The organism is Sphingomonas sp. BL2 (assembly GCF_056680015.1).
This window is the reverse complement of the sequence record NZ_CM155261.1, coordinates 3,939,944-3,997,167: the sequence shown is the minus strand read 5'-3', so window position 1 is coordinate 3,997,167 and position 57,224 is coordinate 3,939,944. Positions and strand designations below refer to the sequence as shown.

51 protein-coding genes and 2 tRNA genes (2 of these 53 running past the window's edge) are annotated in these 57,224 nt (G+C 65.5%); 24 read left to right on the top strand and 29 right to left on the bottom strand.

Annotated features, from left to right (window positions below; genetic code table 11):
* The 5 genes from AC1ME3_RS18335 to moaA form a co-directional block, all read right to left on the bottom strand.
* Positions 1-164: the 5' portion of a UxaA family hydrolase gene (locus AC1ME3_RS18335; protein WP_480954304.1), read on the bottom strand. The gene continues 1,315 nt to the left of window position 1, outside the view; the window shows 164 of its 1,479 coding nt (coding positions 1-164); the start codon lies at positions 162-164; the stop codon falls past the left edge of the window.
* A 237-nt stretch (positions 165-401) separates the two neighbouring features.
* On the bottom strand, positions 402-653 hold the full coding sequence (locus AC1ME3_RS18330; protein WP_480954303.1) for a hypothetical protein: 252 nt from the start codon (positions 651-653) through the stop codon (positions 402-404).
* A gap of 308 nt (positions 654-961) precedes the next feature.
* Positions 962-1,036: transfer RNA gene (locus AC1ME3_RS18325), tRNA-Asn, on the bottom strand.
* Positions 1,037-1,124: 88 nt separating this feature from the next.
* Positions 1,125-1,904, bottom strand: a complete 780-nt coding sequence (locus AC1ME3_RS18320; RefSeq protein ID WP_480954302.1) for an NAD kinase — start codon at positions 1,902-1,904, stop codon at positions 1,125-1,127.
* Entirely contained in the window at positions 1,901-2,914 is a 1,014-nt protein-coding gene (gene moaA, locus AC1ME3_RS18315) for a GTP 3',8-cyclase MoaA (protein ID WP_480954301.1), read from the bottom strand. The genes AC1ME3_RS18320 and moaA overlap by 4 nt, the downstream gene beginning before the upstream one ends.
* A 124-nt stretch (positions 2,915-3,038) precedes the next feature.
* Between moaA and AC1ME3_RS18310 the strand changes: the two genes are divergently transcribed.
* From AC1ME3_RS18310 to AC1ME3_RS18285, 6 genes are all read left to right on the top strand, one after another.
* The gene (locus tag AC1ME3_RS18310) at positions 3,039-4,712 is read left to right on the top strand and encodes an EAL domain-containing protein (RefSeq protein WP_426280529.1); all 1,674 of its coding nucleotides are present in this window, start codon (positions 3,039-3,041) and stop codon (positions 4,710-4,712) included.
* Positions 4,713-4,723: 11 nt separating this feature from the next.
* Positions 4,724-5,134: a YybH family protein gene (locus AC1ME3_RS18305; RefSeq protein ID WP_480954300.1), complete on the top strand. Its 411-nt coding sequence runs from the start codon at positions 4,724-4,726 to the stop codon at positions 5,132-5,134.
* Positions 5,135-5,163: 29 nt separating this feature from the next.
* Positions 5,164-6,150 carry a DUF2891 domain-containing protein gene (locus AC1ME3_RS18300; protein WP_480954299.1) on the top strand — a complete coding sequence of 329 codons (987 nt, stop codon included), beginning with the start codon at positions 5,164-5,166 and terminating at the stop codon, positions 6,148-6,150.
* A 69-nt stretch (positions 6,151-6,219) separates the two neighbouring features.
* On the top strand, positions 6,220-8,328 hold the full coding sequence (locus AC1ME3_RS18295; protein ID WP_480954298.1) for a prolyl oligopeptidase family serine peptidase: 2,109 nt from the start codon (positions 6,220-6,222) through the stop codon (positions 8,326-8,328).
* A gap of 13 nt (positions 8,329-8,341) precedes the next feature.
* Positions 8,342-10,126 (top strand): DUF885 domain-containing protein, encoded by a 1,785-nt coding sequence (locus tag AC1ME3_RS18290; protein ID WP_480954297.1) that lies wholly within the window; start codon positions 8,342-8,344, stop codon positions 10,124-10,126.
* Positions 10,127-10,393: 267 nt separating this feature from the next.
* On the top strand, positions 10,394-11,437 hold the full coding sequence (locus AC1ME3_RS18285; protein ID WP_056490679.1) for a rod shape-determining protein: 1,044 nt from the start codon (positions 10,394-10,396) through the stop codon (positions 11,435-11,437).
* 117 nt (positions 11,438-11,554) lie between these two features.
* Here the strand turns inward: AC1ME3_RS18285 and AC1ME3_RS18280 are convergent.
* From AC1ME3_RS18280 to AC1ME3_RS18270, 3 genes are all read right to left on the bottom strand, one after another.
* Positions 11,555-11,630: transfer RNA gene (locus tag AC1ME3_RS18280), tRNA-Ile, on the bottom strand.
* Positions 11,631-11,766: 136 nt separating this feature from the next.
* Positions 11,767-12,033 carry a hypothetical protein gene (locus tag AC1ME3_RS18275; protein ID WP_031393308.1) on the bottom strand — a complete coding sequence of 89 codons (267 nt, stop codon included), beginning with the start codon at positions 12,031-12,033 and terminating at the stop codon, positions 11,767-11,769.
* 154 nt (positions 12,034-12,187) lie between these two features.
* Positions 12,188-13,591, bottom strand: coding sequence for a M20/M25/M40 family metallo-hydrolase (locus AC1ME3_RS18270; protein WP_480954296.1), 1,404 nt, complete (start codon positions 13,589-13,591; stop codon positions 12,188-12,190).
* A 123-nt stretch (positions 13,592-13,714) separates the two neighbouring features.
* Between AC1ME3_RS18270 and ettA the strand changes: the two genes are divergently transcribed.
* Genes ettA through AC1ME3_RS18255 form a run of 3 tightly spaced genes read left to right on the top strand, consistent with a single transcriptional unit; the run spans position 13,715 to position 17,143 of the window.
* Positions 13,715-15,394, top strand: a complete 1,680-nt coding sequence (ettA, locus tag AC1ME3_RS18265) for an energy-dependent translational throttle protein EttA (protein ID WP_056062887.1) — start codon at positions 13,715-13,717, stop codon at positions 15,392-15,394.
* Between the two features lie 4 nt (positions 15,395-15,398).
* Positions 15,399-15,941: a CYTH domain-containing protein gene (locus AC1ME3_RS18260; RefSeq protein WP_480954295.1), complete on the top strand. Its 543-nt coding sequence runs from the start codon at positions 15,399-15,401 to the stop codon at positions 15,939-15,941.
* A 2-nt stretch (positions 15,942-15,943) separates the two neighbouring features.
* Positions 15,944-17,143, top strand: a complete 1,200-nt coding sequence (locus AC1ME3_RS18255; RefSeq protein ID WP_480954294.1) for a sensor histidine kinase — start codon at positions 15,944-15,946, stop codon at positions 17,141-17,143.
* Positions 17,144-17,323: 180 nt separating this feature from the next.
* On the opposite strand, the gene AC1ME3_RS18250 is transcribed toward AC1ME3_RS18255, so the two are convergent.
* From AC1ME3_RS18250 to AC1ME3_RS18230, 5 genes are read right to left on the bottom strand one after another with little or no spacing between them, the layout of a single operon-like run.
* The gene (locus tag AC1ME3_RS18250; protein WP_480954293.1) at positions 17,324-18,055 is read right to left on the bottom strand and encodes a phosphocholine cytidylyltransferase family protein; all 732 of its coding nucleotides are present in this window, start codon (positions 18,053-18,055) and stop codon (positions 17,324-17,326) included.
* Position 18,056: 1 nt separating this feature from the next.
* The gene (locus tag AC1ME3_RS18245; RefSeq protein WP_056050788.1) at positions 18,057-19,148 is read right to left on the bottom strand and encodes an inositol-3-phosphate synthase; all 1,092 of its coding nucleotides are present in this window, start codon (positions 19,146-19,148) and stop codon (positions 18,057-18,059) included.
* A gap of 15 nt (positions 19,149-19,163) precedes the next feature.
* Entirely contained in the window at positions 19,164-20,024 is an 861-nt protein-coding gene (locus tag AC1ME3_RS18240) for a CDP-alcohol phosphatidyltransferase family protein (RefSeq protein ID WP_480954292.1), read from the bottom strand.
* Positions 20,025-20,078: 54 nt separating this feature from the next.
* Complete coding sequence (locus AC1ME3_RS18235) at positions 20,079-22,124, bottom strand: NAD(+) synthase (RefSeq protein ID WP_480954291.1); 2,046 nt, start codon at positions 22,122-22,124, stop codon at positions 20,079-20,081.
* 49 nt (positions 22,125-22,173) lie between these two features.
* A complete protein-coding gene (locus tag AC1ME3_RS18230; RefSeq protein WP_480954290.1) occupies positions 22,174-22,641 on the bottom strand; it encodes a DUF1203 domain-containing protein in 468 nt (155 codons plus the stop codon).
* Between the two features lie 118 nt (positions 22,642-22,759).
* On the opposite strand from AC1ME3_RS18230, the gene AC1ME3_RS18225 reads away from it, so the two are divergent.
* Together AC1ME3_RS18225 and AC1ME3_RS18220 are read left to right on the top strand one after the other, a co-directional pair.
* The gene (locus tag AC1ME3_RS18225) at positions 22,760-23,116 is read left to right on the top strand and encodes an ArsC family reductase (RefSeq protein WP_480954289.1); all 357 of its coding nucleotides are present in this window, start codon (positions 22,760-22,762) and stop codon (positions 23,114-23,116) included.
* An 11-nt stretch (positions 23,117-23,127) separates the two neighbouring features.
* Complete coding sequence (locus AC1ME3_RS18220; RefSeq protein WP_353466683.1) at positions 23,128-23,409, top strand: DUF427 domain-containing protein; 282 nt, start codon at positions 23,128-23,130, stop codon at positions 23,407-23,409.
* Between the two features lie 158 nt (positions 23,410-23,567).
* Here AC1ME3_RS18220 and ypfJ read toward each other — a convergent pair whose 3' ends face one another.
* Entirely contained in the window at positions 23,568-24,482 is a 915-nt protein-coding gene (ypfJ, locus tag AC1ME3_RS18215) for a KPN_02809 family neutral zinc metallopeptidase (RefSeq protein ID WP_480954288.1), read from the bottom strand.
* 100 nt (positions 24,483-24,582) lie between these two features.
* On the opposite strand from ypfJ, the gene AC1ME3_RS18210 reads away from it, so the two are divergent.
* Both AC1ME3_RS18210 and AC1ME3_RS18205 read left to right on the top strand, forming a co-directional pair.
* Positions 24,583-25,368 (top strand): 3-hydroxybutyrate dehydrogenase, encoded by a 786-nt coding sequence (locus AC1ME3_RS18210; RefSeq protein ID WP_480954287.1) that lies wholly within the window; start codon positions 24,583-24,585, stop codon positions 25,366-25,368.
* Between the two features lie 61 nt (positions 25,369-25,429).
* Positions 25,430-26,095: a DUF4893 domain-containing protein gene (locus tag AC1ME3_RS18205; RefSeq protein WP_480954286.1), complete on the top strand. Its 666-nt coding sequence runs from the start codon at positions 25,430-25,432 to the stop codon at positions 26,093-26,095.
* On the opposite strand, the gene AC1ME3_RS18200 is transcribed toward AC1ME3_RS18205, so the two are convergent.
* The 3 genes from AC1ME3_RS18200 to AC1ME3_RS18190 all read right to left on the bottom strand — a co-directional run bounded on the left by AC1ME3_RS18200 (position 26,092) and on the right by AC1ME3_RS18190 (position 28,227).
* A complete protein-coding gene (locus AC1ME3_RS18200) occupies positions 26,092-26,724 on the bottom strand; it encodes a hypothetical protein (RefSeq protein ID WP_480954285.1) in 633 nt (210 codons plus the stop codon). The two genes, AC1ME3_RS18205 and AC1ME3_RS18200, sit on opposite strands and share 4 nt — an antisense overlap.
* A 56-nt stretch (positions 26,725-26,780) precedes the next feature.
* On the bottom strand, positions 26,781-27,767 hold the full coding sequence (locus tag AC1ME3_RS18195) for a cation diffusion facilitator family transporter (protein ID WP_480954284.1): 987 nt from the start codon (positions 27,765-27,767) through the stop codon (positions 26,781-26,783).
* A gap of 295 nt (positions 27,768-28,062) precedes the next feature.
* Positions 28,063-28,227, bottom strand: coding sequence for a hypothetical protein (locus AC1ME3_RS18190; RefSeq protein ID WP_164913371.1), 165 nt, complete (start codon positions 28,225-28,227; stop codon positions 28,063-28,065).
* Between the two features lie 191 nt (positions 28,228-28,418).
* On the opposite strand from AC1ME3_RS18190, the gene AC1ME3_RS18185 reads away from it, so the two are divergent.
* Positions 28,419-29,801, top strand: a complete 1,383-nt coding sequence (locus AC1ME3_RS18185; protein ID WP_480954283.1) for a helix-turn-helix domain-containing protein — start codon at positions 28,419-28,421, stop codon at positions 29,799-29,801.
* A 150-nt stretch (positions 29,802-29,951) separates the two neighbouring features.
* Here the strand turns inward: AC1ME3_RS18185 and AC1ME3_RS18180 are convergent, their stop codons facing one another.
* The 3 genes from AC1ME3_RS18180 to AC1ME3_RS18170 all read right to left on the bottom strand — a co-directional run bounded on the left by AC1ME3_RS18180 (position 29,952) and on the right by AC1ME3_RS18170 (position 31,582).
* Entirely contained in the window at positions 29,952-30,899 is a 948-nt protein-coding gene (locus AC1ME3_RS18180; protein ID WP_480954282.1) for an aldo/keto reductase, read from the bottom strand.
* Positions 30,896-31,117 (bottom strand): hypothetical protein, encoded by a 222-nt coding sequence (locus tag AC1ME3_RS18175; RefSeq protein WP_480954281.1) that lies wholly within the window; start codon positions 31,115-31,117, stop codon positions 30,896-30,898. The genes AC1ME3_RS18180 and AC1ME3_RS18175 overlap by 4 nt, the downstream gene beginning before the upstream one ends.
* Positions 31,118-31,210: 93 nt before the next feature.
* Entirely contained in the window at positions 31,211-31,582 is a 372-nt protein-coding gene (locus AC1ME3_RS18170; RefSeq protein WP_107955214.1) for a hypothetical protein, read from the bottom strand.
* A 193-nt stretch (positions 31,583-31,775) separates the two neighbouring features.
* Between AC1ME3_RS18170 and AC1ME3_RS18165 the strand changes: the two genes are divergently transcribed.
* The 4 genes from AC1ME3_RS18165 (at position 31,776) to metH (ending at position 37,677) form a co-directional block, all read left to right on the top strand.
* Positions 31,776-32,729, top strand: coding sequence for an ArsR/SmtB family transcription factor (locus AC1ME3_RS18165; RefSeq protein WP_480954280.1), 954 nt, complete (start codon positions 31,776-31,778; stop codon positions 32,727-32,729).
* Positions 32,726-33,670: a methylenetetrahydrofolate reductase gene (gene metF, locus AC1ME3_RS18160; RefSeq protein ID WP_480954279.1), complete on the top strand. Its 945-nt coding sequence runs from the start codon at positions 32,726-32,728 to the stop codon at positions 33,668-33,670. Before AC1ME3_RS18165 ends, metF begins: the two co-directional genes overlap by 4 nt.
* A 115-nt stretch (positions 33,671-33,785) precedes the next feature.
* Positions 33,786-34,844: a homocysteine S-methyltransferase family protein gene (locus tag AC1ME3_RS18155; RefSeq protein ID WP_480954278.1), complete on the top strand. Its 1,059-nt coding sequence runs from the start codon at positions 33,786-33,788 to the stop codon at positions 34,842-34,844.
* 127 nt (positions 34,845-34,971) lie between these two features.
* Positions 34,972-37,677 carry a methionine synthase gene (gene metH, locus AC1ME3_RS18150; RefSeq protein WP_480954277.1) on the top strand — a complete coding sequence of 902 codons (2,706 nt, stop codon included), beginning with the start codon at positions 34,972-34,974 and terminating at the stop codon, positions 37,675-37,677.
* Between the two features lie 33 nt (positions 37,678-37,710).
* Here metH and AC1ME3_RS18145 read toward each other — a convergent pair whose 3' ends face one another.
* On the bottom strand, positions 37,711-39,171 hold the full coding sequence (locus AC1ME3_RS18145; protein WP_480954276.1) for an aldehyde dehydrogenase family protein: 1,461 nt from the start codon (positions 39,169-39,171) through the stop codon (positions 37,711-37,713).
* Positions 39,172-39,277: 106 nt separating this feature from the next.
* Between AC1ME3_RS18145 and AC1ME3_RS18140 the strand changes: the two genes are divergently transcribed.
* From AC1ME3_RS18140 to AC1ME3_RS18130, 3 genes are all read left to right on the top strand, one after another.
* A complete protein-coding gene (locus AC1ME3_RS18140) occupies positions 39,278-40,252 on the top strand; it encodes a quinone oxidoreductase family protein (protein ID WP_480954275.1) in 975 nt (324 codons plus the stop codon).
* Between the two features lie 334 nt (positions 40,253-40,586).
* The gene (locus AC1ME3_RS18135; RefSeq protein ID WP_200924211.1) at positions 40,587-41,267 is read left to right on the top strand and encodes a response regulator transcription factor; all 681 of its coding nucleotides are present in this window, start codon (positions 40,587-40,589) and stop codon (positions 41,265-41,267) included.
* Positions 41,264-42,604 carry a sensor histidine kinase gene (locus AC1ME3_RS18130; RefSeq protein WP_480954274.1) on the top strand — a complete coding sequence of 447 codons (1,341 nt, stop codon included), beginning with the start codon at positions 41,264-41,266 and terminating at the stop codon, positions 42,602-42,604. The genes AC1ME3_RS18135 and AC1ME3_RS18130 overlap by 4 nt, the downstream gene beginning before the upstream one ends.
* A 63-nt stretch (positions 42,605-42,667) precedes the next feature.
* Here AC1ME3_RS18130 and AC1ME3_RS18125 read toward each other — a convergent pair whose 3' ends face one another.
* Complete coding sequence (locus tag AC1ME3_RS18125; protein WP_480954273.1) at positions 42,668-45,187, bottom strand: TonB-dependent receptor; 2,520 nt, start codon at positions 45,185-45,187, stop codon at positions 42,668-42,670.
* 264 nt (positions 45,188-45,451) lie between these two features.
* On the opposite strand from AC1ME3_RS18125, the gene AC1ME3_RS18120 reads away from it, so the two are divergent.
* Both AC1ME3_RS18120 and AC1ME3_RS18115 read left to right on the top strand, forming a co-directional pair.
* A complete protein-coding gene (locus AC1ME3_RS18120) occupies positions 45,452-48,514 on the top strand; it encodes a TonB-dependent receptor (protein WP_480954272.1) in 3,063 nt (1,020 codons plus the stop codon).
* The gene (locus AC1ME3_RS18115) at positions 48,514-49,536 is read left to right on the top strand and encodes a phytase (RefSeq protein ID WP_480954271.1); all 1,023 of its coding nucleotides are present in this window, start codon (positions 48,514-48,516) and stop codon (positions 49,534-49,536) included. The genes AC1ME3_RS18120 and AC1ME3_RS18115 overlap by 1 nt, the downstream gene beginning before the upstream one ends.
* Before the next feature lie 3 nt (positions 49,537-49,539).
* Here AC1ME3_RS18115 and AC1ME3_RS18110 read toward each other — a convergent pair whose 3' ends face one another.
* The 7 genes from AC1ME3_RS18110 to aroQ form a co-directional block, all read right to left on the bottom strand.
* On the bottom strand, positions 49,540-50,877 hold the full coding sequence (locus tag AC1ME3_RS18110; protein ID WP_480954270.1) for an ABC1 kinase family protein: 1,338 nt from the start codon (positions 50,875-50,877) through the stop codon (positions 49,540-49,542).
* A 472-nt stretch (positions 50,878-51,349) separates the two neighbouring features.
* Positions 51,350-52,762, bottom strand: a complete 1,413-nt coding sequence (gene glnA / locus AC1ME3_RS18105) for a type I glutamate--ammonia ligase (RefSeq protein ID WP_056062965.1) — start codon at positions 52,760-52,762, stop codon at positions 51,350-51,352.
* A 143-nt stretch (positions 52,763-52,905) separates the two neighbouring features.
* A complete protein-coding gene (locus tag AC1ME3_RS18100) occupies positions 52,906-53,244 on the bottom strand; it encodes a P-II family nitrogen regulator (RefSeq protein WP_055875939.1) in 339 nt (112 codons plus the stop codon).
* Positions 53,245-53,428: 184 nt separating this feature from the next.
* Positions 53,429-53,764, bottom strand: coding sequence for an arsenate reductase family protein (locus AC1ME3_RS18095; protein WP_480955867.1), 336 nt, complete (start codon positions 53,762-53,764; stop codon positions 53,429-53,431).
* A gap of 240 nt (positions 53,765-54,004) precedes the next feature.
* Entirely contained in the window at positions 54,005-55,357 is a 1,353-nt protein-coding gene (gene accC, locus AC1ME3_RS18090; RefSeq protein WP_056490598.1) for an acetyl-CoA carboxylase biotin carboxylase subunit, read from the bottom strand.
* On the bottom strand, positions 55,357-55,845 hold the full coding sequence (gene accB, locus AC1ME3_RS18085; protein ID WP_480954269.1) for an acetyl-CoA carboxylase biotin carboxyl carrier protein: 489 nt from the start codon (positions 55,843-55,845) through the stop codon (positions 55,357-55,359). Before accB ends, accC begins: the two co-directional genes overlap by 1 nt.
* A 14-nt stretch (positions 55,846-55,859) precedes the next feature.
* Positions 55,860-56,306: a type II 3-dehydroquinate dehydratase gene (aroQ, locus tag AC1ME3_RS18080; protein WP_132896360.1), complete on the bottom strand. Its 447-nt coding sequence runs from the start codon at positions 56,304-56,306 to the stop codon at positions 55,860-55,862.
* A gap of 170 nt (positions 56,307-56,476) precedes the next feature.
* On the opposite strand from aroQ, the gene thiS reads away from it, so the two are divergent.
* Positions 56,477-57,224: the 5' portion of a sulfur carrier protein ThiS gene (thiS, locus tag AC1ME3_RS18075; protein WP_082441445.1), read on the top strand. 245 nt of this gene lie beyond the right edge of the window; 748 of the gene's 993 nt are visible here — the first part of the coding sequence; the start codon lies at positions 56,477-56,479; its stop codon lies beyond the right edge, outside the window.

Sequence of the window (57,224 nt, the reverse complement as noted above, 5' to 3'; positions counted from 1 at the left end):
TCCGCCCCGGGCGCGATAGCGTCGAGTGCGATCTTGTGGCCCCGCCGAACGGCCTGCATCAGGGTGAGCACGGCGTTGCCGGTATCGATCCGGTCGCCGACATCGGCGTCGCGCAACAGGGTCGCGACGCTGTCGCCTGCGCGGACTATCACTGCATCGACCATTCCGAACCCTCCGCCCCGTTTTCCGCGTGCAGGACCGCATAGTATCAAATCGGGGCGCGACGCACGAATAAAGCTATCGGGAAGCGTCATCGGATCGGGCAGGGCGCGCGCGTCTCCGCGACGACTATTGGTAGTGCAGCGCTTTCTAAGAGCCAAAGGCAATGAAGTGCGTGGTGCGACGTGGCTTCAGCCGAGCCCAGGGTCGATTGGACCGGTGCGTGACACCGGTCCAACAGATTAGTTGCTGTCGGAATCGTCGCCATCGTCTATCGCGAGATACAGACCACCACCGACCGCAACTGCGGCAAGAGCGATGATGATGAAACCACCGTCGGCGACCTTGGACTTCTTAATGGTCGGCGTGCCGGCGCGTGCCGACTTGATCGTCGAGAGGCTGGATGCCGGGTTGGCCGAAGCCGCGTTCGCGGCAACCGGTGCGGCTACCAGCATGAGGCCAGCCGATGCCGTGGCAAGTGACTTAAGAAACATGAAATCTCCAATATTTAAGTGAGACTTCATCATAAACCACAAAGTGTCTTAACATGAAATAAGTTTCATAAACTAAAGAATGCTCGTTACAGCTAAGTCCCTGCAACATCTGGGCATTTGCGCAAAACCCGCCCATCGCGAAGGCGTCTCGCGTGGGTTTGGTCTTGGGTTTGGACTCTTTGGCACCTGGGGGGACGGCAGGTCAGACGCCGTCGCAAGAACGACTGCAACTTGCTGGACAGATGTGAAAAAGGGGTTCCGGCCTACCGGCATCTCGCGAATAAGCGAGGACTTGTCCGGTTAAAAAATGGCTCCCTGAGTAGGATTCGAACCTACGGCCACTCGATTAACAGTCGAGAGCTCTACCGCTGAGCTATCAGGGAACGTTGCCGGAGGCGGCTCTATAAACGGCCGGTCGGACGATGCAAGCGGGTTTCGCCGCAAAAATGCAAAGTCGGCGATAAACCGCGTTCAGGCGACGAACTGTTCCATGGTGATGCGGTCGTCGAGCGCGTGCTCGGGATCGAAGAGCAGTGTGAGCTCGCGCGCGCGGTCCATGCAGATGTCGACCTGCGCGACGTCGCGGATCTCGCGCTGGTCGGCGACCGCGGAGACGGGGCGCTTGCCGGGGTCGAGCACGCGGATGCGGATGCGTGCCTTGTCGGGCAGGATCGCGCCACGCCAGCGCCGCGGGCGGAACGGGCTGATCGGGGTCAGCGCGACCATGCCCGAGCCGAGCGGCAGGATCGGACCGTGCGCGGAAAGGTTGTACGCGGTCGAACCGGCCGGCGTCGCGACAAGGATGCCGTCGCAGGCGAGTTCGGCGAGGACGACGCGGTCGTTCACCGTCACTTCGAGATTGGCGGTCTGGCGGGTCTCGCGCAGGAACGAGACTTCGTTGATCGCGGGCAGCGTGTGCGTCCGGCCATCGACGCCAAGCGCGGTCATGCTGAGCGGGATGACCTTGAACGGCTTCGCGCGCTCCAGCCGGTCGGTGAGGCCGTGGTGGCGCCATTCGTTCATCAAAAACCCGACGGTGCCGAGGTTCATGCCGAACACGGGCACGGGCGGCTTGCGGCGCTCCAGCATCGTGTGCAGCGTCTGCAGCATGAACCCGTCGCCGCCGAGCGCGATGATGACGTCCGCGTCCTCGACCGGCACCCACTCGCCCATGTCGGCGAGCTCCGCTTCGGCGGCACGAGCAGGCGGGGTATTGGACGCGACCAGCGCCCGCCGCTCGTATCGGCTCATCCGCCGGTTACGCTCATGTGGCGGGCGACCGCAGGGCCTTCGCCCTGGCCGATGCGGAAGTCATGCGCCTTCGGCTTGGCGAACAGGCCAGCGTCGATCGCTTCGTCGAGACCGGCGGTCCCGCCTTCGCGCAATGCCGCCTTCAGGTCGACCTGATCGTCATGGCCCAGGCACATGTACAGCTTGCCTTCGGTGGTCAGGCGCACCCGATTGCAGCCGTCGCAGAAATTGGCAGTCAGCGGCGAGATCAGGCCAAGACGCGTGCGCGTGCTATCGACGTTCCAGTAGCGCGCGGGGCCGCCGGTCTTGTGCGCGTCGCGGGCAAGCGTGAACTGCTGGCCGAGATCCTCGAACACCTTGGTCAGCGGCAGGAAGCGGTCGGTACGGTCCTCGTCGATAGCGCCGAGCGGCATCGTCTCGATGAGCGACAGGTCGAACCCCTCGTCGCGACACCAGGCGAGCATCGGTGCGATCTCGTCCTCGTTGAAGCCCTTCAGCGCGACCATGTTGATCTTGATCGCCAGCCCCGCGTCGCGTGCGGCGTAGATGCCGCCGATGACCTGTGACACGTCGCCATGACGGGTGATGTAGCGGAAGCGCTCGGGATCGCGGCTGTCCATGCTGACGTTGACACGACGGATGCCGGCATCGACCATCGCCTCGGCATGCTGCGCGAGGCGCGTGCCGTTGGTGGTCATCGTCAGCTCTTCGAGACCCGATCCGATGTTGTGACCAAGGCGCTGTACCAGTTCGGCAACGTCGCGACGCACGAGCGGCTCGCCACCCGAAAGACGAATCTTCGTCACGCCACGTGCGATGAAACGCTCGGCAATGATCGCGATCTCTTCGAGGCTCAGCAGCTTGCTGCGCGGCAAGAATGTCATCTTTTCGGACATGCAGTAGCGGCAGCGCAGGTCGCAGCGATCGGTCACCGAAATCCGCAGATACTTGATCGTGCGACCATGCGTATCGCGCAGCGGCTTTTGCTCGAGGGTGGGCGCGATCGTCATCTTCTCCGAGCTAAGACCTGACTGTCCCACTAACAAGGCCGGATCGGCTGGTATTGGATTGGCGCGCGGCGATACGGCGGCTAGGCTCGCACCGGTCGAGCGAGGTGCGACGGATATGGAAGACATGCAGATCGCAACGACGCTGTTCGCGGTATCGTTCCGTCAACGTGATGAGATCGCGGAGATTTTGGCAAGCGCAGGGGCCGGTGCGGGGTGGCAGGCGGCGGTCGTGGGCGATGCCGAAGGGTTGGAAAGCCGGTTCCTGGGGAGCGGTGCCGCGGTCGCGTTGATCGATGCGCGCGGCGCACTCGACGACGGACTTTCGGCGACGCGCAGGCTGGGCGGGTTGGTCGCCACCAACGGTGCGGCGTTGCTGGTGCTGGTATCGCGCGGCGATGTCGAGGCGATCGGCGAGTTCTTCGATGCGGGCGCGACGCAATTCCTGGCCAGTCCGGCGAGCGAAGGCGAACTCGTCCAGGCGCTGCGGTTCGCGGGGCGCCATGCCGCACGCGCATCCGGCGGCGCGATCGATCGGCGCGGCATACCGGGCGCGTCGCACTATGACAGGGAGACCGGCGAAGCGCGGCGCTGGATCGTCAGCCGTATCGCCGAGGAGCGGCCGGTGGCGGTGGTGCTGGTCGCGCTGTCGCGCCTCGACATCGTCAATGCGGCGCATGGCCGTCCCGCGGTGGATGGCCTGATCGAAGCCGCGGTGTTGCGCGCAGAGACGGTCGCGCGCCAGGCGATCGGCGTGGATGCGATGGTCGCGCGGCTTGGCGGGTCGGAGTTCGTGCTGGTGATCGAGGCGGCCGGGGCCGCGGTGACGGCGGCGATCACCGCGCTGGATGCGGCGCTCGCGCGGCCGTTCGCGGTGGCGGATACGCGCGCGGTGCTCGGATGCCGCTTCGGCGTGGCGCAGCGCCAGCCGGGCGACGACGCGGCGGCGTTGTTGCGCCGGGCGAGCGAGGCGTTGGCGGAGGCGAAGGCGAGCGACGGATCGGTGCTGCACGTGGCGCTGCCCGACGGCGTTGCGCCGATCGACGCGCTGGCGATCGACCTGCACCATGCGATCGAGCGCGACGAGATCGACTTGCGCTGGCAGCCGCAGGTCGAGATCGCGAGCGGCAAGATCACGGGGGTCGAGGCCTTGGCGCGCTGGAACCACCGGGCGCTCGGGCCGCTCGGCGCGGATACGTTGTTCGACGCCGCAGACCGGGCCGATTTGGGCATCGCGTTGTCGGACCATATCCAGCGGCTGGTGCTGGCGCGTGCGGTCGCGTGGCCGGAGGTTCTGGGGACGTTGCGCGTGTCGCTGAACCTGACGGCGGCGGATATCACGCGGCCGGGGTTTGCCGCGCTGTTCCTGGCGCGGATCGACGAGAGCGGGTTCCCGCGCGGGCGGCTGACGGTGGAGATTACTGAGACGGGGTTGATCGAAGACCTCGCGGCGGCATCAGCGTTGCTGGCGGAACTGCGTGGGGCAGGGTGTCGGGTGGCGATCGACGATTTCGGCACGGGGTATTCGAGCCTCGCCTATCTGAAGTCGCTGCCGCTCGATTACGTCAAGATCGACAAGTCGCTGGTGCGGGACATCGACGGCAGCGCACGCGACCGCGTGGTGGTCGCCGGCGCGATCACGATGGCGCGTTCGCTGGGCCTCGCGGTGATCGCCGAGGGGGTTGAGCGACCGTCGCAACTCGAACTGCTCGCCGCGGGTGGATGCAGCCTGTACCAGGGGTTCCTGCTGTCCGAACCGGTGGGCGAGGCGGCGTTGCTCGAACTGATGGCGAGAGAATGATGCGGACCCTGATGCTGCCCCTTGCAATCGTCGCGATCGCAGCACCCGCGATGGCGCAGACTCCTGCCGAAATCGCGATCCGCAAGGGCATGGAAGCGAGCGCGGCGGGCTGGAACGCGGGCGATCTCGCGCGGTTCATGGACATCTATGCCGACGATGCGGTGTTCGTGACGCCGAAGGGACTGCTTCGCGGCAAGCCGGCGATTGCGGACAAATACCGGTCCAGCTTCAGCGGCACGGGCAATGCGCGCGGCAAGCTGTCGTTCGCGTTCCTGGAGATGCGCGGTCTGGATCCGGCGCATGCTATGCTGTTCGCACGGTGGACGCTGACCGGGGCGTCGACCAGCGAATCAGGCATGACGACTTTGGTGTTCGAACGGCGTGGCGGCGCGTGGAAGATCATTGCGGATCACAGCAGCTGAATGTCCGACGAACGATGTGGGATGACGCGATGACACAGCGGCTCGACCGCGCGACTGCTGCGCGATTTGCCGGGCTGACGCTCGGGCATCTGACCCGCGAATGGCCGTACAAGCTCGACCAGGTGCTCGACGGGCCCGGTGACCTGGCGCTGCCGAAGACGCTGCATCCCGTGTTTCACGGCAGTTTTGACTGGCATAGCTGCGTCCATGGCTGGTGGCAGGTGATGCGCCTCGCGCGGCTGTATCCGGACATGGCGGAAGCCGCCGCGGTCGAGGCGCTGGCGGACCGGATGCTGGTGCCCGCGCTGATCACGGGCGAGGTGGCGTATCTCGATCGGCCGGGTACCGGCGGGTTCGAGCGGCCTTATGGCTGGGGATGGTTGCTCGCGCTGCACGACGAGTTGGCGCGGCGGCCAGATCGGCCCTGGGCGGCGGCGGTCGAGCCGTTGGCACGCGCATTCGCGGCGCGGTTTGCGGCGTATCTGCCAAAGCTGATCTACCCAGTGCGGAGCGGGAAGCATGACTGCACCGCGTTCGCGCTCGTCCACGCGCTGCGCTGGGCACGGACGCATGACCCGTCGCTCGCCGCACTGATCGAGGCGCGCGCGCGGGACTGGTACGGGGACGATCGCGACTGTCGGCCGTTCGAGCCTAGCGGGGAGGATTTCCTGTCGGCGACGTTGTGCGAAACGGCGTTGATGAAGGACGTGCTCGGGGCGGAGCTCGCGCCGTGGCTGGCGGCGTTCCTGCCCGACCCCTTCGGTCCAGCGACGGCGTGCCTGCGTTCCCCCGCGATCGTCAGCGACCGGTCGGACGGGCGGCTCGCGCATCTCGATGGCGTGAACCTGTCGCGCGCGTGGTGCTGGCGGACGATCGCCGACGCGCTGCCCGATCCTGCCGCCGCCCGCGCGATCGCCGATGCGCATCTGGCGGAGGCGCTGCCGCATCTCGCGGACGATTACATGGGCGAGCATTGGCTGGCGACGTTCGCACTGCTCGCGCTGGAGGCCGACTGATCTGAAGAGAAGGGGCTGGCGTAGCGGACTGCGCTGCCTACAGTCGCATCATTGAACGATAAGAGAGTGATGATGCAAAGACGCCTGCCGTTCCTGGCCTTGCTGGCCCTTTCGACGACCGCGCTGGCGCAGACGCCGGCCCCCGCTACCGATCCGAATGCGTATCTCGAGGATATCCACGGCACGCGTGCGCTCGATACCGTCAAGCGGTGGAACACGCAGTCGCTCGCCGCGCTCGAAGCCAAGCCCGGCTATGCGCGCTACCGCCAGCGTGCGCTCGACCTGTTGCAGGCGGATCGCCAGATCGCGACGCCCGACCAGATCCTCGGCGATCAGGTGCTGAACCTGTGGCAGGACAAGACGAACGTACGCGGGCTGTGGCGGGTCGCGTCGCTGGCGTCGTTCACCAGCGGCAAGCCGGTCTGGCGGACGCTGATCGACGTCGATGCGCTCGGCAAGGCGGAGGGCAAGAGCTGGGTGTGGAAGGGCGCGACGTGCCGCTCGCCGTCGTACGATCGCTGCATGGTCGCGCTGTCGAACGGCGGCGGCGATGCGGTCGAGGAACGCGAGTTCGACATCCCCACGGGCAAGTTCGTCGCGGACGGCTTCGTCGTGCCGAGCTTCAAGACTGGGCTGAACTGGGCCGGGCCGAACGCGCTGTACGTAGCGACCGATTTCGGCGCCGGGAGCCTTACGAAATCAGGCTATCCGCGCACCGTGAAGTGGTGGCAGCGCGGCGCGCCGCTCGCGGCCGCGGCCACCGTGACGAGCGCGACGCCGGACGATGTCGGGATCGAGACCAACGTCTTCAGCGATGGCGACCGGCGCTATCCGCTGGTGTCGCGCAACGTCGATTTCTTCCATTCGAAGCGCAGTCATATCGGCGAGAATGGCCGGCTGGTGCCGTCGCCGTTGCCCGACGATGCCGAGATCAACGCTGTCCTCGATGGTCGGTTGATCGCGACGCTGGCGTCTGACTGGAAGGGGATCCCGAGCGGGTCGGTCGTGGCGTACAGCGTCCCCGACGTGCTGGCGGGACGCACGCCGACGATCGAACGCGTGCTGGTGCCGACCGCGACGCAGGCGGTGGAGCAGGTCGATTCGAGCAAGTCGGTGCTGTGGGTGAAGATGCTCGACGACGTCTCTGGCCGGCTCGTGTCGCTGACGCGCGGCGCGGACGGGCAATGGGTGCAGTCGGTATCGGCGCTGCCGACCGCGTCGACGATCCATCTCGATGCGACCGCGGGCAAGGACGACGTCGCGTTCGCGGTTGTCGAGAGCTTCCTCAGCCCGCCTGCGCTCTATGCCGTCCGCCCCAATGCCAAGCCGGTCACCGTCGACACGCTGCCAGCGCGGTTCGACGCCTCGACGATGCAGGTCGAACAACGGTTCGCAACCTCGAAGGACGGGACGAAGATCCCGTATTTCCTCGTGCGCAAAAAAGGCACGACGGGGCCGGTGCCCGCGCTGGTCCACGCGTACGGCGGGTTCCGCAACGCGCAGACACCGACCTATCTCGTCGACCAGCCCTATCGCTCGGGCCCGGCCGGGCTGTTCTGGGTCGAGGGGGGCAACGCGTTCGTGCTCGCCAACATCCGTGGCGGTGGCGAATACGGGCCGCGCTGGCACCAGATGCCGCTGCGCGAGAACCGGCAAAAGGCGTATGACGATCTCCACGCGGTCGGTGACGATCTTGTCCGGACCGGCGTGAGTGCCAAGCGGAAGATCGCCGTGTCGGGGCGGTCGAACGGCGGCCTGCTGGTCGGCGTCGCGATGGAGCAGCGTCCTGATCTCTACGGCGCGATCGTGATGGGATCGCCGTTGCTCGATATGCAGCGTTACTCGCATCTGTCGGCAGGCGCATCGTGGATCGGCGAATATGGCGACCCGGACAAGCCCGCGGACTGGGCGTTCATCTCGCAATATTCGCCGTACCAGAATTTGAAGCGCGGCGTGCAATACCCGACGCCGTTCATCTACACCTCGACCGAAGACGACCGCGTCCACCCCGGCCACGCGCGCAAATTCGCCGCGCGGCTGGAGGCGTATGGCGATCCGTTCTTTTATTACGAAAACCCGGAGGGCGGCCATGCGGCGGGCGCCGATAAGATCGAGGACGCCAAGCGCGCCGCGCTCGTCACCGTCTATCTGAACGCGCAACTCGCGCCACAACGCTGATCGTCAGGAATCCATGATGCGTAATTTCCGTCTGTTGCTCAGCGCCGCGATGCTCGCGCTGCCGGTTTCATCTATCCCTGCGCCCGTGCTGGCCGCGCAAGCGAACGAGACGTCGGCGTTCGCGTCGCTCTCGAAGCGCTACGTCGATGGTCTCGCCCGCCTCAATCCGTCGTCGGCGACATCGCTCGGCGATCACCGCTTCGACGCACAGATCACCGACATGTCCGCCACAGGTCGTGCCAAGCGTGAGGCGTTCTCGAAGGCGATGCTCGCCGATCTCCAGCGGATCGACCGCAAAGCCCTGTCGCGCGAGGAGCAGGTCGATGCGGCGCTGCTCGACAATGCGCTGCGCTACGACATCTGGGATACCGAGACGCTCGGCGGGTGGGCGTGGGATCCGCAGGTCTATAACGACATCGCCGGCAGCTCGCTCTATTCGCTCGCCGCACGCGATTTCGCGCCGTGGCCACAGCGCCTGAACGCGGCGACCGCGCGGATGGCGGCGCTCCCCGCATTACTGGCGCAGGCGCGCGCGAACATCGTCCCCGCCCGCGTGCCGTCGATCTACGCGACGACCGTGGCGAAACAGAACAGCGGCATCGTCGACATCGCCGAGACCATGCTCGCGCCGCACAAGAGCGAATTGTCCGCAGCCGACGCCAAGCGGTTCGACGCCGCGCTCGTGATACTGAAGGCCGCGGTTGCCGAGCACCAGGTCTGGCTCGACAAGACGCTCGTGCCCGGTGCGAAGGGCGACTTCCGCCTCGGCGCGGCGCTCTACGACAAGAAGCTGGGCTTCGCGCTGCAATCCGACCTCACCCGGGCCGAGATCAAGCGCCGCGCGCAGGCCGCGATCGTCGACACGCGCGTACAGATGTACGCGATCGCGCGCCAGATATTCGGCGCCAAGAAGGGCGCGCTGCTGCTCCCCGACAAGCCGTCCGAAGCGCAGCAACAGGCCGCGATCCAGCTCGCGCTCGAACTCACCTACGCGAAGCGTCCGGCACGCGACGGCATGATCGACGCCTCGACCAAGGCGCTGGCGCAGGCGACCGCCTTCGTCCGCGAGAAGGGGCTGGTCGGGATGCCCGACAGCCCCGTGAAGATCATCACCATGCCCAAGTTCCAGCAGGGCGTCGCGGTGGCGTATTGCGATTCACCCGGCCCGCTGGAGAAGAATCTCGGTACGTTCTTCGCCGTGTCGCCGATCCCCGACGACTGGACCGAGGCGCAGGCGACCTCGTTCCTCAGCGAATATAACGACTACATGATCCACGACCTCGCGGTGCACGAGGCGATGCCGGGGCATTACCTCCAGCTCGCGCACGCCAACGCGACTCAGTCGACGCTGCGCGCGGTGCTCGGCTCGGGGCCGTTCGTCGAGGGCTGGGCGGTGTATGCCGAGGGCATGATGGCGGACGAGGGCTATCTGAATGGCGATCCGCTGTTCAAGCTGACGGTGCTGAAGATGCGGCTGCGCTCGATCTCGAACTCGCTGCTCGACATCGGCATCCACACCGAGGGCATGACCCGCGAGCAGGCGATGCAGCTGATGACGCACACCGCGTTTCAGCAGGAGCGCGAGGCGGCGGGCAAATGGGTCCGCGCCTCGCTCGGCTCGACGCAGTTGTTGAGCTATTTCACCGGCTATTCGGAGCACATGGCGTTGCGCGACGAGGCCAAGAAGCGGCAGGGCGCGGCGTTCGATCTCAAGCGCTACAACGACGCGTTGCTCGCGCATGGTTCGCCGCCAGTGCGCTACGTCCGCGAACTGCTGTTCGACCTGCCGATCGGATGACGGCAGGCGGGTGCGGGTGACGCATATCCCGTGGTCGATCCGTTCATCGGCACGGGGGGCGAGGGGGTTATCTTCCCCGGCGCAGTACGCCGTTCGGAGCCCACCGCGACTTTATCGATGACACCGTACGGAGAATGCCGTCGTGATCGTCGTTGGGTTCGCCCGTCCGGGCGCAGAGCGATTGACGCGGATCGCACTACGCCGACAGCATATGGTTTCATACAGTGGCCACGGTAACGGGCGCACGCTTTCAGATTGTCACAGCCCATGCGTCTTCCTCGCCTGTTCAGCCGCCCGTCGAACGACATGGCGATCGATCTCGGAACGGTGAACACCGTCGTCTATCTGCGCGGTCAGGGCATTGTCCTGAACGAACCGTCCGTGGTGGCGATCGAAACGCGGAATGGCGTCCAGCAGGTGCGCGCGGTCGGTGCCGAAGCGAAATTGATGATGGGCAAGACGCCCGACGGGATCGAGACCATCCGGCCGATGCGCGACGGCGTGATCGCCGACCTCGACGTCGCCGAGCAGATGATCAAGTTCTTCATCGAAAAGGCGCATGGCGGGCCCAGCCGACTGCCACGCCATCCCGAGATCGCGATCTGCATCCCGTCCGGCGCGACCTTGGTCGAGCGTCGCGCGATACGCCAGGCGGCGTCCAATGCCGGCGCGCGCAAGGTATATCTGATCGAAGAGCCGATGGCGGCGGCGATCGGTGCCGGACTGCCGGTGACCGAACCGGTCGGGGCGATGGTCGTCGACATCGGCGGTGGCACGACCGAAGTGGCGGTGCTGTCGCTGCGAGGGCTTGCCTACAGCACGTCGGCGCGGGTCGGCGGCGACAAGATGGACGAGGCGATCAGTTCGATGATTCGTCGCAAGCACAATCTGATGATCGGCGAAGCCACCGCCGAGCGTGTGAAGCTGGCGGTCGGCATGGCGCGCATGCCGGAGGATGGGATCGGCGAGGTCATGCGCGTCAAGGGACGCGACCTGCGTGCGGGGGTGCCACGCGAGATCGAGGTGACGCAGGCGGATATCGCGGCGTCGTTGGCGGATCTGATCGGCCAGATCGTCGAAACCGTGCTGACGGCGCTGGAGAAGACCGAACCCGAACTGGCCGCCGATATCTGCGATCAGGGCATCGTCATGACGGGCGGCGGATCGCTGCTCGCGCGGATCGACGAAGTGTTGTCGGACGCGACGGGGCTGCCCGTCACGGTCGCCGAGAACGCACTGACCTGCGTCGCGATCGGCGCGGGCCGCGCGATGGAAGAGCCTGTCTATCAGGGCGTGATGACGGAAATCTGACGTGGCGGAGCACCGGCGCTCTGCGGTTTCGGCAACGTCGACATGCACTGCGCGTCGTGAAGCGCTCGAACCCGACATCGGTTTTCAAGCGCTTGGCTCGATGACAGGGCAAGGGGTTGGTGGGCCCGGCAGGAATCGAACCCGCAACCTAGCCGTTATGAGCGGCCAGCTCTAACCGTTGAGCTACAGGCCCAACCCGTGACCGCGTTAGCGCAAGCGTCCATCCCGCAAAAGGGCACACAAGCAAAACGGCAAAGAAAAAGGGCGCCCCCGAAGGAACGCCCTTTCCGACACTAATACTCTATCGGGCGCGAACGCCCGACAGGGTCTTAGTTCATGTTGTCGGTCTTCTCGTCGGCAGCGTCACGGACGTTGTCGGCAGCTGCGTTCATGTTGTCAGCAGCGTTCTCGAGCACGTCGGTAGCGACTGCGTTCGAGGTGTTGTCCGCCATGGCGTCCATGTTGTCAGCCTGCATTTCCATGTTGTCAGCCAGCATGTCCGCGTTGTTCTCAACTGCGGCGGCTTCTGGCGACTTGCTGCAGGCTGCGACGGACATCAGGCCGGCGGCAGCAGCGATCAGAACGATCTTCTTCATTCGAATGCTCCCAAGCATAGTTTCACTCGCGGCCGACCCGATTGCCGTCGCGAAGTCACGTCAAATAGCGGCCCCCGGCGGGCGGTCAATCCGCTAAATTCATCTGTCCGCAAGGTTTGCGGCAGAACGATGACAGATTGGTTCATGCAATTCGTCACTTCTGGGGCACAATTGACCCGATTTCCTCGGGCGCATTGGCCACTGTCGCGATCACCGTGGTCCAGGCCGCGACGTTCTGACGGAGCTGTTCGGGGTCGATCAGATCCAGCGTGTCCTCGGGCGTATGGTGATAGTCGAAGTAGCGCAGACCCGACTGGTTGAGGTCGATTCCAGCGACGCCCGTGGCGATCACCGGGCCGACGTCGGTGCCGCCGTGCGGGGCATCGGCGCCGCGAACGATCCCGAGCGGGGCGAGCGCGACGGCCAGGCGATCCTCGATCGGCTTGGCGGCGGCGGGCAGGCTGCTTTCGAACCGCCAGACGCGATCGGCACCGAAATCCGATTCGGCGGCGGTCGCATGGCGCTCGCCGGCGTGCGCCTTGGCGTAGGCGGCTCCGCCGAAGCCGCCGCTCTCCTCGTCGCCGAACCAGACGACGCGGATCGTGCGACGCGGGCGCTGGCCGCTGTCCATGACCATCTTTGCGGCCGCCGCGGTGATCGCGATGCCTGCGCCGTCATCGATCGCGCCGGTGCCGAGATCCCAGCTGTCGAGATGGCCACCGACCAGGACGATCCCGGCCTTGGGGTCGGTGCCCGGAACCTCGGCGACGACGTTGCCCGATTCGCGCATGCCGACCTGCTTGTCTTCCAGCACCAGCTTCAGCGTTACCGGCTTGCCGAGCTTCACCAGCCGTTCGACATGCTCCGCGTCCGCGACGGACAGCGCTGCCGCGGGGATCGGCGTCACGCCCGCGTCGAAATTGGTGTTGCCCGCGTGCGGCCCGCGGCCGTGATCGGTACCGATCGACCGGATGACGATCGCCGCCGCGCCCTTCTTGGCGGCAACGTTCGGTCCGACGAAGCGCGCGGTGCCCTGCGATCCATAGCTCGACCCGTCCTGGGTCGGCTGCATCGCGTTCGACACGAAGGCGATCTTGCCTTTCAGGCTGCCGTCGGCGGCGGGCGCCAAGTCGTTGTATGTCGCGAAATACACGATCGGCAGGGTCAGTCCGCCCGGCGGCGTCGCGCCCGAATTGCCAAGCCCGACCAGATGCAGCGTCTGCGCATAGGGAGCGACCAGCTCACCACTCTCCATACCGCGCGACCAGACCGGCAGCTGGTAAGGCTCGATCCGCACGTTCTTGAACCCGAGCGCCTTCAGCTTGGCGACCGACCAGGCGCGCGCCCGCGGTGCCGCCTCGGTGCCGGTCATTCGCGGGCCGACCTCGGTCGTGAGCCCCTCGACGATCTTGTACGCCGTATCGTCGGTCAGCGCCTTGTCGCGCAGTGCAGCAACCTTCGCGTCGACCGCGGTTGCTGGGGCAGCGGTGCGCTGCGCCGCAAGAGGAACGGCGGTGATTGCGGCACAGGCCGCCAGAAATGGTGCGATACGCGTCATCAGCAATTCCCCTTGGTGTCGGCCTCCTTCGTTAGGTCCCAGCTCGCGCGTTGCCAACCTTCGCGGCTGCCCTTACATGCGCAGATCAATCCCTCCCTCACGAACACCCGAACGGAGACCCCCGTGGCCGGCCAATACGCCTATGTCATGAAGGACATGACGAAGACCTTCCCCGGCGCGCCCAAGCCGGTGCTGTCGAACATCAATCTGCAATTCTATCATGGCGCCAAGATCGGCATCGTCGGCCCCAACGGCGCGGGCAAGTCGACGCTGATCAAGATTATGGCCGGCATCGACAAGGACTATACCGGCGAGGCCTGGCCGGGCGAGAACGTTACCGTCGGCTATCTGGAGCAGGAGCCGCAGCTCGACGCCACCAAGACCGTGCTGGAGAACGTCAAGGACGGCGCGCGCGGTGTCGCGGACATGGTCGATCGCTTCAACGCGATCTCCGCCGAGATGGGCGATCCCCAGGACGACACCGACTTCGACGCGCTGCTGGAGGAGATGGGGACGCTTCAGGAGCAGATCGACGCGATCGACGGCTGGACGCTCGACAACCAGCTCGAGGTCGCGATGGAAGCGCTACGCTGCCCGCCAGGCGACTGGCCGGTCGACAAGCTGTCGGGTGGTGAGAAGCGCCGCGTCGCGCTGACCCGCCTGCTGATCCAGAAGCCGGGCATCCTTCTGCTGGACGAGCCCACCAACCATCTCGACGCGGAAAGCGTCCAGTGGTTGGAGAATCATCTGAAGGATTATGCGGGCGCGGTGCTGATGATCACCCATGACCGCTATTTCCTCGACAACGTCGTTGGCTGGGTGCTCGAACTCGATCGCGGCAAGTATTTCCCGTATGAGGGCAATTACTCGACGTATCTCGAGAAGAAGGCCAAGCGCCTTGAGCAGGAGGATCGTGAGGAATCCGGTCGTCAGACCGCGATCAAGAACGAGCTCGAATGGATTCGTCAGGGTGCCAAGGCGCGCCAGACCAAGTCCAAGGCGCGTATCGCCAACTTCGAACGCCTCGTCTCCGCACAGGAGAACCGCTCGCCGGGCAAGGCGCAGATCGTCATCCAGGTGCCCGAGCGTCTCGGCGGCAAGGTCATCGAGCTCGAGAACGTCTCCAAGGCTTACGGCGACAAGCTGCTGTTCGAGAACCTCTCGTTCACGTTGCCCGCGGGCGGTATCGTTGGCGTCATCGGTCCCAACGGCGCCGGCAAGTCGACGCTGTTCAAGCTGATCACTGGGCAGGAGACGCCGGACAGCGGCACGATCGACAAGGGTTCGACCGTGCGGCTCGGCTATGTCGACCAGAGCCGCGATCATCTCGATGACAAGAAGAACGTCTGGGAGGAGATTTCCGATGGCCTCGACTCGATGAAGGTCAACGGGTTCGACCAGTCGACGCGCGCCTATGTCGGGGCGTTCAACTTCAAGGGCCAGGACCAGCAGAAGAACGTCGGCAAGCTGTCGGGCGGCGAGCGCAACCGCGTCAACATCGCCAAGATGTTGAAGCGCGGCGGCAACGTGCTGCTGCTCGACGAGCCCACCAACGATCTCGATGTCGAGACCTTGGGCGCGCTTGAGGAAGCGATCGAGAACTTCGCCGGGTGCGCGGTGGTGATCAGCCACGATCGCTTCTTCCTGGATCGTCTCGCCACGCACATCCTGGCGTTCGAGGGCAACAGCCATGTCGAATGGTTCGAGGGCAATTTCGAATCCTACGAAGAGGACAAGCGCCGCCGTCTGGGCGATGCGGCGGATCGTCCTACCGCGCTGTCCTATAAGAAGCTGACGCGCTGACCCGATGTTGCGGGGGCTCGACGAGGAACTGGTCGCTCACAAATACGCGCATGTCGAGCGCGAGCGCCGGTTTCTCGTCGACCCTGCGCGTCGGCCCGATCTGGCCGACGCGCCGTATATCCTGATCGAGGACCGGTACATCGAGGGTACGCGGCTAAGGCTGCGCGCCATGACCGATAGCGGGTCGGGGCGCGTGGTCCTGAAGATCGGCAAGAAGTACGACGTTGCCGATGTACTGAGCAGGCCGACGGTCACGACGTATCTCGATCGGGACGAGTATGACCTGCTGGCGAAACTGCCGGCACGATCGTTGAGGAAACGCCGGTATCCGGTGGATGCAGACTTTGGCATCGACCTGTTCGAAGGGGCGCTCGCCGGGCTCGAACTCGCCGAGATCGAGCAGGACGGCGCGGCCGCTTTGACGTCGATCGTCAGCCCCGAATGGGCAATCGCGGAGGTCACGCATGATCCGCGATTTCAGGGTGGGCGATTGAGCCTGCTGGATGCGGCAGGCGTGACGAGACTTATTGCCAGTAACATCGAGTGAGTATGACGGTTATCGAACAATCTCCCGGCGGCGATCGGCCCCCTGGCGCAGGCGAACTGGAATATCGTCTTCGCCAGCAGTCGATCCTGGCCGATTTCGGGATCGAGGCGCTGCGGGCGCGGGATCTGCAGCCGATGTTGCAGCGCGCGACCGAGTTGTGCGGCGAGGGAATGCGGTCGAAATACTGCAAGTTCCTCGAATACCGTCCCGAACAGAACACCTTGTTGGTCCGCGCCGGGATCGGCTGGGCGCCGGGGGTGGTCGGGTCGACCGAGATGCGTACCGACCTCGGCTCGCCGGCGGGGTTCGCGCTGGAGACCGGGCTGCCGGTGATCTCGAACCATCTGGAAAACGAGCAGCGCTTCCGGACACCGGAGTTCATGGCGCAGCACAATATCCGCCGCGCGATCAACGTGCTGGTGGAGACGTCGGGCAAGCGCTTCGGCGTGCTCGAGGTCGACAGCCCGGACGAGGGCAAGTTCGAGCCGGCCGACTTCGCCTTCATGCAGGGGTTTGCCAACCTCATCGGCGTCGCGATCGAGAGGCAGCAGGCGGAGCAGCGGCTGAGCGAGGCGATGGAGCATCAGGAGTTGCTCACGCGCGAAGCCAGCCACCGGGTCAAGAACAGCCTCGCGCTCGTCTCTGCGATGCTCAACCTTCAGATGCAGGAGGATGACGATCCGCGTATCCGCCGGCTGCTCGGCGATGCGCAGGCGCGGATCACCGCGATCGCACAGACGCACGACCAACTCTGGCGTGGGGATCAGGTCGGCATCGTCGCGCTGAACGATCTGGTCTGTGGGATCGCTAGGGGGCTGGGCGAGCAATCGCTCACCCACCGGATCGACTGCGATATCGAGGCGATCCTGATCAGCGCGGACGTGGCGATCCCGATGGGCTTGCTCGTCACCGAGCTGGTCACCAACGCGATCAAATATGCGTATGGCGACGATGGTGGCGTGATCCTGGTCACGGTGCGGAGCGCGGACGGGCGAATCGTGTTGACCGTTTCCGACGAGGGCGGCGGGTTGCCGGCGGACTTCGACCTGAAGACGGCGTCGCGCAAAAGCCTTGGGATGCGGATGATCGGCAGCCTCGCGCGGCAGTTGCGCGGGACGGTGACTATCGAGAATGCGCAGGTCGGGACGTGCGCGACGTTGGACGTGCCCGATCCGCGGGTGGAGGAAGCCTCGGCAACTTAACGATACTCCGTCATCCTGACGAAAGTCAGGACCCATAGCCCAAAGGGCAACACTTGTAACTCTGGATCCTGACTTTCGTCAGGATGACGGGTTTTATCGTTCTCCTGCGAACTCAGGAGTCCAGGGTCAGGAGCATTTCGGTTGGTATCCTGGGCTCCTGCGTTCGCAGGAGAACGGTGGTTAAGCGGCGACCGCTTCGGCTTTAGTCGCCATCCACGCCTCGGCCTTGGCCAGCGCGGGAGCGTCATCTACATCGATCCAGTCGATGTCGCTGCAATCGACGATCCGGGCCAAGCCTTGCGCGGCAAGCAGGCGGACGCCTTCGGTCAAAGACGGGCTCGTCAGCGTGGCCAGCGCGTCCGACAGCGCAGGGCCGATCGCGAAAACGCCGGTGTCATAGCAGTCGTGCGGTTCGAGGACCTTGCCGATCGCGACGATGCGGTCGCCTTCGGTCGCGACGCAGGTGACGTCCTCTGGGTCGACCCAGTCATGCCCGAGCCGTCGGTCAATGCCGAGGCGCAGACCGCCGCCGGCCCCGGCCTTAGCCATGCGGGCATAGATTTCGGGGCTGACGAGGTGGTCGCACATCGCGAGAATAGCTTCGCTACCGGCCAGCGCATCGCGCGCCGCCAGTACCGAAACGCCGTTAGGTTCGCGGTGGTCGGCGAGAACAGTCTCGACCGCCAACGGCCAACGCCGGCTCGCGAGATACGCTTCGATCGCCTCGCGCCCGTAACTCACCGTCACGATCGCGCGCGCGAAACCGGCCTCCGCCAGCCCCTCAAGCGCGTGGGCGATCAACGGCCGCCCCGCGACCGCGCAGAGCGGCTTGTACGGGGCGGAGGTGCGAAGGCGGCTGCCTTCCCCGGCGGCGAGGATGATCGCCGTTTCAATCCGGGGCGTATCGATCATGTCAGGCGGCCTTGATGAACCGCTCGACTTCGATCTGCGCGAGATCGTCGGTCATCTGCGTGCGCGGGTGCTTGCAGAAATAGGCCGATGCAGGGTCGATCACGCCGGCGATGCCGCGATCCTTGGCGATCTTGGCGCAACGGATCATGTCGATCGCGACGCCTGCCGAGTTGGGGCTGTCCTCGACCGAGAGACGCAGCTCGATGTTCATCGGCACGCCGCCGAACAGCTGGCCTTCCATACGCAGGAAGCAGACCTTGTTGTCGTTCTGCCAGGGCACGTAATCCGACGGACCGATATGGACGTTGTCGTCGTCCATGCGCTCTGCCGCAACCGACTGCACGGCTTCGGTCTTCGAGATCTTCTTCGACTCAAGACGGCGATGGTTCGACATGTTCAGGAAGTCGGTGTTGCCGCCGGTGTTGAGCTGGTAGGTGCGATCCAGCTTCACGCCGCGCTTGGCGAACAGGTCGGTCAGCACGCGGTGGACGATCGTCGCGCCGAGTTGCGCCTTGATGTCGTCGCCGATGATCGCGACGCCGGCGTCTTCGAACTTCTTCGCCCAGACCGGGTTCGAGGCGATGAAGACGGGGATGTTGTTGACGAACGCCACGCCTGCTTCGATCGCGCATTCGGCGTAGAATTCGGTCGCTTCCTGCGAACCGACCGGCAGGTAGTTCATGAGAACGTCGGCGCCCGACGCCTTCAGCTCGGCGATGACCTCTTCACGGGTTGGTTCGGCGGCGTCCGAGACCAGGAACGTACGGTCGTCCTTGAAGTCGGCCATGTGGTCGGCGACGCCGTCCAGCTTCTTGCCCATCTTCACGATCGTGCCGGTGTTGCCGACATTGGGTGCGAACACCGCGGTGCAGTTGGGCTTGGCGAAGATCGCCTCGGCGACGTCCTTGCCGACCTTGCGGCGATCGACGTCCCAGGCCGCAACGACCTTGATGTCGCTCGGCTTGTAGCCACCCATGTCGAAATGCATCAGGCCAACCTGGTCGTTTGCCCCCTCGCGATAATGCTCGAGGCCCTGGACGAGCGAGCTCGCGCAGTTGCCGATGCCGACCACGGCGATCCGAATGCTATTCATTACTGACCCTGTTCCTTACGAAAGATGCATGCGCGACGCGGTCTTTGGTCGCGTTGCGGAAGTATTACGAACGAAAGCCCGCTCGACACGACGGTGCCAGACGAGCCCGACGATGGCCACGAGCGTCAAAGGGACGATCTCGAACCACCAGAAGATGCGTGGGTTGCCCGCGAAGCAGGCGACGAAGATCGCCCATACCCGGACATTCGCGGTAAGCAAGGCCATGAAGCGCAACGGCGCGACGGCGCGGGCACCGTACAGGGCGCCGAGCGCGATCGGATCCGCCGACTGACCGAGCGTGCGCTCGAACGGCATGGCGATCCGGTCGATGCTGCTCGCGACGCCATCATAAAAGCGGACGAGCGCGTTGCCGGTCGGAACGGGGAGCGCTTCGAGAGCCACGCCCTTGATGCGACGATGAAAGCGCGAACGCTCGCCCTCGTACATGTTCGACTGAACGGCATGCGCGCCACCAGCCGCGACGGCGAGGACCCAGGCCTCGGGCGTGTCGATCGTCAGCGCGAGCGAGATGTAGATCAGTGCGAAGACGCCGTGATCGCACAATCCGTCGAGCATCCTGCCGAGCGGGCTCGCGGTCTTGGTCGCACGCGCGACCATGCCGTCGAGTCCGTCGGCGATCAGCCAGCCCATCGACAGCACCAAGCCGACCAGCGCGAGCGCCCAGTTTCCCCACTGCGTATACGCAAGCGCAGCTGCTCCGCCGAGGCAAAGCCCCGCCACCGACACCGAATTCGCCGAAATTCCACGCGCCAACGCGAGCGGCAAAAGCGCACGGCCTGCCGGGTGAATCAGCCAAAGATTAGATGGGATCTCGATCCGGCGATCGCGCGATCCATCCGGTGGAGCCAGTGTCATAGGATTTTCATAATGCGCCGGATGGGCGATTTATGCAAGGCGGCGCGGCTGACCTTACGGAACGCTTGACCGCAATTCATCGAGCCAGATCTTGGCAGTTCCATCCGACGGCGCGCGCCAGTCGCCACGCGGCGACAGCGCACCGCCAGCCGAGACCTTCGGTCCATTGGGCATCGCCGACCGCTTGAACTGGCTGGTTGTGAAGAAGCGGAAGAGGAATTTCTCCAGCCAATGCCGGATCGTCGGCAGGTCGTAGGCGACGCGCGCGTCCGCGGGCAGGTCTTCCGGCCATGCTCCGACGCTCGCATCGCGCCATGCGTGCCAAGCGAGAAACGCGATCTTCGAGGGGGCAAGGCCGTAGCGGATCACGTAATGCGCGAAGAAATCGTTCAGCGCATAGGGCCCGATCATCGACTCGGTGCTCTGCAACGCGCCATCCGCGCCCGCCGGAACGAGCTCGGGCGAAATCTCCTGCGCGAGGATCGTCGACAGGATCGCGTTGGTCGCCGCGTCATACTGGTCGGTGCGGATACACCAGCGGATCAGAAACTGGATCAGCGTCTTGGGCACGCCGCTGTTCACCGCATAGTGGCTCATCTGGTCGCCGACCCCGTAGGTGCACCAGCCGAGCGCCATCTCGCTGAGATCGCCAGTGCCGAGCACGATCCCGTGCCGCTGGTTGGCGAGGCGGAAGAGGTAGTCGGTGCGAAGCCCTGCCTGCACGTTCTCGAAGGTGATGTCGTAGACAGGTTCGCCTTCGCTGAACGGGTGGCCGATGTCCTCCAGCATGCGTGTGGCTGCGGGGCGGATGTCGATCTCTTCCGCGGTGATGCCGAGCGCGCGCATGAGTGCCCAAGCGTTAGCCTTGGTCCCTTCGCCGGTCGCGAAGCCGGGCATGGTGAACCCAAGAATGTTAGTCCGCGGGCGTCCGAGCCGGTCCATCGCCTTCGCCGCGACGATCAGCGCGTGCGTCGAGTCGAGTCCACCGGATACGCCGATCACGATCGTTTCTGCATGCGCGGAGACGAGGCGCTTCGACAGCGCCTCCACCTGGATGTTGAACGCCTCGTAGCAATCGTCGTCGCGCCGCGCCGGATCGTTCGGGACGAACGGGAAGCGGCGGATGGCGCGTTCGAGGCCAGTGTCCTCAAGTGCCGCCGCATGATCGAACCCGATCCGTCGGAAGCGCGTTTCGGGATTGCCGGCGAACATCGCCGCATCGTTGAACGTGCCGGTCCGCAGCCGCTCCTGCGTGATCCGTTCGCAGTCGACGTCGGCGACGACCAGTTCGGGCTCGGTCGAGAACCGCGCCGACTCCGCGATCTGTTCGCCGAGTTCGTGAACCAGTCCCTGGCCGTCCCACGCGACCTCGGTGGTGCTCTCGCCGGGCCCTGCGGCGGAATAGACATAGGCGCAGACCGCGCGCGCCGATTGCGCCGCCGCCAGCATCGCTCGATCGCGCGCCTTGCCGATGACGATGTTCGATGCGGACAGGTTGCAGCAGATCAGCGCCCCCGCGAGCGCGCCCGCGGTCGAGGGCGGGGTAGGGGCCCAATAGTCCTCGCAGATCTCGGCATGGAACACGAAGCCGGGCAGATCGCGCGCGGCGAAGATCAGATCGGTCCCGAACGGCACGTCGCCGCCGTTTAGGTCGATCGTCAGTCCGGTCATCCCTACGCCACTCGCGAACCACCGCTTCTCGTAGAACTCGCGGTAATTCGGCAGGAACGTCTTCGGGACCACGCCGAGCACGCGCCCGCGCGCGATCGCCAGCGCGCAGTTATACAGCCGCCCGTTCCGCACCAGCGCCGCGCCGACCAGCAGCACCGGCCGCAAGGTCGCGCTCGCCTCGACCACCGTCGCGATCGCGGCCAGCGTCGCGCGCTGCTGCGCGGTCTGAAGATGCAGGTCGTCGATCGCGTAGGAGGTGAGGTTCAGTTCCGGGAACACGACGAGGTCGACGCCCTTCGCATCCGCCTCGCGCGCCATGGCGATCGTAGCCTCGGCATTGGCCCCGGTATCCCCCACCGAAGCCCGCGGCGTGGCAGCGGCAACCCGGATCAGCCCGTGACTATGGATCGCGTAGAATGGATGCGTCATGGGGCACCGATAAACGCCCCGAGCCGGTCACGCCACCGGCTTGCGCACGTCAGGCACGAACGATGCGCGCCGCGTAACACCCGCGTCTGGCGTAATGGGCCTGGAGATACGCCACGTCCGGCATCGCGAAGAAGCGCTCGATCAGCGGGATCAGGTCCGCGCCGGCGACCAGGTCTGCGTCGATCATCTCGTCGTCGGATCCGAAGGCGCGCAGGGATATCGGCCGGATGCGGATCGCCTTGGGGAGCGCGTCGAGCATGTCCAGTGGTTCCGTCTTGGTCTCGGACACGAAGATCGCGTGGCGTGAGCGGTAGGGCGTTTCAGCAGGCTGATGTTCGTAGTTGATCAGGATCGCCGTCTCGCCAATCTCCAGATCGCGCACCGCAATGCGATCGGGAAAGCCGGGTTCGGCGTCGACAACGTATCGCCGGGCGCCTGCTCGCGCGAGGCTTGCATCGGAGGCGCCGAACAGATGTCGAAACTGGTCGGGGTCAAGCCCCTGAACGCGGAAGGACATGATCGCTCCTCTTGAGTATGAGCGAGCTTCATGTCTTGGATCGGGTGCACGTGCGTCCCGTAGCTTGCTACCAAACGGCTGCGCTTGGACTGATTCCAGTTTTGCTTCGGAGGCTATTTTGACGATCACGATGTTCGGTATCAAGAATTGCGACACGATGAAGAAGGCGCGGACTTGGCTGGATGCGCACGACGTGGACTATGCGTTCCACGACTATAAGACCGCCGGAATCGACGCCGCGCATCTGGACGACTGGGTCGGCCGGGTTGGTTGGGAGGTGTTGCTCAATCGTGCGGGGACGACGTTCCGCAAACTTCCCGAAGCGGACCGCGCGGATCTGGGTGCGGCGAAGGCCACCGCGCTGATGCTGGCGCAACCGTCGATGATCAAGCGGCCTGTGCTCGATACCGGCGAGACGCTGCTGGTCGGGTTCAAGCCCGAGGCGTATGAGGCGGCGGGGCTGGGGCGCGCCTGAAGGAGATCAGCATGCCGGTTGCAAGTTGGAATGGCCACGAGATCGCACGATCGGACGATACCGTCGTGGTAGAGGGTAATCATTACTTTCCCGCCGACAGCGTCGATCCGGCGTTGCTGGAGGATAGCGCGACGCACTCGAACTGCCCGTGGAAGGGTGTGGCGAGCTACAAGACCCTCGTCGTCGACGGGAAGCGGAACATCGATGCGGTCTGGTATTATCCGGAACCGAAGTCGGCAGCGGCCGAGATCGAGGGGCGCTATGCCTTCTGGAAAGGCGTCGTCGTCGCGTAAGGGCGCGTGCGCCAATTTTGAATCCTCCCCCGCCAGGGGGAGGTGTCGCCGAAGGTGACGGAGGGGGAGGATACGGAACAGGCGTTTCGCTTACCTCCCCCTCCGTTTGGCAATTGCCAGCCACCTCCCCCTTGCGGGGGAGGATCCAGACTTGAGGTTTAGATCGCCCCCGAGAAAGTGTCGCACTGCTGCGGATCGCCGCTCTCCAGCCCGCGCTTCAGCCACGACTGGCGCTGCGCCGACGTCCCATGCGTGAAGCTGTCTGGTACCACGCGACCCTGCGACTGCTTCTGCAACGTGTCGTCGCCGATCGCCTGCGCCGCGGTCATCCCCTCCTGGATATCCCCGGCCTCGAGCCGCGTCTTGTTCGCCGCCGCCCACACGCCGGCGTAGCAATCCGCCTGCAATTCGAGCCGTACCGACAGAGCATTGCCCTCGGTCTCGCTCGCCTGGCGCTGCGCCTGCTGGACCTGCGCGTTGGTACCGAGCAGCTTCTGGATGTGATGGCCGAACTCGTGCGCGATCACGTAATCCTGCGCGAAGTCGCCGTTCGCCTTGAAGCGAGTCGATAGTTCGTTGAAGAAGCTGGTGTCGAGATAGATGCCCTGGTCGGTCGGGCAGTAGAACGGACCCATCGCCGACTGCGCCGCACCGCAACCCGAGCGGCCATTGCCGTCGAAGAACACCAGCTTTGGCGCCTCGAACCGCTGGCCGTTCTTCTGGAAGATCGCTTCCCAGGTATTGTCGGCCGAGCTGAACGCGTTGCAGGCAGCCTTGCTTTCGGCGTTCAGCGAACAGCTCGACTTGGTATCGGAGCCCGAGCGCGGTCCGCTCTGCGTCGTCGGTGCCGACGTCTGTCCGCCACCGAGCAGCCCGCCAAGGCCACCCATGCCGCCGAACACTGCCATCAGGATCAGCACAACGACGATCCCGCCGCACCCGAAGCGGCTGCCGATCATCGGCAACAACCCCATCAGCAGGCCGCCACCGCCGCCGCCAAAACCGCCGCCTCCGCCGCCCGACCCGCGCTGGTCCTCGACGTTGATGTTCGGATCGTAATCGTCGAGCCGCATGGATATGCCCCTTTTCGTTTCTTCTCGGGAACGAAATGCGCAAGGTGGCGCTAGGGTTGCACGGCGGCAGAATACGCTGCGCCAAGATGGGGGAGTATGCATGTTCCTGAAGGGCAAGACCGCGGTCATCACCGGATCCACGTCGGGGATCGGGCTCGCCTACGCCAAGGCGTTTGCAGCCGAAGGCGCAGCAGTGGTGCTCAACGGGTTCGGCGATGCCGATGCGATCGAACGGGAACGGGCGGCGTTGGCGCAGACCAGCGGCGCGATCGCGCTCTACGACGCCGCCGACATGACCAAGCCCGACCAGATCGCCGCAATGGTCGCCCGTGCCGCAGCCGAGACCGGCAGCGTCGACATCGTCGTCAACAACGCCGGCATCCAGCATGTCGCCGGGATCGCCGACTTCCCAATCGACAAGTTCGACGCGATCATCGCGATCAACCTCTCGTCGGCTTGGCACGTGATGCGCGCCGCGGTGCCGCACATGCGCGCTAAGGGCTGGGGCCGGATCATCTCGACCGCGTCGGCGCACTCGCTGGTCGCGAGCCCGAACAAGTCCGCCTACGTCATGGCCAAGCACGCGATCGCCGGGCTCACCAAGACGATCGCGCTCGAAACCGCGACCGACGGCATCACCGTCAACTGCATCTCGCCGGGCTATGTCTGGACGCCGCTGGTCGAGAACCAGATCCCGGACACGATGGCGGCCCGCGGGATGACGCGCGACCAGGTGATGAACGACGTGCTGCTCGCCGCGCAACCGACCAAGGAATTCGTCACCCCCGAACAGGTCGCGGCGTTCGCGCTGTTCCTGTGCCGCGACGAGGCCAAGGCGATCACCGGCGCCAATTTGTCGATGGACGGCGGCTGGACGGCAGCGTGATGGTGCCCCGTGGTGCGAGAATATGATTGTAATACGGCATGTTAGAGGGTTAGCTTCGGATATGCACACGCGGTCGACGACGAAGCGGACATGGTTGGCCACCGGGGCCTGTCTCATCCTAGCTGGATACGGTTCGAGCGCATCGCGCGCGGCGTTGATCGGCTCCGGCGCCGTGTCGCCGCTCGATACCGATCGCGACTCCGACTGGCGGCGTGTCGCCACGGTCGCTGATCGCGCGCGTTTGCGGGGCTGGCGTGGTGCATGGATGGACGCGCTGGCACAGGTCGACGCGAAGGACCTTGCCGCGGAGCCGATATTGTTCGATCCGGATCACGCGCTTGCCGACGCCCTGCCGCCCGCCGGAAGTTATCAGTGCCGCACGTTCAAGCTCGGCGCGCGTGGTGGGATCGGCCCGACATACAGCGCATCCGCCTGGTTCGCGTGCCGGATAGACTCGAACGGCGACACCGATGTCGTCAGCCTGGTCAAGGTCGATGGATCGCAACGCCCTGTCGGCACGGTCTTCGTCGACACAGCGTCGCGCGCGATATTTCTCGGCACGATGGAGCTAGGCGATGAAAAGCGCCCGATGCGCTATGGCCGCGATGCCAATCGCGACATGGCCGGCTTGATCGAACGGATCGGAAAGCGTCGTTGGCGCGTCGTCCTCCCGTATCCGCGGTTCGAATCAGTCCTCGACGTGGTCGAGCTGATACCTGCGCCCTAGTGGGCGGGGACTGGCGCCGCCGTCGCAACAACCGCCGTTGTATTGGAAGCGGTTGCCTGGGTCGGTGAGATCGGCGGCAGATCAGCGAGATAGTCCTTGCCGTGCAGCCCGACCGGAATGACGCGACCGACATTCGCAGCGCCGACAGCCTTCAGGTACGAACGTGGCTTCTTCATCAGCTTGGGCTGGTCGAGCCCCGACAGCCCGACGATCCGCGCCGCCTCCTTGACGAAGTGGACGCAATTGTGGTCGCCAAGCCGGTATACGCTGTCCGGCTTGCCCTCGCTCCACGCGTCGACCAGCTTCAGCACCTGCGTATATTGCGCGTCGGTCATCACCACCGAGAACTGCGCGTCGCTGCCGTTAATGTAGGTCGGCTTCGCAATGTCGAGCATGCCCGACACCGGCCCCATCAACAGCGCCGGCGATACCGATTTCGCGGTGAAGCCGTAATTCACGTCGACCGGCGCGCCGCCGGCGTCGGGTATGCCGCGCAACGTGAAGAACGCGTGCGGGAAGCTGTTGCCGAGTTCGTGGCTCCAGAAGGTGATGGTGACGGCCGCCTGTGCGGGGAGCGCATATCCCAGGCACAGGCAGAACAGGGCGATCAGCCGAAGAAGCGGTCTCATCCCCCAATATTATTTTGGAATGTCGAGCCTTACCAGCGTGATAAGTCTGATTTAGATCAGATTTGCGTGGTATTTTGTGCGGTCGCCGAGGCAGGCGAAGCGGATGCGGTAAGCGTCGCGTTCTCGCGCTTCTCAGGCCGGATATAGATCGAGGAGAGCGTCGGCACGGCGGCGCGCAATTCGGTCTCCATCGCCTCGATCAGAGACTCGCCGTCGCCCATCGTCACCGAATCCTCGAAGTCTGCGCTGATCGCGGCGAAGATGCTCTCGGGTGCGGTGTGGATCGTGCGGACGTGGTTGACCGAGACGATCGCGGGATGCGCGGACACGATCTTGCGGATCGTCGCGATCACCGCCGGGTCGGCGCGCTCCCCGATCAGCAAACCCTTCGATTCGCGCGCGAGCAACACCGCGACCAGCGCGAGGATCACGCCGATCGCGATCGAGGCGGCGCCGTCGATCCGCGGATCGTTGAACGCATGGCTCGCCCAGATGCCGATCCCGGCAATGACGAGACCCGCCAGCGCCGCGGAATCTTCGAACAGCACGATGAAACCGGCGGGGTCCTTCGACCGGTGGATCGCCTGCCACCAGCCCATGTCGCCCTTCGACTTCGAGAACTCCCGCACCGCGATCGTCCAGCTGCTGCCCTCGAGCGCGAACGAGATCGCGAGCACGACGTAGTTGATGGTCGGGCTGGTGAGCGGTTCGGGCTGCCGGATATGCCGCCAGCCCTCGAAGATCGACACGCCCGCGCCGATCGCGAAGATCAGGATCGCGACGACGAACGCCCAGAAATACAGCTCGCGACCATAGCCGAACGGGTGCGCCTCGTCGGCGGGGCGCTTGGCCTTTTTCTGACCGTAGAGCAGCAGCACCTGATTGCCGCTGTCGACCACCGAGTGGAAGCCTTCGGTCAGCATCGACGACGAACCGGTCATCCCGGCGGCGACGAATTTCGCCACGCCGATCCCGAGATTGGCGGCGAGGGCGCCGTAGAGGACGATGTCGTCCTTGATGCGAGCGGTCAGTGTCTTGGCCATGTCGCCGTCCTACACGAGGGGGCGGGGTTGGAAAGGGCGGCCTTCGCAACGGGATGCGTAGTCGGACGTGAGATCGACGGTGTCCTGATAGGCGGACGTATCCGGCATCCCCACTCCGTCATCCTGACGAAAGTCAGGATCCAGAGCCACAAGCTCCAGCGCCCGTTACCCTGGATCCTGACGTTCGTCAGGATGACGGGCTTCGGGAGCGCACCGTCCTTTTAAACAGGAATACCCGCCGATGGACGAGCCACCGGCGGGATCCTTTCCTCCCCAGGAAACTGTGTGTAGCGGTTTAGCCGAGCCGGCCGAGGCGGTGGTACAGCGCACTCATCCGCGTCAGCCGTTCGTCGTCGATCGAGGTCTTGCTGATCATCTCGCCAAGCACTTCCTTCATCAGCGCGAAATCGTTGGTAGAGAAGACGGCGCGGGCGCGGGGTTGTTCGGTGGTCGTCTGCATGGCTTGCCTCCTTCGATGATCGTCTTGTCTCTCTCTTTACACCGAGCGTGTGTCGAGAGAGGCGATGCACAGGTAATAGCGTTCGAGGCCGGCACGTTGGAAGACAGTCCCGCGCCACCGCAACGTCGCGGTGTCCGCTCAGCTTGTGCAGTACGTGTCGTTCTGTAAACATCGTGACAGGAGGGTTTGCGATGGCGGAACGGAAATTGCTGGCGGGGCACGCGATCCGTCGCTTGCGGCGCGGGGCGGGGCTGACGCAGGCGGCGATGGCCGACATGCTCGCGATCAGCCCGAGCTATCTCAACCTCGTCGAGCGCAACCAGAGGCCGATCTCCGCGACGCTGCTGATCAAGCTCGCCGAGAGCTTCGACTTCGATCCGCGCTCGCTCGCGGCGGGCGAACCGGGCGGCGGCGCGGATGCGATCCGGCGACGCTTGGCCGACCCGATGTTCGCCGACCTCGAGATCGACCGCAACGAAGTCGAGGAGTGGCTTGCCAGTGCCCCCGGCGGCGCGGCGGCGTTCGCACGCGTGTTCGATCGGATCGGCGGCGGCGCGGTGATCGAGGCGGGCGACGATCCGGTCACGCTCGTCCGCCGCGAGATCGAGCGTTGGCGCAATCATTTCGCCGATCTCGATGCCGCCGCCGAAGCGCTGGCCGACGAGTTGCGGCTCGGTGCCGGCGACCTCTATGGCGCGATCGCCGAGCGGCTGCGCGCGAAGCACGGCCTGACGATCCGCGTACTGCCCGCCGACGTGCTCCCCGACACGTTGCGCCGCCTCGACCTGCATGCGCGCCAGTTGCAGTTGAGCGAGATGCTCGACCCCGCCTCGCGCACGTTCGCGGTCGCGTTCCAGCTCGGCCAGATCGAGGCGAAGGCGGAGATCGATGCGCTGGCGAAAGGCGCCGGGTTCACCGATCGCGCGGCGGAACGGCTCTATCGCCGCCACCTTCTCGGCTATTTCGCCGCAGCGCTGATGATGCCCTATGCGCGTTTCCTCCGTGGGTGCGAGACGACGGGGTACGATATCGAGCTGTTGCAACGCCGGTTCGGCGCTGGCTTCGAACAGGTCGCGCACCGGCTGACGACGTTGCAGCGCGTCGGCGCGCGCGGCTTGCCCTTCTTCATGATCCGGATCGACCGCGCGGGGCAGGCGTCGAAGCGCTATCCCGGCGCCAGCGGTGCGGCGCTGGTCGAGGCGGACGGTCGCTGTCCGCTGTGGCGGTTGCATCATGCATTCGACCGGCCGGGTAGCCTGATGGTGCAGTTGGTCGAGCTGGAGGACGGCGCGCGCTGGCTGACGATGGCGCGCACTGTGACGCCGCAGGGCAGCCGCTTCGGCGCAGTGCGCGCGGAGTTCGCGATCGGACTCGGCGTCGCGGCGGCGCAGGCGGGCGTGCTGGCGGCGGCGAGTGGCTTCGATCTGGCGGGGAGGGCGATGCCGATCGGGCTCGGTTGCCGCGCCTGTTTCCGCAACGATTGTCCGCAACGGTCGGTCGCGCCGGCCGGGCGGGCGCTGCTGATCAATGAGCGCGAACGAAGAACGTCCGCGCTGACGTTTGCGGGGGACTGAGGGGGGGGCGCCCTCTCGATCCTCCCCCGTCAGGGGGAGGTGTCGCCGAAGGTGACGGAGGGGGAGGACACGGCACAGGGGTTTGCGCATGCCGCCCCCTCCGTCTGGCAAATGCCAGCCACCTCCCCCTGGCGGGGGAGGATCAAGCAGTCAGGCGCCCGCGACCGTCAGCGCGTCCAACTGGTCCTTTGACAGTTCCAGCGTCATCGCAGGCAACAGGTCTTCAACCTGCTTCACGCTCGTGGCGCTCGCGATCGGTGCCGTAACGCCCGGTTGCTCGATCAGCCACGCCAGCGCAACCTGCGCGTGGGTTGCGCCAGTAGCTTCGACGACCGAGTCCATCGCGTCGAGAACCGCCTTGCCGGTACCTTCGAGCAATTCGCCCATCCGACCACCGCGAACGCTCTGGCCCAAATCGTCCTTCGTCCGGTACTTGCCGGTGAGGAAACCCGAGGCGAGCCCGTAATAAGGCAGCACGCCGATGTTCTCGGTGACGCAGTAATCCTGCAATTCGCCCTCGAACTTGGTGCGGCTGACGAGATTATATTCGGGCTGGAGCACATGATAGCGCGGAAAGTCCGAGGTCTTGGCAGCCTCGACCGCCGACTTCAGGCGAGCGGCATGGAAGTTTGATGCACCGATCACGCGGACTTTGCCCGCATCGACCAGCTTGCCGAACGCTTCAAGGACGGCCTCCTGCGGCTGTGACTCGTCGTCCTGATGCGCGTAATAGAGGTCGATGCGATCGGTGCCGAGGCGCTTCAGCGAGGCTTCGGCAGCGGCGGCGATACGCGCGGGGGCCAGCTTTTCGCCGCCTTCGCCGGGGAGCATGCCGACCTTGGTCGCGATCAGCACGTCGTCGCGCTTGCCGCTGGCCTTCAGCCATTCGCCGATCATGCTCTCGGACTCGCCGCCCGTGTGGCCGTCGACCCAGGCCGAATAGACGTCGGCGGTGTCGATCATCGTGCCGCCGCCCGCGACGAACGCGTCGAGCACGGCGAAGCTGGCGGCGCGGTCGGCAGTCCAGCCGAACACGTTGCCGCCGAGGACGAGCGGGGCGATCTTTAGATCGGTCGAGCCGAGGCGGCGGAGGGTCATCGGGTCTGGTCGCTTTGATTCGAGGGGATTTCAGTCTCGTCAGGATCGGCGGCGACTGCGTTCAGGTCGACGCTGTTGGCATCGAGCATCGCGGCGGCTTCGTTCAATTGGTGCGCTTCGTCGGCGGTAACTGCGCCAGGTTCGCTCGCGGGCGAGCACGCCGCGAGCGCCGAAATAGCGAAAAGCGCCCCCACCATCATACCGTCGTGCCAGCGCACGCTGGCATCCTTCCGGAGCGGTCGTCGTGACCCGAACCGGGAGTCCCCAGCGTTCGCTGGGGTGACGGAGAAGTGGGGGCGCCTCGGCAAGGCTTAGTCCTTGATCGCGTTGCCGGCGCGGGTCAGCGCGTTGCCGGTGGCGTCGGCGGCGCGGTCTGCACCGTTGCTGATCGCGGCACCCGCACGGTCTGCACCGGCTTCGATCCGGTCACCGGCGCGGTCGGCCTTGGCGTCGAGGTGATCGGTCGAGTTGTCGATCTTGGCACCGGCATTGTCGAGCGAACGCTCGGCCGAGCCGAGTGCACGATCGCTGGCGGCGCTGACGTCGTCGACGGCGTTTGCGGTCGTCGCGCTGGCATCGGCGGCGATCGCATTGGCGGCCTGTGCGGTCTGGTCCTGCGCATTGTTGCTGCAGGCTGCGAGGCCGGCGGTCAGGGCGAGGGCGGGGATCAGGAACTTCTTCATAGGTATCTACTCCCGTGGATGTCGTCTTGTGGACCGGGTAATGCCCAGCCCATAGCGCAATCGAACGCGGATAAAGCGTTTCCGATCCGTCACGATCTCGCGCGATGCGATAAGTCGCGGGCGGATATGGCCAATGTCGAAGACGCGCACGCCTGCGTTGACCTCATATAAAGAATTCTTTATATGTCTTGGCATGACGATGGCGCTCGAAATCTTCCGTGCTTTGGCGGACGCGACCCGGTTGCGGATCCTCGCGCTGTTGCGGCGGATGGAGCTGTCGGTCGGCGAGTTGGCGCAGGTGCTCGGTCAGAGCCAGCCACGTGTTTCGCGCCATGTGAAGATCCTGTGCGATGCCGGGCTTGCGGAGCGTCGCAAGGAGGGTAGCTGGGTGTTCGTCGCGCTGGGGTCTGCGGACGTGGTCGAGCCGGTCGCGGGCGCACTCGACGTCTGGGCGAAGGCCGAGCCGGATCACTGGGCGGTCGCGGATGCGGCGCGGCTCGCGGCGGTGCGCGCGGACCGGGCAGCGAGTGCTGCGGCGTGGTTCGAGGGGCATGCCGACGAGTGGGACGCGATCCGGTCGCTGCACGTCGCCGACAGCGAGGTCGAGGCGGCAATGGCGGCGGTGCTCGGCGATGCGCCGGTCGGCACGCTGATCGATATCGGTACGGGCACCGGGCGGATGCTGGAACTGTTCGGCGGACACGCGACGGTCGCGCTCGGGATCGATCGCAGTTCGGAAATGCTGCGGCTCGCGCGCGCCAAGCTGCACGACATGACGCATGCCGAATTGCGGCAGGCGGATCTGTATGCCCTCCCGATGGCGGATGCCGCGGCGGACGTCGCAATCCTGCATCACGTGTTGCACTTCGCGCAGCAGCCCGGCGCGGCGGTGGGCGAGGCGGCGCGGGTGCTCGCGCCCGGCGGGCGGTTGCTGATCGCCGACTTCGCCAGCCACGACCGCGAGGAACTGCGGTTGCGCGATGCGCACACGCGTCTTGGGTTCGCGGACGAGCAGATGGCGGCGTGGTTCGAGGCGGCAGGCTTGCAGACGGCGCGCGTCGAGACGCTCGAGGGCGGCGAGTTGACGGTAAAACTATGGCTCGGTCGGAAGATCGGCACGAGCCTGCGTGAGGTGAAGGCGGCATGACGAACATTTCGATCCCCCAACTGGCCGAAGCGCGCCGCGCGCTCGAAGAACCGCTGTTCGCGGATCTCGCGGGCGATGTCGGCATCAGCTTCGAGTTCTTCCCGCCGAAGAGCGAGAAGATGGACGCGCAGCTCTGGGACGCAATCCGCACGCTGGAGCCGCTTGCTCCCGATTTCGTCTCGGTGACGTACGGCGCGGGCGGTTCCACGCGCGAGCGGACGCATGCGACGGTGGCGCGGATCCAGCGCGAGACGTCGATGAACGCGGCGGCGCACCTGACCTGCGTCGAGGCGACCAAGGCCGAGATTGATCAGGTCGCCGAGGAATATTGGGCGGCGGGCGTGCGGCACATCGTCGCGCTGCGCGGCGATATGCCGACGCTCGGCCAGCCGTATCAGGCGCATCCGGGCGGGTATGAGAATGCGGCGGCACTGGTCGCTGGCTTGCGGAAGCTGCATCCGTTCGAGATCTCGGTCGCGGCGTATCCCGAGTGCCATCCGGAATCGGGCGGTCACGACGCCGACATCGACAATCTGAAGCGCAAGATCGATGCGGGTGCGACCCGCGCGATCACGCAGTTCTTCTTCTCGCCCGAGGCGTATTTCCGGTTTCGCGACCGGGTTGCGGCGGCCGGGATCACCGCGCAGATCCTGCCGGGGATCCTGCCGGTGTCGAACGTCGCGCAGACGCGGAAGTTCGCAGGGTTGTGCGGTGCGGAGATCCCTGCGTGGATGGACCGGTTGTTCGAAGGGCTCGACGATCATCCCTCTGCACGGCAGCTCGTTGCGGCGACGATCGCGGCCGAGATGTGCCGGCGGCTCTATGCAGGCGGCGTGAAGGATTTCCACTTCTACACGCTCAACCGCGCGGAACTGGCCTACGCGATCTGCCATATGCTGGGTGTCCGCGCGAAGCCGACTGAAAAGGTCGCCGCGGCTTAGCTCCCCTCCCGCTTGCGGGAGGGGTCGGGGGAGGGGCTGGCCCAACCCGACCGTCTCGTTTGCGGCACTTCCCTCCCCCAACCCCTCCCGCCAGCGGGAGGGGAGGAGATTGACGATGACACCACGTGAACGTTTCAACGCGGAAGCCGCCAAGCGCATCCTGATCACCGACGGCGCGTTCGGCACCGAGATCCAGAACTGGAAGCTCGACGAGGCGGCTTACGCAGGGTCGCTCGGGTTGTCGCACGACCAGAAGGGCAACAACGACATCTTGGCGATCACCAAGCCAGACGTCCCCGAGACGATCACGCGCGAATATCTCGAGGCGGGGTCGGACATCGTCTCGACCAACACGTTCAGCGCGAACGTCATCTCGCAGGCGGACTACGGCGCCGAGCATCTGGTGCGCGAGATCAACGTCGAGTCCGCGCGGATCGCGCGTGCGCTCGCCACCGAGTACGAGGCGAAGGATGGCCGTCCGCGCTTCGTCGCCGGCGCGATCGGGCCGACCAACAAGACGCTGTCGCTGTCGCCCGACGTCAATGATCCCGGCTTCCGCGAGATCGACTTCGATTATCTGAAAGGCGTCTACCGCGAGCAGATCGACGCGTTGCTCGAAGGCGGCGAGGGGGTCGGCGTCGACTTCATCCTGATCGAGACGGTGTTCGATACGCTCAACGCCAAGGCGGGCATCATGGCGGCGATCGAGGCAGGCGACGCGCTCGGCCGCGACGTGCCGATCATGATGTCGATGACGTTGACCGATCTCAGCGGGCGTAACCTGTCGGGGCATACGGTCGAGGCGTTCTGGCACGCGGTGCGGCATGCCAAGCCGATCACGATCGGGCTGAACTGCTCGTTCGGCGCGGAGCAGTTGCGGCCGCATGTGAAGACGCTGTCGGCGATCGCGGACACGTTGATCATGGTCTATCCGAACGCCGGGCTTCCGAACGAACTCGGCGAGTATGACGAGCAGCCCGAGACGACGGCGGGGCTGGTCGGCGAGTGGGCGGTGGCGAAACAGGTCAACGTACTCGGCGGCTGCTGCGGGTCGACGCCGGCGCATATCAAGGCGATGGCTGACGGCGTGCGCGGGCTCGAGCCGCGCTCGGTCGCGCGGCCGGAGGTGCGGACCAAGCTCGCCGGTCTAGAGCCGTTCACGATGGCGGCTTAGGCCACCGCTCCCTCTCCCCTCCGGGGAGAGGGCCGGGGTGAGGGGCGCCACAAACGCTTCCCTCCCCAACTACCCCTCACCCCAACCCTCTCCCCGGAGGGGAGAGGGGGCTAGAAGAAACGAACCGATGACCACTTCCTCCACCTCCTTCGTCAACATCGGCGAGCGCACCAACGTCACCGGGTCGGCGCGCTTCAAGAAGCTGATCATGGCGGGCGATTATCCCGCCGCGGTCGAGGTCGCGCGGCAACAGGTCGAGAGCGGCGCGCAGGTGCTCGACGTCAACATGGACGAGGGGCTGCTCGACGCGCACCACGCGATGACGACGTTCCTCAAACTGATCGCCGCCGAACCCGACATCGCGCGCATCCCGTTCATGGTCGACAGCTCGAAATGGAGCGTGATCGAGGCCGGCCTGAAGTGCGTCAGCGGCAAGCCGATCGTCAATTCGATCAGCATGAAGGAAGGCGAGGAGCAGTTCCTCGCCCAGGCGCGGAAATGCATGGCGTACGGCGCGGCCGTCGTCGTGATGGCGTTCGACGAGGTCGGGCAGGCGGACACCAAGGAGCGGAAAGTCGAAATCTGCGAGCGCGCGTACAAGCTGCTCGTCGGGATCGGCTTCCCGCCCGAGGACATCATCTTCGATCCCAACGTGTTCGCGGTCGCGACCGGGATCGAGGAGCACGACAACTACGGCGTCGACTTCATCGAGGCGTGCAAGGAGATCAAGGCACGCTGCCCGCATGTCCATATCTCGGGCGGGCTGTCGAACTTCAGCTTCTCGTTCCGCGGCAACGAGCCGGTCCGCCGCGCGATGCACAGCGTGTTCCTGTATTACGCGATCCCCGCGGGCATGGACATGGCGATCGTTAACGCCGGCCAGCTCGACATCTACGACGACATCGATCCCGAGCTGCGCCAGGCGGTCGAGGACGTCGTGCTCAACAAGGATCCCGAGGCCGGCGATCGCCTCGTCGCGCTCGCCGAACGCTATCGCGGCACCGACGTGGTGGCCGAGAAGGCGGCAGCGGAATGGCGCTCGCTCTCCGTCAACAAACGGCTCGAATATGCGCTGGTCAAGGGCATCGACCTGCACGTCGTCGAGGATACCGAGGAAGCGCGGCTGATCATCGACGGCAACAACGGCCGACCGATCGAGGTGATCGAAGGTCCGCTGATGGACGGCATGAACGTGGTCGGAGACCTGTTCGGATCGGGCAAGATGTTCCTGCCGCAGGTGGTGAAGTCGGCGCGCGTGATGAAGAAGGCAGTCGCGCATCTGCTGCCGTATATCGAGGCGATGAAGGAGCCTGGCGCACGCGGCAAGGGCAAGATCATCATGGCGACCGTAAAGGGCGACGTGCACGATATCGGCAAGAACATCGTCGGCGTGGTGCTGCAGTGCAACGGCTTCGACGTGGTCGATCTCGGCGTGATGGTGCCGTGGTCGAAGATCCTGGCCGCCGCGAACGAGAACGATGCGGACATGATCGGACTGTCGGGGCTGATCACGCCGTCGCTCGACGAGATGGTGACGGTGGCCGAGGAGATGAAGCGCGCGGGGATGACGATGCCGCTGCTGATCGGCGGCGCAACGACCTCGAAGGTGCATACTGCGCTCAGGATCGCGCCGGCCTATGACGGCCCGGTGGTGCATGTGCTCGATGCGAGCCGTGCGGTAGGTGTGGCGTCGACGCTGGTGTCGGACACGATCCGTGACGAGTTCGTGACCAAGACCGCGGACGAGTATGAGGCGGTCCGGATCGCGCGCGCGAACAAGGGGCAGAGCGAGTTGCTGCCGCTGGCGACGGCGCGGGAGCGCGGTTTCGTGGCGGACTTCGCGATGAAGCCGCCCGCGCCGGTCAAGCCTGGCGTGCATGTGTTTGCGGACTGGGACCTGACCGACCTGCGCGACTATATCGACTGGACGCCGTTCTTCCGCGCGTGGGAGTTGGCGGGGAATTTCCCGGCAATCCTGACCGATGAGGTCGTCGGCGAGAGCGCGAGTTCGCTGTATGCGGATGCGCAGGCGATGCTCGATACGATCGTGGCGGAGAAGTGGCTGACCCCGCGCGGGGTCGCGGGCCTGTGGCCGGCGCGCCGCGAGGGTGATGATGTGGTGGTCACTGCTCCCTCTCCCCTCCGGGGAGAGGGCTGGGGTGAGGGGCAGCCAAGCAGTGCTGAGCCCGGAACAGCCCCTCACCCCGACCCTCTCCCCGGAGGGGAGAGGGAGCAGAAGGAGGTAAGGCTCCCGATGCTTCGCCAGCAGATCGCCAAGCGCGAAGGCCGCGCCAACATGTGTCTCGCCGATTTCGTCGACACCTCGGACGACTGGTTCGGCGGCTTCGCGGTCGGTATCCACGGAATCGACGACCACATCGCGCGCTTCAAGGCGGACAACGACGATTACAACGACATCCTGCTGAAGGCGCTCGCCGACCGCTTCGCCGAAGCCTTCGCCGAACGTCTCCACAAGCACGTCCGCACCGACCTCTGGGGCTACGCGCCCGACGAACAGCTCACCAACGACGCGATGATCAAGGAACAATATCGCGGGATTCGCCCGGCGCCGGGCTATCCTGCGTGCCCCGACCATAGCCTCAAGCCGATCCTGTTCGACCTTCTCGACGCCGAGACCGCGACCGGCCTCGAACTGACCGAGAGCTTCGCGATGTTCCCGACTGCCGCCGTCTCGGGCTTCTATTTCGGTCACCCGCAAGCAGAGTATTTCGGGGTAGCCCGCGTCGGCCGCGACCAGCTCGAGGATTACGCTGCCCGCCGTGGCGCGGACCTGAAAACCGCCGAACGCTGGCTTCGCCCCAACCTCGACTAACTCCCTCTCCCATCGGGAGAAGAAGAGAGAGGCTCAGGCGCCCGCTTCGGCCGGCTTCCCTTCGCGACTTTCACCCGGCAGGCCGGTAATCGTCTTCACCTCCATGAAGTCGGTCAGCCCATAGCGCCCGTTCTCGCGACCATTCCCCGACTGCTTGTACCCGCCGAACGGTGCGCCGATGTCCGGGCTCCACGAATTGATCGTGACCAGTCCCGCGCGCAATCGCGGCGCGACCTTCGCCGCCGCCGCCGGATCGCCTGAGATCGTCGCCGACAGCCCGTATTCGGTCGCGTTGGCGATGCGGATGCCCTCGTCCTGATCGGCGTACGACGTGATTGTCGCGACCGGGCCGAACGTTTCCTCCTGCGCGATCCGCATGTCCGGCCGCACGTCGGTGAACAGCGTCGGCTGGATGTAATATCCCGCATTACGCCCGTCGGGACGCCCGACGCCGCCGGTCACCAGTGTCGCACCTTCGTCGATCGCGGACTGGATCAGCCCCTGGATCTTGTCGAACTGCGCCTTGTTGACGACCGGGCCGATATGCTGGCCCATCTCGGCGGGATCGCCGACCTTGGTCTGCTCCATCATCGACTTCACGATCGCAGTCGCTTCGGCGACCTGTGTCGCATGCACCAGCAGGCGCGTCGGCGCGATGCAGCTCTGGCCGGAATTGGCGAGCACGCCCGCGACAGTCGGCGGCAGGACGGTCGCAAGGTCGGAGCCCTCGAGCACGAGGTTCGCCGCCTTGCCGCCAAGCTCCTGATGCACCCGCTTCACGGTCGGCGCGGCTGCCAAAGCGACCGCGATGCCGGCGCGGGTCGAGCCGGTGAAGCTCACCATGTCGACGTCGCGGTGCGCGCACAATGCTGCGCCGACGCCGGGACCGTCACCGTTGATCAGGTTGAACACACCCGCCGGCACGCCCGCCGCATCCATGATCTCCGCCAGGATCACCGCGCAGGACGGCGCTTCCTCGGAAGGCTTCAGGATCATCGTGTCGCCTGCCGCGAGGGCAGGGGCGACCTTCGCGCAGATCTGGTTCAGCGGCCAGTTCCACGGCGTGATCATCGCGACGACGCCAAGCGGTTCGTGCACGACGGTCGCCTTGCCGATCGTCTCGGAGAATTCGAACGCCGCCAGCGCCTTCGCAGTCGCCGAGAAGTGCGCGAGGCCGGTCGGCGCCTGCGCCATCGAGGCGAGCGCCATCGGCGCGCCCATCTCCTGCGACATCGCCTTCGCCAGATCGGGCATCCGCGCCTTGTATTCGGTCATGATCCGGCCGAGCACGTCGAGCCGCTCCTGCACGCTCGTCTGGCTCCAGCTCCCGAACGCCGAGCGTGCCGCAGCGACCGCCTTGTCGACGTCGGCGGCGGTGCCCAGCGTGATTTCGGTGCACGGCTGCTCGGTTGACGGGTCGATCACCTGATAGACGGCACCGCCCTCGCTATCGACCCACGCGCCGTCAATATATTGCTGCAAATAGCTTTTCATCGTGCCTCTCCGCATCTTGTCTCGCCAAGGAATGGGCTCGGCGGAGATCGGTTGCAACCCGAAACGCATGCCGTAGGTTGACCGGGAAATTCATCAGGAGGCCGGCATGGCGAGAGTGGCATTCATCGAGAAGACCGGCGGCCCCGAGGTCATCCAGTGGCGCGACATCGAGCTACCGCCGCCGGGCAAGGGCGAGGTGTGGATGCGCAACACCGCGGTCGGGCTGAACTATATCGACACCTATCACCGCAGCGGCGTGTACCCGATCGATCTGCCATCGGGTCTCGGCAGCGAGGCGGCGGGCGTGGTGATGGCAGTCGGCGAGGGCGTCACCGACTTCGCGCCCGGCGACAGGGTCGGCACCTTCGGCCCCTCGCGCGGCGCCTATGCGACCGAGCGCAACGTGTCCGCGAACCAGCTGTTCAAGCTGCCCGACACGCTCGACGACCAGACCGCCGCGGCGATCCTGCTCAAGGGCTGCACCGCCGAGTTCCTGGTCGAGCGCTGCGCCAAGGTGCAGGCGGGGCAGACCGTCCTCGTCCACGCGGCGGCGGGCGGGGTCGGCCACATCCTCGTCGGCTGGCTGAAGGCGATCGGCGCGACGGTGATCGCCAGCGTTGGCAGCGAGGACAAGGCGGCACGCACCCGCAAGGCTGGCGCCGATCACGTCATCCTCCACAAGTCCGACGACATTGCCGCGCGCGTTCGCGAGATCACCGATGGCAAGGGCGTGCCGGTTGTCCTCGATGGTGTCGGTCGCGCGACTTGGGAGGCGTCGCTCGACAGCGCGGCGAAGCGTGGCCTGATCGTCAGCTACGGCAATGCAGGCGGCGTGGTCGATGGTGTCAACATTGGCGTCCTCGCGCGGAAAGGCTCACTGTTTGTGACGCGGCCGACGCTGTTCGATTATTACGTCACGTCGGAGGAAAGGCAGGCCGGCATCGCCCGCCTGTTCGCCATGCTCGACAACGGCGCGATCACGCCGGCGATCGGCCGGACCTTTCCGCTCGAAGAGGCTGCCGCCGCCCATCGCGCAATCGAGGCGGGTGAGACTTCGGGGAGCACGATCCTGCTGCCGTGACGGGTGGGCGGATTTAAGAAGGTGTGTTCACGCGAAGGCGCGAAGAAGATTTGTTCGCGCGGAGACGCAGAGACGCGGAGGTGTTGCGGGCGGTACGGGCGTCTCGTTCCTCATCCTGCAGCGATGATGAAGGGGACCGTCGGTCCCGGAGAACTCTCCGCGTCTCCGCGTCTCCGCGTGAACCCATTCTTCTCATCTCTTCGCGCCTTCGCGTGAACCAATGCGACGCTTTCGCTAGGCAACGGACGGCGTTGTAGCCTCCGGCCGAGCCCGCAAGACGCTTGTACGCGCGACGATCCACGATAGGACGGAAGCTTGCCCGAGTGAGACCGTGATGAGCCTGAACATTCTGCTGGTCGAGGACGATGCCGTGTTCGCGCAGGCGATGGCCGAGGAACTGCGCGGGTTCGATCACGGCGTAACGGTGGCGCCGGATGGCCGAGATGCACTCGCAGCGGTGGACAGCCAGGCGTTCGACGCGGTGATCCTCGACCGGATGCTGCCGAAGATCGACGGCATCTCCGTCCTTGAGCGGCTGCGGAGTGCGAACATCACGATGCCGGTCATCATGCTCAGCGCGCTCGGCCGCTCGGTCGAGAAGGTCGAGGGGCTGGAAGCCGGCGCGGACGACTATGTGGTCAAGCCGATCGCCGCGGTCGAACTGAACGCACGCCTGCTCGCCTTGATGCGCGGGCGCGGCTGGACCGGTAGCGCCGGCGATACGATCCACGCCGGCGATATCGTCGTCAGCCCGACCAAGTTCCGCGCGTGGCGCGACGGCATCGCGCTCGATCTCGGCAAGCTCGAGTTCAAATTGCTCGCCGAGTTCGTCGCCAATGCCGACGCGGTGCTGACGCGGGCGATGCTGGTCGAGCGGGTCTGGGGATACGACTTCGCACCGACCACCAACATCGTCGACGTCTATGTCCGCCACCTGCGCGTCAAATTGACCGCGGCGGGCGGCGACGATCCCATCCGCACGGTGCGCGGCGTCGGATACATGCTGCGCGGATGACCCGACTGCGGTCACTGCGCGCGCTGACGCTGGCGTTCCTGATCGCGTTCCTCATCGCGACGCTCGGCACCGGGTTTGCGATCTACACCGCGACGCAACGCACGATCGAGCGACTGGTCGATCGCCGCATCCTGGTCGTGAGCGATGCCGCCGCCGGCATCTCCGGCGACCGCAGCCCCGAAGAACTCGTCCGGCGGATCAACGCCGCGACCCGCGAGCGTGATACCGGCGATATCGGCTTCCTGCTGCTCGATGCGACCGGTCGCAGGCTCGGCGGCAACATCGCCTTGCCGCGCCGCCTGCCGATCGGGTTCTCGACGGTCGCGCTAAAGGACCAGATCGCGGGACTGTCCGCCGGGCGTGCGCTGGTCCGCGACGTCGGGCACGGCATGACGCTGGTGACGATCGCCGAGACCGAACCGTTCGACGACTATAATGCGGCACGTGTCCGGATTTACCTCGTCGGCTTCGGATCGATCCTGCTGGTCGTCATCGGTGGCCTGTTGTTCTTCGTCATCACGATCGGCCGGCGGATCGGCGAGACGCGGCGGACGGTCGACGCGATCATCGATGGTGACATGTCGCGGCGCGTACCGGTCGATCGATCGGGCGGCGAGTTCGCGCACCAGGCGATGGCCTTCAACCGCATGCTCGACCGTGTTTCGGAGCTGATGGCCGGCATCAGCAACGTCTCCAATGATATCGCGCATGATCTTCGCACGCCCTTGGCACGCTTGCGCAGCCAGTTGGCGCTGGCGTTGCGGCGGGCCCAGACGGACGGCCAGCGCGACGATCTCGAAACCGCGATCGCGATGAGCGATGAACTGCTCGAGATGTTTGCGGCGATGCTGCGGATCGCCGAGATCGAAGGCGGCGATCGGCGCGCGGCGTTCGCGGCGCTCGATCTGGCGGCGCTGGCCGAAGAGATCGCGACGATGATGCAACCGGTAGTCGCCGATGGCGGCCGGACGCTGACGTTGGAAACATCGCCTGTGGCCGAGATCGTCGGCGATCGCCAACTGCTCGGCCAGCTGCTCGTGAACCTCATCGAGAACGCGCTCCGCCACACCCCACCCGGCACCCGCATCGAGATCGGCGTCGCGACCACCGGCAAGACTGCCACGCTCACGGTGACCGATACCGGCCCCGGCATTCCGGCGGATCAACGCAAGCTCGCGTTGCGGCGGTTCGGGCGGCTCGACGCCAGCCGCCACGACGAAGGGCACGGCCTTGGCCTACCCTTGATCCAGGCGATCGTCCGGCTTCATCGCGGCACGATTGCACTGGAAGACGCGGCCCCCGGACTGCGCGTCGTCATCGCCCTACCCAAGGGCTGAAACGACGAAACCCGGACAGGCTGAGCGCCTGCCCGGGTTTCCATTTTGACGCGGCAAGCCCGATCAGAACTTGACCGAAGCCTCCATGCCGTAGGTGCGCGGCGCGTTGAAATTGCCGTAGTCGCCCAGCACGTTGTTGACGCTGCCCGACGTGAGGTTGGTCGTCGGAGCGCCCGGCAGGCTGTTCGACGGGTCGCGGCGGAACACGTACTGCTTGTCGAACAGGTTGCGGACCCAGGCCGAGATCGTCACCGCGTTGCTGCCGCCGACGTGGATGTTCGCCAAGGCGAGACGGGCGTTGGCGATGAACGCGGGGTCGTTCTTGGTCGCGAACTGATCGAAGGTCTGCGTCGCCTGCGAGTAGTTGCCGTCGAGGTGGAACTTCAGGTCCATGTCGCCGACCGGCATCGTGTAGTCGACCGATCCGTTGGCAGCATTGCGCGGCGTGAACACGATGTAGAAGTTCTGGTACACGCCGGTCGACGCGATCAGCACGGGCGGGATCTTGGTGTAGGTATAGGCATAGCCTGCGGTCAGCGTCAGGCCGTCGACCGGCTGCACGGTCAGGTCGGCCTCGATCCCGCGGATCTTGGTGATGCCGGGCGCATTGATCGTCACGAGGTTATTGAAGCTGCCCGATGCGGTCGTCTGGATCGAGCTGATGTCGACCTGGCTGTTCTTGCGATCCATGATGTAGCCGGCAAGGTTCAGGCGCGCACGGTGGTTCCAGAAATCGGTCTTCGCGCCGATCTCGTACGACTTCACGTCCTCGGGGTTGAACGTCTGGTAGTTGGACGTCCGCGAGCTGGCACCGCCGGCACGGTAGCCGGTCGCGTATTTTGCATAGACGTGGACCGTGTCACTGGCGTCATAGGCGAGCGTCGCCATCGGATTGAAGCGGTTCCAGGTGGCGTCGAGCGGCGCATAGCCGGCGGCGGTCAACTGGGCCTGGGTCGCCGTGTCGTAGTTCAGATTACGCGAGAAATGCAGCACGCCCTGCTTCTCGTCGCGCGTGTAGCGGCCACCGGCGGTCAGGTGAACGCGGTCGGTCGCGTTCCAGGTGACCTGGCCGTAGCCCGCATAGCTCTTCGAATGCACTTCCGAGGCACGATCGATCGAGCGACAGCCCACGAGCGAGCCGAACCCGCCCGACCCGGTGCAGGGATCGAGCACCGAGATCGTCGTCAGCGACGAATTGAACGCCAGCGAGTTCGGCGTCGCCGCGTCGTCGCTGATGTGCTCGTTGAAGTAATAGAGCCCGGCGACGTAATCGAACTGGCCGACCGTACCGACTGCCTGGAATTCCTGGCTGAACTGGTTCTGGTGGAGGTCGGCAAGGCTGTAGCGGCTGAAGTTGCACGCGGTGCCGGTGCAGCCGGCCGCAATGACGGGCACGCGGTGATAGCCGCCGCTATTGTCGTACTGCGTCGCGTTCACGCCGCGCCATGCGGTGATCGAGCGGAGTTCGATCTCGGGCGCGACGTCCCAGCGAATGTTCGAGGTGAAACCGTGCGTCTTGTCGATGCTCGGCTGCTGCGGCACGCCGATGTCGGCGACTTTCATGCGGCTGTCGCCATTGACGACGACCTGGCTCGGGAGCGGCTTCACGCTGCCGGTCAGCGTCGTGTAGTTGGTGCCGGGCAGCGCGCAAGCAGGGGACGCGGATTGCGCACCGGCCTTGCACCCGTTCGGATTCACGTTGAGCAACTGGCTGTAGAACGGGCTGTTCGAGTCGTAGCCGTTATCGTAGCTGAAATCGGCGGTCATGCCCGAGATCGGGCGGACACGCGCGGTCGCCTTGAAGCCGCGGCGATGATAATAATTGAAGCCGGTCTGGTCCGCGAGCGGATTCTTGGTGGTCGCGTCCTGGTGCTGGATGACGCCGTCGAGCTTCAGCGATACGCCGTACGTTTCGGGCAGGTCGACATGCAGCGTACCGTTATAGCTGCCGTAGTTGGCGATCCCGCCGGTCGCGCTGCCGCCCCATTTGCCGCTCGGGCCCTTGGTGACGATGCTGAGCGCGCCGCCTTCGGTGTTGCGACCGAACAGCGTGCCCTGCGGGCCCTTGAGCACTTCGATCCGGTCGACGTCGAACAGCGCGGCGTTCAGGCCGTGCTGGCGGCCGAGATAGACACCGTCGATATAGACGCCGACGCCCTGCTCGCGCGCGGGCTGGTTGGCGTCGAGCGGAACGATGCCGCGGATACCGATCGTCAGCGCGGACTGGCGCGCCTCGAACGTCGCGACGCGCAACGACGGAACGGCGCCGTCGGCGAGATCGTACAGGCTCTGGACGTGACGGTCGGTCAGCGCCTGGCTGCTCAGGACGTTGATCGCGATCGGCGTCTTCTGCAGGTTCGTCTCGCGCTTGGTTGCGGTGACGACGATCTCGCCAAGACCGGTCTGGTCGGCGGGCTCCGCAGCGGCGGGGGCCGGATCGATCACGGGGTCTGCGGCAGCGGCAGCGGGCGCCGTATCCTTGGCGGCGGTCGGCGCGGGGGCCGCGAGCACTGGCGACGCGATCGCGACCGTCAGGGCGGCGCCGGCCAGCAGCCGCAAGCGCAGGCTTGCTGAATTCAACATCGAGAGTTTCCCTTTTTCGGCAGTCTTTGCCTTGAAGGGCGCGATAGGCGGCGGTCGTGGCACGTCCGTTACGAATATAAGAATCGCGTGTCCGGCGATTTTAACGTTGGTTTAATGTGGGTTTATCCTCGCGCGTACGTGAGACGAGTTCAGATGACGTCGCTGTCATGTGAATGTCATGCGAAAGTAACGTCGGTGCCATGCACGGCCGCTAACGCGCCTCCCAAGCCGGCTGAAGAAGTCGGGACCACCCGGGGGAATACCATGAAATCGAACCTGTCGACCCGCGTTCGCGGTCGCGTCCTCGCGCATGTGCTGCTCACCGGCTGCGCGCTGACTTCGCTGACCGCCACCAGCGCCTATGCGCGTACCGACGCCGCGACCCCGATCGGCGCGCCGCGTGCGCTTGGGAGCATCACCGGTACCGTGTCGCAGGCAGGCAGCGGCGACTATCTCGACGGTGCATCGGTCTCGATCCCGACGCTCGAACTGTCGACCGTGGTCGATCGCACCGGGCGGTTCTCGCTGGTCGGTGTTCCCGCCGGCACGCACGAACTCGTGATCCGCTATGTCGGCTTCCCCGACGCGCACCGGACCGTGACGGTCGCCGATGTTGCGGTAACGCTCGACGTGGCGATGACCACCGAAGTCGGCGCAAACGCAGGCGAGGGCGACGAGATCGTCGTCTCCGGCTCGCGGCCGATCGCGGAATCCGAAGCCGCCGCGCTGCAGATCCAGCGGACCAGCCCCTCGCTCGTCTCGGTCATCGCCTCCGATTCGATCGGTCGCCTCCCCGACCAGAACATCGCGCAGGCGGTCAGCCGCCTTCCCGGCGTCGGCGTCCAGCGCGACCAAGGCCAGGCGCGCTACATCACGCTTCGCGGCGCACCGATCAACTGGACCACGCTGTCGATCGACGGCATCAACGTCGTCAGCCCCGAAGGCCGCGACGCCCGCTTCGATTCGATCCCCTCGGCGATCGCGTCGCAGATCATCGTGCGCAAGGCCGTCACCCCCGACATGATCGGCGAGACGATCGCGGGCAACGTCGACATCATCACGCGCTCCGCGTTCGATTATCCGGGCATGAAGGTACAGGCCAAGGGCGGCGTCGGTCATGTCGAACTCGGCAAGAAGACCGAATATGAAGGCTCGCTCGTCATTTCCGACCGGATCGACACCGGTATCGGCGAGTTCGGCATCGTCTCGTCCGCCAGCCTGTATCGCCGCGGCATGGTCACCGACAATTTCGAGACCGACTTCGAGGCAGTCGACCGCGATCGCCGCCCCGGTTTCGAGACGCGCAACTGGGCGCGCGAGACCGAGAACAAGCTGTATCGCCTGACGCGCAAGAACTACTCGCTGTCGACCCGGCTCGACTGGCGCCCGGCGCCCGGCCACAAGCTGCTCGCGGAGTCGATCTACTCGGCGTTCCAAGACGACGAACAGCGCAACAACTACATCTTCGATCTCGACGACCAGCAGTCGCGCACGCCCAACGGCACCGCCGCCTGCACCGTCAACGCGCGCCCGGCGACCGGCACGACCGGTTACGCGGACGTCTGCACCGGCAACACGCCGCTGCTCGGCACGGTCTACGGCATCGATCTCAACTCGAACTTCACCGTGCGCAAGTACAAGCAGTCGGTGTTCACCAACACGATCGGCGGCGATCACGAACTCGGCGCCTGGAACGTGAAATGGCGCGGTAATTTCACGCGTTCGATCGACGATCGCTCGCAGCCTGCACAGCTGAACTATGACAGCCCGTCGTTCGGCACCAACGGCGCGAACGCCGCCAACCGCCTGACCGTCGGCTACGATCTGACCGACCCACAGCTCGCCAAGGTCCAGCTGTTCCGCACGATCCGCAACGCCGACGGCACCTTCTCGCGTGGCGCTCAAGTCACGTCGATCGAGGACTTCCCGCGCACCCTGGCCCGCTTGCGGTCGCTGAAGGCGCAGGACGTGACCGAAGCCTATACCGCCAAGCTCGACATCAGCCGCGAAGCCTCGGTGTTCGGCGCGCAGACGGTGTTCGCGGCGGGCCTTCGCTACGACGATCGAACCAAGACCGCGAACGAGTATCTACTCGAACTGAGCACGCCGGCACAGTTCGCCGCGGCCGGCATTCCGACCGGGTACGGCGCCATCGCCAAGCCGGGCGGGTTCCAGGGCGAGATCCCGCTCGGCTACACGTTCCAGTATTTCGATCGGGACAAGATCCTGGCGCTTGTCGAGCAAGCCAAGGCGGTCAACCCGTTCGTGTCCACCGACGCCAATTTCTACGACGTCGGCGAAAAGGTCTATTCCGCCTACGCGATGGCGACGACGACCACCAACTGGGGCAGCGTCATTGGCGGCGCGCGCGTCGAGCATATCCGCAACAACGCCCGCGCGTTCTCGTCGCTCGGCTTGATCGACGTGAAATCAAGCCAGACGCTCGTCTATCCAAGCCTGCACGTGAACTGGGACGTCAACGACCGGATGAAGGCGCGGCTGTCATTCAACACCGGCGCCGCACGCCCGGACTACGACCAGTTGCGCCCCAATCTCAGCGTCAACGACGCGAACGCGACCATCTCCGGCGGCAACCCCGACGCGAAGCCCGAGAAGGCCAAGGGCGTCGATCTCTACGTCGAATATTACACGATGCCCCGCGGCTTCCTGTCGATCGGCGCGTACTACAAGGACGTCACCGATGTCCTGTTCGACTCGACCCAGACCTACGGCCAGACCAACCTGAACGCCGCCGGCGTCGATCGGTCGGGCTATGTCTACTCGACCATCATCAATGGCGGCAAAGGCTATATCATGGGGATCGAGGGCGCGATCCAGCAGCAGCTCGACCCCTTCACCGCCGATCTCGGCCTGCCCGACTGGATGGGCGGCTTCGGCGTCCAGTTCAACGCGACGATCAACAAGAGCCGTGCCGATACGCCGGCAACAGGCGCGATCCCTTCGCGGAAAGTTCGCCTGCCCGGCGCATCGGACGCGATCTACAATCTGATCGCCTATTACGAGAAATACGGCTTCTCGGCCCGCGTTTCGTACCAGAACCGGTCTGCGTGGCTCGATGCGATCGGTGCGGTGGACACGATCGGTGGCGTCGTCCGCGGCGTCGATGGCGGCGATTTCTACTGGGCCAAGGACAACGAACTCGACGCGTCGGTCCGCTACGCGATCAACGGCAATGTCGAGATCTACGGCGATTTCGCCAACCTGTTGAACGGTCCGGGCCGCCGCTATGTCGGTTCCTCGGCCTACACGATCGAGCATGAGACGTTCGGCCGGCGCTACACCGGCGGCGTGCGGGTGACGTTCTGATGCGCGCGCTTCCCTTTGCCGCGTTGCTGCTCGCGGGATGTGCAACGACCTCGACCCCGGTGGCGGTCGAGGCGCCGACAGTCGCGGCGACCGCCGAGACCGATCCGGTCGACACTGCCGCCGATGCCGCGGACGATCCCGCGATCTGGCGCAACGCTTCCGATCCGGCGAAGAGCCTCGTCATCGGCACCGACAAGAAAGCGGGCATCCACGTCTACAGCCTGACGGGTAAGCGCCTCAGCTTCACCCCGGCCGCGCGGCTCAACAATGTCGACCTGCGCGATGTCGGGACGCGCGTGATCGCGGCGGCCAGCGACCGGGCCGACATCGCCACCGCACATGTCTCGCTGTTCACGCTCGACACGGCGGCGGCAAAGCTCGTCCCGCTCGGCCGCTTCCCGGTCGGTCCGGGCGAGGCCTACGGCATGTGCCTCTGGACCCGCGCGCGCGATCACGCGCTGTTCGGCTTCGTCGTGCTGAAGGACGGCCGCATCGACCAGGTCGCGATCGACCTCTCCAGCGCATCGCCCAAGGTCACGACGGTCCGCTCGATGAAGCTCGGCACCCAGTCCGAAGGCTGCGTCGTCGACGATCGTACAGGACAGCTCTACGTCGCCGAGGAAGATGTCGGCCTCTGGCGGTTCGACGCAGACCCATCGGCACCGGTCACGGCAACCCCGATCGCCAAGGTCGACGGCAAGACGCTGGTCGCCGACGCGGAGGGCCTAGCGCTCGCCCCGTCGGGGAGGAACGGCGGCTATCTCGTCGTGTCGAGCCAGGGCGACAACGCCTACACGCTCTACCGCCTGCCGGGCGTCACCTATGCCGGGCGCTTCCGGACCGGCGGCGGCGCAATCGATGGTACCAGCGATACCGACGGTATCGAAATGATGGTCGGAAACTTCGGCTCCGCCTACCCTCAGGGCCTGTTCGTCGCGCAGGACGGCGACAACGCGCCCGCCACGCAGAACTTCAAATACGTCAGCTGGGCCGGCGTGAAGCGCGCGCTGAAACTGCGCTGATCCTCACGATGGTACGCTGTCGCAATAGGCGGCGACCATCGTGCGGATGTCGACCCGCGCCTTCAGTCGCGCGGCGAGCAGGGCGGTGCCGCTGATCTTGCGCTGGACGAACAGCGTGTCGATCGGGGGCAGGTGCCAGGTGTCGCGGTCGCGCGCGATCTCGGTACCCTGTTCGCGCAGCACGCCGACGAACGCGCGGTCGCCGAAGTCGAACGGGCCGGGCTTGGCGAGTTCGACGAGGATGACGTCGATCATCCGGTCGACCAATGCGCGATGCTGGAGCACGGCCGCTTCGCCGAGGAACCCCGCGGCGATCGCGGCTTCGCGGACCGCGTCACGATCGCCGGCGAGGGCAGCGGTAAGCAGGCGGCGATAGCCTTCGCCGGTTTCGGCAGGGAGGGGACGGGCGGCACCGAAGTCGAGCAGGACCAGCTTTTCCGTCTCGGGCTGCCAGCGATAGTTGGCGAAGTTCGGATCGGTCTGCATCAGCCGCCAGTCGAACAACTCGCGCAGCACGAGCGAGATCAGGTCGTGCATCACCCGGTCGCGGACGTCCTGCGGTGCGGTTTCCAGCGTCTCGACGGGGACGCCGGTGACGAAGCTCATCGCAAGGACGCGTGGCGTGGTCAGTTCGGAGTAAAGCTTCGGGACCACGAACTGCGACTGATCGGCAAGCAACTCGCCGTAACGCGCGAGCATCTGCGCCTCGCGGAGGTAATCGGCTTCCTCGTGGAGCTGCTTCTTCGCCTCGTCGAGCAACGGCGCGATGTCGAGCGACTTGGGGAGCATGCCCGACACGCGCAGCAGCGTCGCGACGTTGTCGACATCGGCGTCGATGCTCTCCTTCACGCCGGGATACTGGACCTTGATCGCCAGCTCGGTGCCGTCGGGCAGGCGCGCGCGGTGGACCTGGCCGATCGAGGCGGCGGCGACCGGGTGCGCCTGGAAATGCGCGAAACGGCGGCGCCAGTCCTTGCCCCATTCGGCGGCGAGCACGCGGTCGAGCTGCTGCGGCGGCATGTGGTTCGCGTTGTTGCGCAGCCGGGCGAGGATGGTGGCGAGTTCGGGCGGGAGCATGTCGCCCGCGTCCATCGAGATCATCTGCCCCAGCTTCATCGCGGCGCCGCGGAGGTGCGAGAGCTGGTCGGCGACGCGGGTGGCGTTGGCGGGGGTGAGGAGGAGGTCGCCGATCTTGGGGCGTTCGCCGTTTGCGAGGCGGCGGGCGCCCTCGGCGACGACTCCGCCGGCGACACCGCCCGCGAGTTTGCCGAAGACTCCGAGACGGGCGAGGCGGCCGCTGGGGATCGCGCGTCCGGCGCTGTTGCCGCTGTCTTCGGTCACGGGTGTTCCTTGGGTTTTGGGGGGGCGGTGCGTCGCGGTTAGGATATGGGTGGCTCTAGCGGTCGATCAATCAGACCCAACGTGCGAAGTTAACCAAGGCTACCCTTGTTCTTTTGCGAAGCTTGTTCTCCCGCGAAGGCGGAAGCCCAGACTGGGTCCCCGCCTTCGCGGGGAAACATTGTTGGCGCGGATGCACGAAATCTGATCCTCCCCTGCAAGGGGAGATGGCAGCCTCTTGGCTGACGGAGGGGTGTCCGCCCTATCAAGAGTGGCGATACCCCTCCGTCTGGCTGCGCCAGCCACCTCCCCTTGCAGGGGAGGATTTACGAAAAAGGGCGCCCGGATTGCTCCGCGCGCCCTCTTCCAATTCAGCGACGTGGCAAAGCCACGCCGTCGGTCGTCGCGGTTCGCGACGCCGGCCGGACTTCGGCGTCTCGCGGTCAGCTTGCGCTGGCCGCGTGCGCCGTGCGCCTCACCCGCTGTAGTACATGTCATACTCGACCGGGCTGGGCGTCATCTCCCAACGCGCAACCTCGGCGTACTTGATCTCGACATAGCTCTCGATCTGATCCTTCGAGAACACGTCGCCCTTCAGCAGGAAGTCGTGATCCGCGAGCAGGCATTCGAGCGCCTCGCGGAGCGAACCCGCGACGGTCGGGACCTGGGCGAGCTCTGCCGGCGGCAGGTCGTACAGATTCTTGTCCATCGCCTCGCCCGGATGGATCTTGTTGAGGATGCCGTCCATGCCAGCCATCATCAGCGCCGCATAAGCGAGATACGGGTTGGCCAGCGCGTCCGGGAAGCGCACTTCGACGCGCTTCGCCTTGGGGCCGGTGCCGTACGGAATGCGGCACGATGCCGAGCGGTTGCGCGCCGAGTACGCCAGCAGCACCGGAGCTTCGTAGCCGGGGACGAGGCGCTTGTAGCTGTTGGTCGACGGGTTGGTGAACGCGTTGACCGCCTTGGCATGCTTGATGATGCCGCCGATGAAATACAGGCACATGTCGGAAAGGCCCGCGTAGCCGTTGCCGGCGAACAGCGGGGTCTTGCCTTCCCAGATCGAGAAATGCGTGTGCATCCCCGAACCATTGTCCTCCTTGATCGGCTTCGGCATGAACGTCGCCGTCTTGCCGTACGCGTGCGCGACTTGGTGGACGACATACTTGTAGATCTGCATGCGATCCGCGGTCTGCGTCAGCGTGCCGAAGGTCAGGCCCAGCTCATGCTGCGCGGCCGCGACTTCGTGGTGATGCTTGTCGCACGGCAGGCCCATCTCGATCATCGTCGAGACCATCTCGCCGCGGATGTCGACGGCCGAGTCGACCGGCGCGACCGGGAAGTACCCGCCCTTGGCGCGCGGACGGTGACCGAGGTTGCCGCCCTCATATTCGCGGCCCGAATTGCCCGGCAGCTCGATGTCGTCGATCTTATAGTAGCTCGTCGAATAGCTGTTCTCGAAGCGGACGTCGTCGAACATGAAGAATTCGGCTTCGGGGCCGACATACACGGTGTCGCCGACGCCGGTGGTCAGCAGATACGCCTCGGCGCGCTTGGCGGTCGAACGCGGATCGCGCGCGTAGAGCTCGCCGGTCGACGGATCGCTGATGTCGCATATCAGGATCATCATCGGCGTCGCCGAGAACGGATCGACATAGACCGCATCGAGATCGGGCTTGAGCGTCATGTCGCTCTCGTTGATCGCCTTCCAGCCCTCGATCGACGAGCCGTCGAACATCAGGCCGTCGGTCAGCTCGTCTTCGCCGATCAGGCTCGCGACCATCGTCAGATGCTGCCACTTGCCCTTGGGATCGGTGAACCGCAGATCGACCCACTCGATCTCCTGGTCCTTGATCATATTGAGAACGTCGGAGGCCGAATTCGCCATGATGCTTGCCCTTCGTTTTGAGATTTCCGCCGCCTCATGCGGGGAATCTAATTGCGGTATGGAACGAGATTTCCACACAATGTTGCGCCGCGTCAAATGACGATGTCGTCACTCGTCGTCAACGCAATATGCGTGGATAGGAACTAGATAGCGTCGTCGTCGCGCTCGCCGGTGCGGATGCGAAGCGCGCTCTCGACCGGGATGACGAAGATCTTGCCGTCGCCGATGCGGCCGGTCTGCGCGGCTGCCGCGATCGCCTCGACGACGCGCTGCGCGAGTCCGTCCTCGACGACGACCTCGAGCTTCACCTTGGGCAGGAAGTCGACGACATATTCCGCGCCGCGGTACAGCTCGGTATGGCCTTTCTGGCGGCCGAAGCCCTTGGCCTCGGTCACGGTGATGCCGCTCACGCCGATCTCGTGCAGCGCTTCCTTCACCTCATCCAGCTTGAACGGCTTGATGATGGCTTCGATCTTTTTCACAGGTACGCCCCCGATTGTCGTTGAAACCCTCGCCCTTGCGGGCGAGCCGTCCGCCCTGAAGGGCGCCTTGCACCAAGCGTGCCAGCCGCAGCGCCCTCGGGCAACCGCGGAATATCGTTGATTTCACTGCCCGAAATTGCGGCACCTGGGCGGTGCGTGCGCAATGTAAGAGCAGGGACGCTTATCACAGGATCTCGTGCAGCCGGGCGATCGGGCGGCCGAGCCGGACGCCTTTGTCGGTCTCGACCAGCGGGCGCTCAATCAACAGCGGGTCGATCATCATCGCATCGAGGATCGCTTCGGCATCGCCGTGCTTGACCGCCTTGGCGCCGTCCTCGGCCATGCGGAGCCCCTGGCGTGGCGTCATTCCCGCGCGGTCGTAAAGGCTGACGAGTTCCTCGCGGGATGGAGGGTTCTTGAGGTATTCGACGATCGTGACATCCGCCCCTGCCTCTTGCAGCAGCGCGAGAGCCTCGCGGGACTTCGAGCAACGCGGGTTGTGGTAGATCGTCGCCTTCACGAATGCTCCGTTATCATCTGACAATCCGTCATCCCAGCGAAAGCTGGGATATTCCGCTTGGTTTGCGATGCGACCCGAACGGGGAGATCCCAGCTTTCGCTGGGATGACGGGTGGGGGGCTGTTCTAGTCGGAGGCCGTAGGTCACCCGCCAGCGCGCACCCCGCCTCTTGTTCTCCCGCGAAGGCGGGAGCCCAGTCTGGGCCCCCGCCTTCGCGGGAGAACAATCTTAGTACAGAAGGTTACGCCCCCTGCTTGGCCAACCACTCTTCCAGCCACTTGATCGTGTACGCGCCTTCCTGGAACTCGGGATCGTCGAGCAGCGCGCGGTGCAGGGGAATCGTCGTCGTCACCCCCTCGATCACCATCTCCTCGAGCGCACGCCGCAACCGGCGCAGCGCACCCTGCCGAGTCGTCCCGTAGACGATCAGCTTGGCGATCATCGAGTCGTAGTAAGGCGGCACGCGATAGCCCGCATACAGCCCGCTATCGACGCGGACGTGCATCCCGCCCGGCGCGTGATAAACCTTAACCAGCCCGGGCGACGGCGCGAACGTGCGCGGATCCTCGGCGTTGATGCGGCACTCGATAGCATGACCGCGGAACTGGACGTCTTCCTGGCGCAGCGTCAGCGGATGGCCCTCGGCCACGCGGATCTGCTCGCGCACGAGGTCCAGCCCAGTGATCATCTCGGTCACCGGATGCTCGACCTGGAGCCGGGTGTTCATCTCGATGAAGTAGAATTCGCCCGCTTCCCACAGGAACTCGATCGTCCCCGCGCCGCGATAGCCCATGTCGGCCATCGCCTTGGCGACGATCCCGCCCATCCGTTCGCGCTCTTCCGCGGTGATGATCGGCGAGGGGGCTTCCTCAAGCACCTTCTGGTGGCGGCGCTGGAGCGAGCAGTCGCGCTCGCCCAGGTGGATCGCGTTACCCTCACCATCGCCGAAGATCTGGAATTCGATATGTCGCGGATTGCCGAGGTATTTTTCCATGTAGACGGTGGCGTCGCCGAACGCGGCCTTCGCCTCGCTGCCAGCCTGCTGCATCTGCGTTTCGAGATCGTCGGCGTCGTTGACGACCTTCATCCCGCGACCGCCCCCGCCCGAGGCCGCCTTGATGATCACCGGATACCCGATGTCCTCGGCGATGCGCTTGGCCTCGGCGATGTCGCTGATCGCGCCGTCCGAACCGGGGACGAGCGGCAGCCCGAGCGCGCCCGCGGTGCGCTTGGCCTGGACCTTGTCGCCCATCGTCCGGATGTGCTCGGGCTTCGGCCCGACGAACAGTATGTTATGAAGCTCGACGATCTCGGCGAACTGCGCGTTCTCGCTGAGGAAGCCGTAGCCCGGATGGATCGCATCCGCGCCCGAGATTTCGGCGGCCGAGATAATGTTCGGGATGTTCAGATAGCTGTCCGCGGCGGACGGCGGTCCGATGCAGATCGCTTCGTCCGCGAGCCGGACGTGCATCGCGTCGGCGTCGGCGGTCGAGTGCACCGCGACCGTCTTGATGCCCATCTCATGGCAGGCACGGTGGATCCGCAGCGCGATCTCGCCGCGATTCGCAATGAGCAGCTTCTTGATTTGCGGCATTATTCCACCACGACCAGCGGCTGGTCGAACTCGACCGGCTGGCCGTTCTCGACCAGGATCGCGGTCACCGTGCCGGCCGACGGCGCGACGATCGTGTTCATCACCTTCATCGCCTCGATGATCAGCAGCGTGTCGCCGGCATTGACCTTCTGGCCGACCGTCGAGAACGGCTTCGCCTCGGGATTGGCGGCGAGATAGACGGTGCCGACCATCGGCGACTTGACCGCGCTCGCGCTGATCGCGGGGGCGGATGCGCCGACCTCGGCCTGCGGGATCGACAGCGGTGCGGAGACCGGGGCCGGAGCAGGCGCCGGCGCGTAATGCGCGACGGGTGCTGCCTGGGCGGCCTTGCGCGCGACGCGGATCCGGCGCGAGCCGTCCTCGACCTCGATCTCGGTCAGCTGCGTGGTGTCGAGCAGTTCGGCGAGCTGGCGCACCAGGGTCACGTCGACCTGCATTGCGCCTGTGGTTTCTGGTGTATCGTTCATGGCGGGGCCTCCTGTCAGAACCGTGCGACGGCTTCAAGCGCGAGCAGATACGAAAGCGCGCCGAAACCCGCGATCGTACCCTTCGCTGCCTGACCGACCAGGCTCACATGCCTGAACGATTCACGTGTATGGGGATTGGAAAGATGCACTTCGATCACCGGCGTCTTCACGCCCTTGATCGCGTCGTGCACCGCGACCGAGGTATGCGTGAACGCACCCGCGTTGAGGATCACCGCCTTCGCACCGCGCGCCTGCGCCTCCTGGATCCAGTCGACGAGGTGCCCCTCGTGATTCGACTGGCGCATGTCGATCTCAAGGTCGAGCTCGCGGGCGCGGTCCTCCAGCATCCCGGCGATGTCGTCGAGCGTCTCGTCGCCATAGATTTCCGGCTCGCGCGTTCCCAGCAGGTTGAGGTTGGGGCCGTTCAGGACGAACACTGTCGCAGTGACGGTATCGGGCAAGGGCAGCTCCTGGTTGCGAGGGCTGCGAACGACCCCCTATATGCGTCGTCCCACCCTTACCCGTTCGTGTCGAGCGAAGTCGAGACATGAGACCGGCAGCGGACGGGTGGTTTCTCGATCAGCCTGTCCCGAGCCATGTCGAGGGGCTCGAAACGAACGGAAAGTTTTGCATGCCCCACTCCGATGGTACCGTCTCCATTACCGTCAACGGCGAACACAAGCGCGTCTCCGCCGGGCTTAGCCTCGCAGGGCTCGCGACCGAACTCGGCCTCGTGCCCGAGAAGATCGCGGTCGAGCGTAACATGGAGGTCGTGCCGCGCTCGACCCTGGCGGACGTGATGGTCGAGGACGGCGACGACCTGGAGATCGTCCACTTCGTCGGTGGTGGCGACCATGAAGACAGCTGGACCGTCGCAGGCCAGACGTTCAAGTCGCGGCTGATCGTCGGCACCGGCAAGTACAAGGACTTCGCGCAGAACGCCGCGGCGGTCGAGGCGTCGGGCGCGGAGATCGTCACCGTGGCGGTCCGCCGCGTCAACGTGTCGGATCGCAATGCGCCGATGCTGACCGACTTCATCGACCCCAAGAAGATCACCTACCTGCCCAACACCGCCGGCTGCTTCGATGCCGAATCGGCGATTCGCACGCTGCGACTGGCGCGCGAGGCGGGCGGCTGGGAGCTGGTGAAGCTCGAAGTGCTTGGCGAAGCGAAGACGCTCTATCCCGACATGGTCGAGACGCTGCGCGCGACCGAGATCCTCGCGAACGAGGGCTTCAAGCCGATGGTCTATTGCGTCGACGATCCGATCGCCACCAAGCGCCTCGAGAACGCCGGCGCGGTCGCGATCATGCCGCTGGGCGCACCGATCGGTTCGGGGCTGGGCATCCAGAACCGCGTGACGATCCGCCTGATCGTCG

Coding starts and splice junctions, on each gene's coding strand:
- moaA (WP_480954301.1), bottom strand. CDS start 2,914: ATGACGATCGCGCCCACCCTCGAGCAAAAGCCGCTGCGCGATACGCAT.
- glnA (WP_056062965.1), bottom strand. CDS start 52,762: ATGGCGAATTCGGCCTCCGACGTTCTCAATATGATCAAGGACCAGGAG.
- AC1ME3_RS18125 (WP_480954273.1), bottom strand. CDS start 45,187: ATGTTGAATTCAGCAAGCCTGCGCTTGCGGCTGCTGGCCGGCGCCGCC.
- AC1ME3_RS18185 (WP_480954283.1), top strand. CDS start 28,419: ATGGCGGAACGGAAATTGCTGGCGGGGCACGCGATCCGTCGCTTGCGG.
- AC1ME3_RS18190 (WP_164913371.1), bottom strand. CDS start 28,227: ATGCAGACGACCACCGAACAACCCCGCGCCCGCGCCGTCTTCTCTACC.
- metF (WP_480954279.1), top strand. CDS start 32,726: ATGACGAACATTTCGATCCCCCAACTGGCCGAAGCGCGCCGCGCGCTC.
- AC1ME3_RS18135 (WP_200924211.1), top strand. CDS start 40,587: ATGAGCCTGAACATTCTGCTGGTCGAGGACGATGCCGTGTTCGCGCAG.
- AC1ME3_RS18250 (WP_480954293.1), bottom strand. CDS start 18,055: ATGATCGATACGCCCCGGATTGAAACGGCGATCATCCTCGCCGCCGGG.
- AC1ME3_RS18240 (WP_480954292.1), bottom strand. CDS start 20,024: ATGACACTGGCTCCACCGGATGGATCGCGCGATCGCCGGATCGAGATC.
- AC1ME3_RS18310 (WP_426280529.1), top strand. CDS start 3,039: ATGCAGATCGCAACGACGCTGTTCGCGGTATCGTTCCGTCAACGTGAT.
- AC1ME3_RS18255 (WP_480954294.1), top strand. CDS start 15,944: ATGACGGTTATCGAACAATCTCCCGGCGGCGATCGGCCCCCTGGCGCA.
- AC1ME3_RS18170 (WP_107955214.1), bottom strand. CDS start 31,582: ATGAAGAAGTTCCTGATCCCCGCCCTCGCCCTGACCGCCGGCCTCGCA.
- AC1ME3_RS18300 (WP_480954299.1), top strand. CDS start 5,164: ATGACACAGCGGCTCGACCGCGCGACTGCTGCGCGATTTGCCGGGCTG.
- AC1ME3_RS18305 (WP_480954300.1), top strand. CDS start 4,724: ATGCTGCCCCTTGCAATCGTCGCGATCGCAGCACCCGCGATGGCGCAG.
- AC1ME3_RS18115 (WP_480954271.1), top strand. CDS start 48,514: ATGCGCGCGCTTCCCTTTGCCGCGTTGCTGCTCGCGGGATGTGCAACG.
- AC1ME3_RS18205 (WP_480954286.1), top strand. CDS start 25,430: ATGCACACGCGGTCGACGACGAAGCGGACATGGTTGGCCACCGGGGCC.
- AC1ME3_RS18130 (WP_480954274.1), top strand. CDS start 41,264: ATGACCCGACTGCGGTCACTGCGCGCGCTGACGCTGGCGTTCCTGATC.
- accC (WP_056490598.1), bottom strand. CDS start 55,357: ATGCCGCAAATCAAGAAGCTGCTCATTGCGAATCGCGGCGAGATCGCG.
- AC1ME3_RS18220 (WP_353466683.1), top strand. CDS start 23,128: ATGCCGGTTGCAAGTTGGAATGGCCACGAGATCGCACGATCGGACGAT.
- AC1ME3_RS18165 (WP_480954280.1), top strand. CDS start 31,776: ATGACGATGGCGCTCGAAATCTTCCGTGCTTTGGCGGACGCGACCCGG.
- AC1ME3_RS18140 (WP_480954275.1), top strand. CDS start 39,278: ATGGCGAGAGTGGCATTCATCGAGAAGACCGGCGGCCCCGAGGTCATC.
- AC1ME3_RS18320 (WP_480954302.1), bottom strand. CDS start 1,904: ATGAGCCGATACGAGCGGCGGGCGCTGGTCGCGTCCAATACCCCGCCT.
- AC1ME3_RS18330 (WP_480954303.1), bottom strand. CDS start 653: ATGTTTCTTAAGTCACTTGCCACGGCATCGGCTGGCCTCATGCTGGTA.
- AC1ME3_RS18235 (WP_480954291.1), bottom strand. CDS start 22,124: ATGACGCATCCATTCTACGCGATCCATAGTCACGGGCTGATCCGGGTT.
- AC1ME3_RS18260 (WP_480954295.1), top strand. CDS start 15,399: ATGTTGCGGGGGCTCGACGAGGAACTGGTCGCTCACAAATACGCGCAT.
- AC1ME3_RS18285 (WP_056490679.1), top strand. CDS start 10,394: ATGCGTCTTCCTCGCCTGTTCAGCCGCCCGTCGAACGACATGGCGATC.
- AC1ME3_RS18200 (WP_480954285.1), bottom strand. CDS start 26,724: ATGAGACCGCTTCTTCGGCTGATCGCCCTGTTCTGCCTGTGCCTGGGA.
- AC1ME3_RS18295 (WP_480954298.1), top strand. CDS start 6,220: ATGATGCAAAGACGCCTGCCGTTCCTGGCCTTGCTGGCCCTTTCGACG.
- AC1ME3_RS18155 (WP_480954278.1), top strand. CDS start 33,786: ATGACACCACGTGAACGTTTCAACGCGGAAGCCGCCAAGCGCATCCTG.
- AC1ME3_RS18230 (WP_480954290.1), bottom strand. CDS start 22,641: ATGTCCTTCCGCGTTCAGGGGCTTGACCCCGACCAGTTTCGACATCTG.
- ypfJ (WP_480954288.1), bottom strand. CDS start 24,482: ATGCGGCTCGACGATTACGATCCGAACATCAACGTCGAGGACCAGCGC.
- metH (WP_480954277.1), top strand. CDS start 34,972: ATGACCACTTCCTCCACCTCCTTCGTCAACATCGGCGAGCGCACCAAC.
- AC1ME3_RS18270 (WP_480954296.1), bottom strand. CDS start 13,591: ATGACGCGTATCGCACCATTTCTGGCGGCCTGTGCCGCAATCACCGCC.
- accB (WP_480954269.1), bottom strand. CDS start 55,845: ATGAACGATACACCAGAAACCACAGGCGCAATGCAGGTCGACGTGACC.
- AC1ME3_RS18245 (WP_056050788.1), bottom strand. CDS start 19,148: ATGAATAGCATTCGGATCGCCGTGGTCGGCATCGGCAACTGCGCGAGC.
- AC1ME3_RS18275 (WP_031393308.1), bottom strand. CDS start 12,033: ATGAAGAAGATCGTTCTGATCGCTGCTGCCGCCGGCCTGATGTCCGTC.
- AC1ME3_RS18195 (WP_480954284.1), bottom strand. CDS start 27,767: ATGGCCAAGACACTGACCGCTCGCATCAAGGACGACATCGTCCTCTAC.
- AC1ME3_RS18145 (WP_480954276.1), bottom strand. CDS start 39,171: ATGAAAAGCTATTTGCAGCAATATATTGACGGCGCGTGGGTCGATAGC.
- AC1ME3_RS18210 (WP_480954287.1), top strand. CDS start 24,583: ATGTTCCTGAAGGGCAAGACCGCGGTCATCACCGGATCCACGTCGGGG.
- AC1ME3_RS18120 (WP_480954272.1), top strand. CDS start 45,452: ATGAAATCGAACCTGTCGACCCGCGTTCGCGGTCGCGTCCTCGCGCAT.
- AC1ME3_RS18180 (WP_480954282.1), bottom strand. CDS start 30,899: ATGACCCTCCGCCGCCTCGGCTCGACCGATCTAAAGATCGCCCCGCTC.
- AC1ME3_RS18290 (WP_480954297.1), top strand. CDS start 8,342: ATGATGCGTAATTTCCGTCTGTTGCTCAGCGCCGCGATGCTCGCGCTG.